This window comes from Hydrotalea sp. AMD (genome assembly GCF_004100315.1).
GTDB classification, from domain to species: domain Bacteria; phylum Bacteroidota; class Bacteroidia; order Chitinophagales; family Chitinophagaceae; genus Hydrotalea; species Hydrotalea flava.
On the sequence record NZ_SCKY01000021.1, the window covers coordinates 1 to 57,671 of the forward strand.

General features: G+C 35.3%; 47 protein-coding genes, 1 pseudogene and 1 riboswitch (1 of these 49 running past the window's edge). Of the genes and pseudogenes, 26 read left to right on the plus strand and 22 right to left on the minus strand.

Going from position 1 to position 57,671, the window contains the following annotated elements; translation table 11 throughout:
* Window positions 1-220 precede the first annotated feature (220 nt).
* From EO766_RS14050 to EO766_RS14075, 6 genes are all read left to right on the plus strand, one after another.
* Window positions 221-2,680: an outer membrane beta-barrel family protein gene (locus EO766_RS14050; RefSeq protein WP_074417461.1), complete on the plus strand. Its 2,460-nt coding sequence runs from the start codon at window positions 221-223 to the stop codon at window positions 2,678-2,680.
* A 105-nt stretch (window positions 2,681-2,785) separates the two neighbouring features.
* Window positions 2,786-2,980, plus strand: coding sequence for a hypothetical protein (locus EO766_RS14055; RefSeq protein WP_074417462.1), 195 nt, complete (start codon window positions 2,786-2,788; stop codon window positions 2,978-2,980).
* A 63-nt stretch (window positions 2,981-3,043) separates the two neighbouring features.
* Complete coding sequence (locus tag EO766_RS14060; RefSeq protein WP_074417463.1) at window positions 3,044-4,402, plus strand: radical SAM/SPASM domain-containing protein; 1,359 nt, start codon at window positions 3,044-3,046, stop codon at window positions 4,400-4,402.
* A 21-nt stretch (window positions 4,403-4,423) separates the two neighbouring features.
* On the plus strand, window positions 4,424-5,404 hold the full coding sequence (locus tag EO766_RS14065; RefSeq protein WP_074417464.1) for a hypothetical protein: 981 nt from the start codon (window positions 4,424-4,426) through the stop codon (window positions 5,402-5,404).
* Entirely contained in the window at window positions 5,394-7,619 is a 2,226-nt protein-coding gene (locus EO766_RS14070; RefSeq protein ID WP_228733265.1) for a peptidase domain-containing ABC transporter, read from the plus strand. The genes EO766_RS14065 and EO766_RS14070 overlap by 11 nt, the downstream gene beginning before the upstream one ends.
* A gap of 11 nt (window positions 7,620-7,630) precedes the next feature.
* Window positions 7,631-8,155: a hypothetical protein gene (locus EO766_RS14075; RefSeq protein ID WP_143439231.1), complete on the plus strand. Its 525-nt coding sequence runs from the start codon at window positions 7,631-7,633 to the stop codon at window positions 8,153-8,155.
* A gap of 188 nt (window positions 8,156-8,343) precedes the next feature.
* Here the strand turns inward: EO766_RS14075 and EO766_RS14080 are convergent.
* A pseudogene (locus EO766_RS14080) lies at window positions 8,344-9,440 on the minus strand (IS3 family transposase).
* A 114-nt stretch (window positions 9,441-9,554) separates the two neighbouring features.
* Between EO766_RS14080 and EO766_RS14085 the strand changes: the two are divergent.
* From EO766_RS14085 to EO766_RS14095, 3 genes are all read left to right on the plus strand, one after another.
* Entirely contained in the window at window positions 9,555-10,955 is a 1,401-nt protein-coding gene (locus EO766_RS14085) for a TlpA family protein disulfide reductase (RefSeq protein WP_287101422.1), read from the plus strand.
* Complete coding sequence (locus EO766_RS14090) at window positions 10,952-11,101, plus strand: cysteine peptidase family C39 domain-containing protein (protein ID WP_081301367.1); 150 nt, start codon at window positions 10,952-10,954, stop codon at window positions 11,099-11,101. The genes EO766_RS14085 and EO766_RS14090 overlap by 4 nt, the downstream gene beginning before the upstream one ends.
* A gap of 167 nt (window positions 11,102-11,268) precedes the next feature.
* Complete coding sequence (locus tag EO766_RS14095) at window positions 11,269-11,427, plus strand: hypothetical protein (protein WP_179855919.1); 159 nt, start codon at window positions 11,269-11,271, stop codon at window positions 11,425-11,427.
* 13 nt (window positions 11,428-11,440) lie between these two features.
* On the opposite strand, the gene EO766_RS14100 is transcribed toward EO766_RS14095, so the two are convergent.
* The 4 genes from EO766_RS14100 to EO766_RS14115 form a co-directional block, all read right to left on the minus strand.
* Window positions 11,441-12,445 (minus strand): vWA domain-containing protein, encoded by a 1,005-nt coding sequence (locus EO766_RS14100; RefSeq protein WP_074420811.1) that lies wholly within the window; start codon window positions 12,443-12,445, stop codon window positions 11,441-11,443.
* A gap of 2 nt (window positions 12,446-12,447) precedes the next feature.
* Window positions 12,448-13,332: a hypothetical protein gene (locus tag EO766_RS14105; RefSeq protein ID WP_143439233.1), complete on the minus strand. Its 885-nt coding sequence runs from the start codon at window positions 13,330-13,332 to the stop codon at window positions 12,448-12,450.
* An 83-nt stretch (window positions 13,333-13,415) separates the two neighbouring features.
* Complete coding sequence (locus tag EO766_RS14110) at window positions 13,416-14,282, minus strand: DUF58 domain-containing protein (RefSeq protein WP_074420813.1); 867 nt, start codon at window positions 14,280-14,282, stop codon at window positions 13,416-13,418.
* A 48-nt stretch (window positions 14,283-14,330) separates the two neighbouring features.
* The gene (locus EO766_RS14115) at window positions 14,331-15,329 is read right to left on the minus strand and encodes an AAA family ATPase (RefSeq protein WP_074420814.1); all 999 of its coding nucleotides are present in this window, start codon (window positions 15,327-15,329) and stop codon (window positions 14,331-14,333) included.
* A gap of 208 nt (window positions 15,330-15,537) precedes the next feature.
* On the opposite strand from EO766_RS14115, the gene ubiE reads away from it, so the two are divergent.
* Window positions 15,538-16,284, plus strand: a complete 747-nt coding sequence (ubiE, locus tag EO766_RS14120) for a bifunctional demethylmenaquinone methyltransferase/2-methoxy-6-polyprenyl-1,4-benzoquinol methylase UbiE (RefSeq protein ID WP_074420815.1) — start codon at window positions 15,538-15,540, stop codon at window positions 16,282-16,284.
* Entirely contained in the window at window positions 16,257-16,976 is a 720-nt protein-coding gene (porT, locus tag EO766_RS14125) for a type IX secretion/gliding motility protein PorT/SprT (RefSeq protein WP_081299018.1), read from the plus strand. The genes ubiE and porT overlap by 28 nt, the downstream gene beginning before the upstream one ends.
* Window positions 16,977-16,986: 10 nt before the next feature.
* Here porT and EO766_RS14130 read toward each other — a convergent pair whose 3' ends face one another.
* A complete protein-coding gene (locus EO766_RS14130; RefSeq protein WP_074420816.1) occupies window positions 16,987-18,669 on the minus strand; it encodes a hypothetical protein in 1,683 nt (560 codons plus the stop codon).
* 37 nt (window positions 18,670-18,706) lie between these two features.
* On the opposite strand from EO766_RS14130, the gene EO766_RS14135 reads away from it, so the two are divergent.
* From EO766_RS14135 to EO766_RS14175, 9 genes are all read left to right on the plus strand, one after another.
* Entirely contained in the window at window positions 18,707-20,089 is a 1,383-nt protein-coding gene (locus EO766_RS14135; protein WP_074420817.1) for a dihydroorotase, read from the plus strand.
* Between the two features lie 58 nt (window positions 20,090-20,147).
* Window positions 20,148-21,461: a MutS-related protein gene (locus EO766_RS14140; protein ID WP_074420818.1), complete on the plus strand. Its 1,314-nt coding sequence runs from the start codon at window positions 20,148-20,150 to the stop codon at window positions 21,459-21,461.
* A gap of 115 nt (window positions 21,462-21,576) precedes the next feature.
* Window positions 21,577-23,124 (plus strand): YifB family Mg chelatase-like AAA ATPase, encoded by a 1,548-nt coding sequence (locus EO766_RS14145; RefSeq protein ID WP_074418281.1) that lies wholly within the window; start codon window positions 21,577-21,579, stop codon window positions 23,122-23,124.
* 89 nt (window positions 23,125-23,213) lie between these two features.
* Window positions 23,214-23,582, plus strand: a complete 369-nt coding sequence (locus EO766_RS14150; protein WP_141676786.1) for a hypothetical protein — start codon at window positions 23,214-23,216, stop codon at window positions 23,580-23,582.
* Window positions 23,583-23,848: 266 nt separating this feature from the next.
* A complete protein-coding gene (locus tag EO766_RS14155; RefSeq protein ID WP_074420819.1) occupies window positions 23,849-24,649 on the plus strand; it encodes an MbnP family protein in 801 nt (266 codons plus the stop codon).
* Window positions 24,650-24,654: 5 nt separating this feature from the next.
* The gene (locus EO766_RS14160) at window positions 24,655-25,677 is read left to right on the plus strand and encodes a cytochrome-c peroxidase (RefSeq protein WP_074418278.1); all 1,023 of its coding nucleotides are present in this window, start codon (window positions 24,655-24,657) and stop codon (window positions 25,675-25,677) included.
* A 14-nt stretch (window positions 25,678-25,691) separates the two neighbouring features.
* The gene (locus EO766_RS14165; protein WP_074418287.1) at window positions 25,692-26,612 is read left to right on the plus strand and encodes a transporter family protein; all 921 of its coding nucleotides are present in this window, start codon (window positions 25,692-25,694) and stop codon (window positions 26,610-26,612) included.
* A 144-nt stretch (window positions 26,613-26,756) separates the two neighbouring features.
* Window positions 26,757-28,049 (plus strand): metal-dependent hydrolase family protein, encoded by a 1,293-nt coding sequence (locus tag EO766_RS14170; RefSeq protein ID WP_074420820.1) that lies wholly within the window; start codon window positions 26,757-26,759, stop codon window positions 28,047-28,049.
* A 146-nt stretch (window positions 28,050-28,195) separates the two neighbouring features.
* Window positions 28,196-29,983, plus strand: a complete 1,788-nt coding sequence (locus tag EO766_RS14175) for an ABC transporter ATP-binding protein (protein WP_074420821.1) — start codon at window positions 28,196-28,198, stop codon at window positions 29,981-29,983.
* Between the two features lie 91 nt (window positions 29,984-30,074).
* Here the strand turns inward: EO766_RS14175 and EO766_RS14180 are convergent, their stop codons facing one another.
* Together EO766_RS14180 and EO766_RS14185 are read right to left on the minus strand one after the other, a co-directional pair.
* Window positions 30,075-32,591 (minus strand): TonB-dependent receptor, encoded by a 2,517-nt coding sequence (locus tag EO766_RS14180; RefSeq protein ID WP_074420822.1) that lies wholly within the window; start codon window positions 32,589-32,591, stop codon window positions 30,075-30,077.
* Between the two features lie 30 nt (window positions 32,592-32,621).
* Entirely contained in the window at window positions 32,622-32,981 is a 360-nt protein-coding gene (locus tag EO766_RS14185; protein ID WP_074420823.1) for a hypothetical protein, read from the minus strand.
* Window positions 32,982-33,195: 214 nt separating this feature from the next.
* On the opposite strand from EO766_RS14185, the gene EO766_RS14190 reads away from it, so the two are divergent.
* The 4 genes from EO766_RS14190 to uvrC all read left to right on the plus strand — a co-directional run bounded on the left by EO766_RS14190 (window position 33,196) and on the right by uvrC (window position 37,721).
* On the plus strand, window positions 33,196-33,744 hold the full coding sequence (locus EO766_RS14190; RefSeq protein WP_253810308.1) for an RNA polymerase sigma factor: 549 nt from the start codon (window positions 33,196-33,198) through the stop codon (window positions 33,742-33,744).
* 11 nt (window positions 33,745-33,755) lie between these two features.
* On the plus strand, window positions 33,756-35,240 hold the full coding sequence (locus EO766_RS14195; RefSeq protein ID WP_074420824.1) for an outer membrane beta-barrel protein: 1,485 nt from the start codon (window positions 33,756-33,758) through the stop codon (window positions 35,238-35,240).
* 74 nt (window positions 35,241-35,314) lie between these two features.
* On the plus strand, window positions 35,315-35,908 hold the full coding sequence (locus EO766_RS14200; protein WP_074420825.1) for a hypothetical protein: 594 nt from the start codon (window positions 35,315-35,317) through the stop codon (window positions 35,906-35,908).
* 1 nt (window position 35,909) lies between these two features.
* Window positions 35,910-37,721: an excinuclease ABC subunit UvrC gene (uvrC, locus tag EO766_RS14205; protein ID WP_218331309.1), complete on the plus strand. Its 1,812-nt coding sequence runs from the start codon at window positions 35,910-35,912 to the stop codon at window positions 37,719-37,721.
* Between the two features lie 200 nt (window positions 37,722-37,921).
* Here uvrC and porN read toward each other — a convergent pair whose 3' ends face one another.
* The 7 genes from porN to EO766_RS14240 all read right to left on the minus strand — a co-directional run bounded on the left by porN (window position 37,922) and on the right by EO766_RS14240 (window position 47,068).
* Window positions 37,922-39,058, minus strand: coding sequence for a type IX secretion system ring subunit PorN/GldN (gene porN, locus EO766_RS14210; RefSeq protein ID WP_218331308.1), 1,137 nt, complete (start codon window positions 39,056-39,058; stop codon window positions 37,922-37,924).
* 10 nt (window positions 39,059-39,068) lie between these two features.
* Entirely contained in the window at window positions 39,069-40,604 is a 1,536-nt protein-coding gene (gene porM / locus EO766_RS14215) for a type IX secretion system motor protein PorM/GldM (RefSeq protein WP_074418199.1), read from the minus strand.
* 64 nt (window positions 40,605-40,668) lie between these two features.
* Window positions 40,669-41,436 carry a type IX secretion system motor protein PorL/GldL gene (porL, locus tag EO766_RS14220; protein WP_074418198.1) on the minus strand — a complete coding sequence of 256 codons (768 nt, stop codon included), beginning with the start codon at window positions 41,434-41,436 and terminating at the stop codon, window positions 40,669-40,671.
* A 124-nt stretch (window positions 41,437-41,560) separates the two neighbouring features.
* Window positions 41,561-42,853 carry a T9SS ring complex lipoprotein PorK/GldK gene (porK, locus tag EO766_RS14225; RefSeq protein ID WP_074418197.1) on the minus strand — a complete coding sequence of 431 codons (1,293 nt, stop codon included), beginning with the start codon at window positions 42,851-42,853 and terminating at the stop codon, window positions 41,561-41,563.
* 170 nt (window positions 42,854-43,023) lie between these two features.
* Complete coding sequence (locus EO766_RS14230) at window positions 43,024-45,069, minus strand: thioredoxin domain-containing protein (RefSeq protein WP_074421086.1); 2,046 nt, start codon at window positions 45,067-45,069, stop codon at window positions 43,024-43,026.
* Between the two features lie 113 nt (window positions 45,070-45,182).
* The gene (locus EO766_RS14235; protein WP_074421087.1) at window positions 45,183-45,986 is read right to left on the minus strand and encodes a uroporphyrinogen-III synthase; all 804 of its coding nucleotides are present in this window, start codon (window positions 45,984-45,986) and stop codon (window positions 45,183-45,185) included.
* A gap of 32 nt (window positions 45,987-46,018) precedes the next feature.
* On the minus strand, window positions 46,019-47,068 hold the full coding sequence (locus tag EO766_RS14240; RefSeq protein WP_074421088.1) for a DUF4271 domain-containing protein: 1,050 nt from the start codon (window positions 47,066-47,068) through the stop codon (window positions 46,019-46,021).
* A gap of 136 nt (window positions 47,069-47,204) precedes the next feature.
* Here EO766_RS14240 and hemW point away from each other — a divergent pair, with 136 nt between their 5' ends.
* Window positions 47,205-48,344 (plus strand): radical SAM family heme chaperone HemW, encoded by a 1,140-nt coding sequence (hemW, locus tag EO766_RS14245; protein ID WP_074420493.1) that lies wholly within the window; start codon window positions 47,205-47,207, stop codon window positions 48,342-48,344.
* A gap of 8 nt (window positions 48,345-48,352) precedes the next feature.
* Here hemW and EO766_RS14250 read toward each other — a convergent pair whose 3' ends face one another.
* The 7 genes from EO766_RS14250 to EO766_RS14280 all read right to left on the minus strand — a co-directional run bounded on the left by EO766_RS14250 (window position 48,353) and on the right by EO766_RS14280 (window position 55,901).
* A complete protein-coding gene (locus EO766_RS14250) occupies window positions 48,353-49,363 on the minus strand; it encodes an NAD(P)H-dependent glycerol-3-phosphate dehydrogenase (RefSeq protein ID WP_074421089.1) in 1,011 nt (336 codons plus the stop codon).
* 115 nt (window positions 49,364-49,478) lie between these two features.
* The gene (locus EO766_RS14255) at window positions 49,479-50,837 is read right to left on the minus strand and encodes an efflux RND transporter periplasmic adaptor subunit (RefSeq protein ID WP_074420491.1); all 1,359 of its coding nucleotides are present in this window, start codon (window positions 50,835-50,837) and stop codon (window positions 49,479-49,481) included.
* Between the two features lie 60 nt (window positions 50,838-50,897).
* On the minus strand, window positions 50,898-52,361 hold the full coding sequence (locus tag EO766_RS14260; RefSeq protein ID WP_074420490.1) for a TolC family protein: 1,464 nt from the start codon (window positions 52,359-52,361) through the stop codon (window positions 50,898-50,900).
* A gap of 205 nt (window positions 52,362-52,566) precedes the next feature.
* On the minus strand, window positions 52,567-53,754 hold the full coding sequence (locus EO766_RS14265; protein ID WP_074421090.1) for a trans-sulfuration enzyme family protein: 1,188 nt from the start codon (window positions 53,752-53,754) through the stop codon (window positions 52,567-52,569).
* A gap of 17 nt (window positions 53,755-53,771) precedes the next feature.
* A complete protein-coding gene (locus tag EO766_RS14270) occupies window positions 53,772-55,115 on the minus strand; it encodes an APC family permease (RefSeq protein ID WP_218331303.1) in 1,344 nt (447 codons plus the stop codon).
* Window positions 55,116-55,307: 192 nt separating this feature from the next.
* A complete protein-coding gene (locus EO766_RS14275; protein WP_228733209.1) occupies window positions 55,308-55,589 on the minus strand; it encodes a hypothetical protein in 282 nt (93 codons plus the stop codon).
* Window positions 55,590-55,757: 168 nt separating this feature from the next.
* On the minus strand, window positions 55,758-55,901 hold the full coding sequence (locus EO766_RS14280) for a TMEM175 family protein (protein WP_228733208.1): 144 nt from the start codon (window positions 55,899-55,901) through the stop codon (window positions 55,758-55,760).
* Between the two features lie 96 nt (window positions 55,902-55,997).
* A riboswitch (cobalamin riboswitch) is annotated at window positions 55,998-56,188 on the plus strand.
* Window positions 56,189-56,321: 133 nt separating this feature from the next.
* Here EO766_RS14280 and EO766_RS14285 point away from each other — a divergent pair.
* A protein-coding gene (locus tag EO766_RS14285; RefSeq protein ID WP_287101435.1) for a TonB-dependent receptor plug domain-containing protein crosses the window boundary here: on the plus strand, window positions 56,322-57,671 show its 5' portion. The gene runs 585 nt beyond the window's last position; 1,350 of the gene's 1,935 nt are visible here — the first part of the coding sequence; its start codon is at window positions 56,322-56,324; its stop codon lies beyond the right edge, outside the window.

Genomic DNA, 57,671 nt, shown 5'->3' on the forward strand with positions numbered 1-57,671 from the left:
GTTTGCTTATAGTGATGAATATGAATATCGATTTAATAAAAGGAATATGCGTAAGTGGCTATTTAATGATGTAGTGGAAAGATTGATGAATCAAATTCCACATCCTTACAATTATCTAAAATCCCTTTGCGCTTATTCTACCTAATCCTATGAAGAAATAATTTGGGAGAATAATATTAAATACTATTAAAACTGCGATAATTATAATAAAAAATTACAGATGGAGTGTTTTATAAATATAATTTGGTTCTGCTTCAAAAAATTAAACCATAATCCTTCCAAATATCAATATATTTTTATTATAATATGTTTTATAATTGTATTTGTATTATTCAATTTAAACAATGTATTTGGACAAAGCCTGAAAGGAAAAATTGTAACTGCTAATAATACACCGATAGAATTTGTTACTGTTTCATTATTAAAAGATACTATTAATCTTGAAAACACAATAACAGACAGTAATGGTGTTTATCGTTTCACAAGACTTAAAATTGGACATTATAAATTATCGGTTTCACATATAAATTATGAAAATAAAGAAACAGCTTTTAATATGTTAAACGACACTATAATAAATGTTATGCTATTTCTTAAATCAAAAGAGCTTAAAGAAATAGCGGTATCAGGAAAAAAGCCGCTTATACAAAGAAAAGTTGACAGAATAATATTTAATGTAGAAAATAGTTTAACTGCAATTGGCTCAAATGCTTTAGAAGCAATAAGTAAAGCGCCGGGAGTTCGTGTTATTAACAATACAATTTCATTAGTTGGCAAAAGTAAGTTAGCGATTATGTTTAATGGACGACTATCTCAACTGACAGGAGACGATTTAATAAACTATTTAAAATCCACTTCAGCAAATGATATTTCTACAATAGAAGTTATTACAAATCCTCCAGCAAAATATGATGCAGAAGGAAATAGTGGCTTAATCAATATTATAACAAAAAAAAATACACAACTCGGATATAACTGCTCTGTACAATTAGGTGATGCACAATCTACTTATAATACGCTGTTAGGTGGAGTGAATTTAAATTATAATAAGGAAAAAAATAAACTGTACACTTTATTCAATGCAGGTAACGGATCAACCGCACCAATAGAGAAAAACATAATTTTTTATCCAACCCAAACATGGAAGAAAACCAATAATCGAAGAGACTACAACAGATATATTACAGGCACAATCGGTTATGATTATCAACCCAATGCTAAAACTGCAGCAGGATTTAATTATTCATTTGGCGCTCTTTCCCCTAACATGAAAGAAGCAATAAGTACACCAATATATAATTTATTCAATACCATTGATTCATCAATAAATACAAATGCCAATTCAACTAGAAATATTAACTATCAATCAGTAAATATTCATTTTGAAAATAAAATAGATAGTGTTGGAAAAAAAATAACGATTGATGGAGATTGGTACTTTTATCAGGATAACAATGAAAGAAAATTTACCAATGAAAATTATAATGCAAATGGGGAACTAATGCCAAATACATTAACTCAATATTTGTCGGGCAGCAAACAAAATATAAATTTATATACTTTAAATATTGTTGCAGATCTTCCATTTAAAGCATATAAAATTTCAGTTGGTGGAAAATTATCTTTTATTAATAACAAAAGTGATGTTTCATTTTATCAACGGATCAATAATAGATATGCATTTGACAATTCTAATTCAAATAATTTTATATATAATGAAAATACACAGGCAATTTTTGCTAATTTTAGTAAAACAATAAAGAAATTTGACTTTCAAGTGGGTTTACGGTCTGAAAATACAGGCACAACAGGAATTTCACAAAACAATAATCAGACTACAAAAAATTCATATTTTAAATTTTTTCCAACAGCCTATATAACATACAATTTAAATGATATGAATTCATTTTCTTTAAGTTATGGCAAAAGAATAAACAGACCCAGCTACTATAAATTAAATCCATTCAAATGGTATACTAATAGTTACTCATATTCAGAGGGAAATCCTTTTTTGCAACCATCATTTAATAATAATTTTGAAATATCACATACTTATAATAATTTTTTAACAACAGCTCTTTCTGTGAGCAATGAAAATAACAGATTTGACCAAATAACAATTGTACAAAATAATACAAATCTACAAATTACAAAGTATCTTAATTTTTTAAAAACTTATACCTATCAATTAAGTTCATCAGTGTTTATTAATAAAATAAATTGGCTTGAAACTAATAATCAGTTTCAAATATTTTATTCCGTTTCAAAGTCCAGCCTACCCGAAACTAAGCCGATAATTAAAGGTTGGGGGGGGTATGTCTCATCAGATAATCAAATCGTATTCAATAAAGTTAGAACAATACTAGGGGAATTAAATTTTTGGTACCAATTTCCATATATAGATGGACTAGATAAATCATCTGGCTATTATAACATTGATGCCGCTATTAAATTTTTAGTCCATAAAAAGAAACTACAGGTTACAATAAGTGGAAATGATATTTTAAAATCAAACAAACCAATTTATTATAGTCTTTTTAACAATATAAAACAACAGAACAATAACTACTATGATAATCAACAAATAAATATTTCTATATTATACAAATTTGGTAACCAGAAAATAAAGAAAAATTATAGACAAATAAACAATTCAGAAGAAACCAAAAGAATAAATTAAAATTTTCCGGAAAATGCGAGTATGAAGCATTAAAATTCATATCATGTTCAACAAATACCTAATAACATTAAACTTTGGTAATTTTTTAAAACTAAATTTTTTAAAATGAAGAATTCAAATTTGGAAAGTGCTCTCAAAAAATTAAATGAACATCAAGCTGGAATACCAAAAAATGAGAAAGGTGTTTCATTTTTGAGTAAGGACGATGCTAACAAAGTAAAGGGCGGAGTAGCTGCACCATCAGGATGCAATAAAGGTGGTTTTTCTTGTCCAATGTTTACGTCATGTGGCAAATTTTAGCTTGCCCACTTGTGGGGTTAATTTTTTAACCCCACAATTTTATTAATCATTAAATTTTTAAAAATGAATTTTAAACTATCACATTATGTTATTTTTTCAGATATAATCGATGAAAAAAACAATAGATTAATTTATACAACTAGAACTGGCTCTTTATTAAAAATTTCTGACAAAGTCTATTCACATTTGTTAAATAATGATTTTACAAACATCTCTAATGATGATATTATGCCATTAATTTTAAATGAGGCAATAGTAGATAATAATGAAGACGAATTTAAAGAAGTATTACAGAGAAACAGATTGGCTATTAAAGACAAGAGATTAGTAGCTTTTACCATACAACCAACAGGAAATTGTCAGTTAGGATGTAACTATTGCGGTCAAGTACACTCAAAGAAAACTATGAACGATTTAATAAAAAATAAAGTTGTTGAAAGAATTATTAAAAAAGTATCTGCTAAGCACATCACAGGACTTACTGTGGAATGGTATGGCGGTGAGCCTCTAATGGGTTTTGCAAAAATTATGGAGATAAGTAAAGATTTAATAGATTATGCTGAAAGAAATAACAAAACATATTTTGCAAGTATAATTACAAATGGACTTAGCCTAAAACTCCCAATTTTCAAAAAATTGGTTAAGGATTGTCAAATTAAACTTTTTCAAATTACGTTAGATGGCTTAGCTGAGACACATGATAAGCGACGTATTACAAAACAGGGTGAAAAAACATTTGATATTATTTTTGATAATATCAAAGCAGTGATTAATAGCAAGGAGTATGATGATAGTGATTGCGGAATTCTAATCCGTATTAATATTGATAAGACTAATGGTGACAATGTTACTAGGTTAATTGATTTACTTGCTCAATATGGATTTCATGAAAAAGGTGTAGCTTTTGAATTTAGCCCTGTAGTAAATTGGGGCGGCAATAATGCAGCCAAGAATAGTTACTCTCCAAAAGATTTCGGAAACTTAGAAATAGATTGGATACTTCATGCAATAAAAAAAGGATTTAAATATAAAACAGTTCTTCCATCCTTAAATCCAATAGTTTGCCAAGTTGTAGATAAAGAATCAGAGGTTTTTGACGCTGATGGAAATATTTATCCTTGCTACGAATTTCCATATACTCCAAAATATGAAAATGATAACTATAAAATAGGCAATATAATGTTTCCTGAAGAATCTTTTAACAATAATGCAATAACTAGAAATTGGAATACTGATATAGAAAAAGGTATCTCATTTTGTCCGACATGCAATTTATTTCCTGTATGTGGTGGAGGGTGTCCTAAAATTTGGTATAACAATGAAGTCGCATGTCCCTCTTTCAAAACAAATATTAAAGATAGAGTTGTTTTAGAATATATATTAAAACATGAAAAGTGTCAGGAAATTATTTCTAGTTTATAATTTATTAAAAATAAGATTAATATGAATATTAAAGAAACAGATATATTAACAAATGTGTCTAAAATTAGAGCATTTGAAAGAAAACATATATTCTTTAGCGTTTTGGAATTTAACGATAAATACTCTACAAGTAAAGAAAGGATATTAATGATTTACTTGTTTAATTATTACCAAAAAACTTTAGAAAATTATAGAGAAAATAATTTTGAAACGGCTAATCACTTTTTAAATAAAATTTCAAATGACATAAATAATTTAAATAGTATTAGTAAAATCGGTATGGACCTTGTATATTATCCAGTCATTGCTTACAAAGAGTATAAATTCAAGAATTATGAAATGGCATTCTATTATATTGATATAGCAATTAATAAAGGATATGAATTAATTGATAATAATTTTAATCTAAAAGATGCATTATTAGCAATTCTTGAGCAAAATTTTAATAAAATAAAAATTTTAATAAAGCTAGAAAGAATCTATGATGTTATTGATATTTCTAGTCAAATGATATTATATTTAACTAATGGGGAAAAAAATAATTTAATTAAAATTTCATTCAATAAATTTATTAATGAAAATTATGCTTATTGGTATGAAATTGTAAGTTACTACGTGGATTCAATAATAATATTACTAATTAATTGTATCAATAAACATTCATTTAATTTTGATGTATTTTTTGAAATATTATTGGAAAAAATAAATATGTCAGAGATTAAAAGAAAATCTTCAGGATATAATAATTTTACATATACATTATCTTTGCTTTGTAATAATTGGAAAAGCTATACTAAAGAAACTAAATACGAAAAGGGATTTAAAATTAACCTTGATTTTATTCCATTATCAATAAAATATTTACTCTTATATACCATAGATAAAAATAAAGAAAATTACGAAAATAAATTCAAAATACTCATTCAGAACAACTCCCAATCTATTTTAACATTATCATCCTTGTTAGCTTTTAATGAAAAACTAAATAACCTTGAAAGTTAGAAATTATTTTCATTTCCCATTTCAACCTCAGTATGACAAAATGGATTGCGGCCCCGCATGTCTAAAAATGATTACACAATTTTATGGTAAAGCATATTCTTTAGAATATTTAAGGCAAGAATGCTTTTTAAGTCGTGAAGGTGTAAGTTTACTTAGCATAAATGATGCAGCAGAGAAATTAGGCTTTCGTACACTTATGGTTAATTTAACTTTAAAAAATTTAACAGAAAATAGTCCATTACCTTGTATTTTACATTGGAATCAAGATCATTTTGTAGTACTCTACCAGATAAAAAGAAAATTATTTAATTCAAGCAAATTGAATTTTAGGATTGCTGATCCTGCATATGGGTTAATATCTATAGACAAAGATACTTTCTTTAAATCATGGATTAGTACGGTTGATGAAAAGGGAACATCATTATTATTAGAACCAACACCTGAATTTTTAAAAAAAAATGAAGTAAAGGAAAAGAATAAAGGTTATACTTTTTTATTTCGCTACCTTAAACCTTACAAAAAATATATTGTTCAACTATTAATTGGAATGTTCATCACCAGCCTGATTTCACTAACATTTCCATTTCTTACACAAGTTTTAATTGACATTGGTGTTACAGATAAAAACTTATCAATTCTATATTTAATTTTATTATCACAACTATTTTTATTTACAGGTAATACTATTATTGAAATTATACGAAGTTGGCTTTTGTTACACATCAATGCAAGAGTAACCCTCAATATCATTTCCGATTTTTTAATTAAACTATTAAAACTACCAATTAAATATTTTGATACAAAAGCAATAGGGGACATTTCTCAACGCATTAGTGACCATCATCGTATTGAAAATTTTTTGACAAACTCGACACTTAGCACATTGTTTTCAATAATTAACATTGTCATTTTTTCACTTGTATTATCATTTTACAACATTAAAATACTCTTTGTATTTATAGTTTTTAGTATATTAGCTATAACTTGGATTTTTTTATTCCAAAAAAAACGTAAACAATTAGACTATAAACGATTTGCTAGAAATAAAGAGAATCAAGACAAGTTATTTGAAATGATAACTGGTATGCAGGAAATAAAATTGTATGGTAGTGAAACTTCCAAGCGATGGGAGTGGGAGCAATTACAAGTAAAATATTTTAAATTGAATATTAAGAGTCTTGCTTTAGAGCAATACCAGCAATCGGGATTTATTTTTTTTTCTCATTTGAAAAATATTATTATTTCATATATTGCAGCAACCGAAGCTATAAAAGGAAATATGACAATTGGTGTATTGTTAAGTATTTCCTACATAATTGGACAAACTAATAGTCCATTAGAACAATTAGTAAGTTTCATAAAATCAGCACAAGATGCACATTTAAGCATGGACAGATTGCAAGAAATTCATAATAAAACCGATGAAGAAAATAACAAAACAAATAAATTCCAACAACAAATAACTAATATATTACATCAAGATATTAAACTTCAAGATCTATCCTTTCAATATGAGGGACCTAACTCTCCATTTGTTTTAAAAGATATTAATTTAACTATTCCCAAAGGTAAAATTACAGCAATAGTTGGCACAAGTGGTAGTGGAAAAACAACATTATTAAAATTATTATTAAATTTTTATCAACCAGTCAAGGGTAACATATTAATTGGTAATGATAACTTACAATCATTATCACCAAAATTTTGGCGAAAACAATGTGGAATAGTAATGCAAGAAGGCTTTATTTTTTATGATACAATAACAAAAAACATTGCATTAGATGGAAAAGAATTAGATTATAACGCAATGGAAAATGCTATTAGAATAACCAATTTGCAAGAGTTTATTAATGAACTTCCACTAGGTTATACAACCAAAATTGGAAGTTCAGGAGTAATTTTAAGTGGTGGGCAAAAACAAAGAATATTAATTGCTCGTTCTGTATATAAAAATCCTAATTATCTTTTTTTTGATGAAGCTACGAGTAATTTGGATGCCAATAACGAAAGACAAATAATGGATAACCTAAATGATTTTTTTAAAGGGAAGACTGTTTTAATTATTGCACATCGCTTAAGTACAGTAAAAAATGCTGATCAAATAATAGTTTTAGAAAAGGGTAAAATTGTGGAAGTTGGGAATCATGAAAAACTTGTAAGAATCAAAGGTAAATATTTTGAATTGGTAAAAAATCAATTAGAGCTAGGCAATTAAAAAATAAAACCATGATATCAAATAAGTTTGAATTAAGAAGTAATGAAGTGCAGGAAGTATTTCAAAAATCTCCTCACTTATTAATAATGTGGGGAAATACTTTTATTGGAATAATTTTAATAGCAGGATTTTATTTACTTGATAATATAACTATACCGCAAAAAATAACTATACCATTTCAACTAATACAAACTAAAAAGCCATATAACTCTGAAGAAGTATTTGCTTTGCAGATAGATTCAGAATATACTTCACACATATACCAACACCAACCAATTAATATTAATTTTGAAAAATACCCTTCAAATATTTATGGAACTATCCAGACAGAAATAGACACAATTATTTCCTTTCAAAATAAAAAAATAATATTCTTTAAATTACAAAATGAACAATCAAAAAATAATTTATCATTCAGAGTAACATTAAAACCTTTTTTATTAGGTAATTTAGTAACACAAATTGACAAAAAAAATTTTCTTTCCACAATTAAAAATTCATTATTCTCCAAAATAAAAACAAAAGATAAAAGATAAGTAATTTCACTTTGTTATTTTAGTCTGTTGTAATTGTGTAAGCTCCCCTTTTTTTAATGCCATTGTTAATTAGAGATTTCTAAGGTACTGATCTTTTGTTTTTCAATCACTTTATCCACTAAACGGCTCTCTTCAATTAATGAATGATTTGCGTTCGCCTTTTTTGGATAAAGGGATATATCTACACTTTATCTTTTGTAATTTTCTTCAGCAAATTTTATGGGAGATGAGTATCCTAGAGATTTGTGTGGTCTGTCTGTATTGTAATCAATCCTCCATTGCTCTATTTGCTCTCTTACTTCCAATAAGCGATAAAACAGGTATGGATTTAATACTTCTCTTCTCCTCATGCTTCCATTTTTTCTTTCGATGTATGCAATTTGTGTGGGTTTCCCCGGTTCAATAAATTGAATTGTTATTTGTCTGCGTTGATCACTACACCATTCTTGCAGCTTATGGCTAATAAATTCAGGTCCGTTATCACATCGGATATTGGCAGGTTTACCTCTTTGTACATTCAGTTTTTCCAGCACACGGATTACTCTTAGTGATGGTAACTAAGTATCCACTTCAATAGCCAATGATTCCCGATTAAAATCATCCATAACATTAAACAGTCGGAATCTTCTTCCATCTACTAGTGTGTCACTCATAAAGTCGATGCACCATACCTGATTAGGTGCTGACGGAAGCGTTAATGGTTGTTTTATCCTTTCAGGTAGCCGCTTTTTAGCCATGCGACGGATATTCAACTTCATATCGGTATAAACCCTGTAGATTCTTTTATGATTCCACTTGTGTCCTTTATTCCAAAGACGATAACAACATTGCCAAAACCCAATGGCAACATGCTTTGTAGTAAGTGCCATCAGTGCATCCTGAATTGCTCCATCGTCCTTGGGCTTTGATTGATACTGGTAGGTGCTGCGGGATATACCTATCAGCTCACACGCCTTACCGTTACTTAACTGTTCTTCTTCTAGCAAATGATGAACAGCTTCCCGTTTCGCTTCAGGCGTTAAAACTTTTTTGCAATCAGGTTTTTCATAGCTCGATTCTCAAGACTCAGTTCTGCTACAATCTTTTTGTAATCACTGAGCTCTGCTTCCATCTGCTTCATCTTTACAACCTCACTTACCTCCATGCCGCCATACTTCGCTTTCCAGTTGTAAAATGTCGCTTCACTTATACCCATTTCCCGGGCAATGTCTTTAACAGCAATCCCTGATTCCTGTTTTCTAATAGCAGATACTATCTGCGCTTCAGTAAATCTTCCTTTTTTCATTTGGTTCAAAATTTAAAGTTAACTAGCTTTTTTGTTAACTCTAACTTCAAATGGACAACTTTTGGGGAAGCTTACAAATTTCTATTAAAAAGTATTATAACATCAGACCATGATGTGCAGTTAAATGTTTTTGAACCTTATGAAGGTACATTTTACAATCATTGCCTTGCTACTAAAAGTATCAATGTATCCTCAAACAAAGAATTAGTTATACCTATTACCGTAAAAACTTCTACTTTTTTTAAAATAACATTTGATGGTGTCCCTTTTTTTATCTATGCCCAGCCTAATGACTCCTTGTATTTTAATGCAACTGTTTTGGGTGATACACCCCCTGTAAATACCAATTGGATACATTTAACAGGCAGCAATGCAAAAGGAATTTTGTTATTCAATCATCAATTCAATTATCCCTACCCTATTTCTAAATTCACCCCTATATTTAATTTATTTGAACAAAAAAATTTGAATCTTCCTGATTTAAAGAAAAACTTAATTATCATCATCAACACTTACACCCATCCTTATGATTCGCTATACCACGAAAACAAAATAACGGAAAGCTTTAGAAACGCCATTGGCATTCAATTCAAAGCAATATTAATGGACGAATTCCTAAAGCCATTTATAAGAAAAAGAATTAAAGAAATTCACTTTATTAGTGCAGATATAAGCAAAGCAAATATTTTACAAATGGCAGAAGAATTGCAAAAACCATTTAATATAGCAGTATCAAAATGTGTGCTTGGAACATTTTACGTTTCAAGCTATTTATGTTTAAAATACATGAATGTAAATAAATTACAAACAGATAATGATATTAAAGACTCTACATTTAAAATAAACAATAATACTTATATTTTTAGTAACACTTTTGTTCCTACGCTATATGCTACTGATAATATTAAAACCAATTTAATTGGGAATTATATGATTGCAGCAATTATTTTATTCCCCGAAAGTGTTACTAAAAGCGACTTAGCTATCTTTAATCATCTGGCACCTAATAATTATTATTTAAAAATCCTTCAAAACAAATACAGTTTTAACAACACACAAGCCGGTATTGATAGCAATCCAAATATAAAATTTATAGACACCTCTAAAAAAATTAACTCAATTAATGATTTAATAGCACTAAACAAAGGAAAGCGATTATATATTGACATTTGGGCTACCTGGTGCGCACCTTGCATACAAGAACTCAATAGCTACCAATTTATAGATTCAACATTATTTAAATTGAAAATAAATAAACTGTTTATTTCCATTGACAATTATTCAAATTATAATAACTGGGTAAAAACAGCCAAAAAATATTCCTTAGATGGTACTCATTTAATTGCAAACAAAAATTTAATAGATAATCTACAAGAGAAGATATACGGTAAAAATTCATTTGAAATTCCTCGCTATATCATCGTCGACGAAAATGGTCAAATTCTAAATTTAAAGGCAGAACGCCCTTCTTCCGGTGGTAAGCTAATTGCAGAATTGAATAATTATTTTAAGTGAAAAAATCATCTTTCCCATTCATTCACCAACTCAATCAAATGGATTGCAGACCAGCTTGTTTAGCTATGATTGCAAAATATTATGGCAGAAATTTAGATGTAAATGAAGTTAGAACCAAAACACAATTAAACAAAGAAAGACTGTAAGATAAAGACAATTAAGAAATTTTTTGACGTGAATGTGTGGACGCTAAAAGAATAGATTAGAAAGTGCTTATTAGAGTGGATGTATGGATTAAAGGGAAAAGAGGAGAAATACAATAATACCAATTATTAAAATTAGGCACTCTTCACATGTGAAAAAACAAGATAGTTTGGACACCTCAAACAAAACAGATATTGAATTGGGTGTACGCAATCTATTCAACAACAACTATTTGGTTAGCACCAATATTAATGCTTACTATACGGTACAATCAGGTATGTTCATGCGTCCCAGGCAAGTTACTGCTGCTATTCGATATACATTTTAAGGCTGGCAATGCATTATGGAAATTTACGTAGTAGTGTTAATCGCAACAATACCTCTAACACCACCAATACCAATGCAGCTAATACAAACCACTGAAATTGCTCGGTATAACGCTTATAGGTAGTAACGGTAATATTGCTTTTTTCTAACCCATCAATACTTTTATAAATATTTTGTAAGGCAGCATTATTGGTAGCGTGATAATATTGTCCACCGGTTTCGGCAGCTAGTTGTTTTAATAATCCTTCATTAAAGTCTAACGGAATTGAGTTGTCGTTGCTCAGTGGATGATGGTTATCATCTATTCTATTGGCATTACTTCCCACGCCAATAGTGTACACTTTAATACCATATAATTTGGCCATATTCAATGCCACATCGGGTGGTATTTGCCCGCCAAAATCAACCCCATCTGTTAATAAAATAATCACTTTACTTTTATTGGTACTGTTTCGTAAACGGTCTACACTGGTGGCTAAGCCTGAGCCAATGGCAGTACCCTCTTCCTGCAAATATCCATTCTGAATATTATTAATTTGATTCAACACAGTGGCATGATCTACCGTTAACGGACATAACGTAAAACTCTGACTGCTGAAAATTACCACGCCAATTTCATCGCCGGGCCTGCTATCTACAAAAGATGTGGCTACCTTTTTAGCAGCTTCTAACCGGTTGGGCACAAAGTCCTGCTCCGTCATGCTGCCACTAATGTCAATACAAAGTATAATATCAATACCTTTTCCATCAATCTGCTGCCGGGTAAACTGCTCACGAGGGCGGGCCAATGCAATTACAACAGCACAAAGCGCCAGCATGCGCAACACAAAGGGCAAATGCTTTAGTTTAGATTTCATTCCGGCAGTACCCCTTAAAAAATGCGTAGTTGTAATACGAACCGCAGGAATTTGTTGACGATAAGTTTTTATATACCAATACACCAAATAAGGCACTACCAGTAAAAAAGGTAACACCCAGGGATAAGCAAATTCAGTATGATGTAGCCAGGCAGAGAGCATTACTATTTGGGTTGAAATGAATATTTATACATTGTTTTTACCATATCTGTTGCAATTACAAAGGCATTTTCAACTTCTTGTTCTGTGGGAATATAGCGGGCAAACTTCACGGCATCTGACAAACGCAGCAATTGAAAATAATCTGTTTGCACCGGTTCTGCCCCTATTTTATTTTTTACGGCTACCATGTATTCATCGGTTGTAAAACTATGGGTATCCTGCCGCAATTGAGCATCTGAAAAAACACGACATAAAGCAATTAATTCAGTAAAAAATGCCTGATGTTCACCAATAGAATAAGGATATTTTTCCCGCAACTTTTTGATAGCATCCAATACTTGATCATTACTTTGTGGTGGTATAACGGGAAGGGGATTGCGTCGTTTCGCCAACCTTATCCGTTTAATTAACAGTACAATCAACAGTATTGACAATACAGCTGAAACTAAGATCCACCAGGGAAAAGGTTTAGCAGGTTGCGGCACTTCAATAATATCGGTAAACCCGTTATAATCTTTCATGCCCGAAACATCGGCAGGTAATACAGTAAGTACAGGCGTATTTTTAATGGCGAAAGTTTGTTTGTTCTGAAACACCACAGTTAATACCGGTATTTTCCAGCTACCCGAATCAAAAGAAGTGAGGATAATATGTTGGGTAAGAATAGTATTGCCATTAACGGTAAAGGTATCAATAGCTGAACGGTTTACTACCTGTATATGCGCAAAAGTATCGGGTAACTGAAACCATTGCTGAATACCACTGCTATTTTGTTGTACATTTTCTACCTGCAAAGTAAGTTTTGCCTGATTACCGATTAATATTTTATCAGGATTGAGCTGAACACCGGCTTGTTGCGCAATTGCAAATACCGGCAGAATAAACAAAAAAAATAAACAATATTTTTTAAGAAAATATCTACGTAAACCATTGCTAACGGCATGGCATTGATGTATGAATTGATGTATCCTCATGCCCGTTGAATAAAAAATTGTTGTAAGGTTTTAACATAATCCTGCCCGGTAGCAATTTGCATCAAATCAGCACCTGCTGTTCTAAATACTTTTTTAGCGTCCTGCTGGATTTTGGCAAATTGGGCTGCATATTGTTGACGTATTTTTTTATTGGAAGTATCCAACCATAATTGTTCACCAGTTTCCGGATCTTCTACCACCACCAGGCCCATATTGGGCATTTGTACATCTAACAGATCATACACCTGAATGCCAATTACATCGTGCTTTTTAGCAGCTATCCGCAGTGCTTCTTCATAACCTTCATCGGCAAAATCACTTAATAAAAAAACAATGCTTTTATGCCGTGTTATATTATTTAAATATTGTAAGGCTTTTACAATATTGGTTTGTTGATGGCCGGGTTGTAACGATACCAGTTCGCGTACCATATACAAAGCATGTTGACGTCCTTTTTTAGAAGGTATATACTTTTCTACCCGATCGGTAAAAAACAACAATCCGGCTTTATCATTATTGTTCAATGCACTAAAAGCCAGTACGGCGGCTATTTCTGTAATTAGCTCCTTCTTGGTTTGTTGCCGGGTACCCATCAGGTTACTGGCGCTGGCATCTACCAGAATAAACACTTCCAATTCTCTTTCTTCTTCAAATACTTTTGTAAAAGTATCGTTCATACGGGCGCTTACATTCCAGTCAATAAACCGAATATCATCTCCGGCATGGTATTCTTTTACTTCTTTAAAAACCATTCCACGCCCTTTAAAAGCAGAGTGATACTCGCCGGTAAACAAATGGTTGGTAAGCCTTTTGCTTTTAATTTCTAATTCACGTACTTTTTTTAATAATTCGGAAGCTTCCATATTCTATGTGTTCAGGTGCCGGAAATAAGTTTCAACAATTGCAATCATTTAAGGTACCTGAATGGTAGCCAGTAATGCATCTATTATTGATTCAGTGGTACTGTTTTCTGCCTCTGCTTCGTAAGTTAAACCGATACGATGGCGCAAAACATCTTTTGCTATAGCTTTTACATCATCGGGTATAACGTAACTGCGTTTGTGTAAAAAGGCAACGGCTTTTGCTGCAAGGGCTAAGTTAATACTGGCACGTGGCGATCCGCCATAACCAATCATTTGCTTTAGTTTAGCCAATCCATATTGGTCGGGATAACGGGTGGCAAAAACCAAATCCAATATATAATTTTCAATTTTTTCATCCATATAAACCTGCCGCACCAAATTTCTCGCAACCATAATTTCGCTGATATCAACAACCGGCTGTACCTGTTGTATTTCTATACCTTGTACCTGTTGGCGTATAATAAGTTGTTCTTCCTGTTTATCAGGATAACCCACTACTACTTTCAGCATAAACCGATCTACCTGTGCCTCGGGCAACGTATAAGTTCCCTCCTGCTCTAATGGGTTTTGCGTAGCCAATACCAAAAATGGTTCGGGTAGCGGATAAGTAGTTTCGCCAATGGTTACTTGTTTTTCCTGCATAGCTTCTAATAAAGCGCTTTGCACTTTTGCAGGGGCACGGTTAATTTCATCGGCCAATATAAAGTTGGCAAACACCGGGCCTTTTCGTACCAGAAATTCATTTTTAGACTGGTTATAAATCATGGTTCCAATTACATCGGCCGGCAATAAATCAGGGGTAAATTGTATGCGGCTAAAACGGCCATTCACCGCCTGAGCCAGCGATTTAATGGTGAGGGTTTTGGCCAATCCGGGAACACCTTCTAACAGCACATGGCCATTGCTGAGTAAACCAATCAACAGGCGATCTATCATATATTGCTGCCCTACGATTATTTTAGAGAGTTCGGCTTTAATGCGGTCAATAAAACGTGCATGTAATTCAATCTGTGTATTCATTTCCTGAATAGCCTCTGGTGTCTGCATGGGTTATTTTTATTTGTGAAAGTACAAACTGCCGTGCATTTGGGGATCATATTGTACTGTTTTTGGGAATATTTTATCGGGTAACCGGTAATGCGCATGAAATTTAACCATTAATAGTCATGCATCAAACAAAAAATCATGCTATTTATTAAAATGAAACCAGCATTTTAAAAACGAGTGGATGAATAAATGAATATCTTCGCACACTATGCCAACGCAATTTGCACACGATACAATTGTTCCTGATGAAAATAGCGATCTGCATAAAAAAGAGCAGGTAGCTGAAATGTTTAATAGTATTGCTGCGAAATATGATTTTTTGAACCGGTTTTTAAGTGGTGGTATCGATATAATATGGCGCAAAAAAGCCATTCAACAGTTAAAAACCATTCAACCCAAAATAATATTAGATGTGGCTACCGGTACTGCCGATGTAGCTTTAATGACCTATGCAGGTCTGCATCCTGAAAAAATTATTGGTATAGATATTAGTGAGCGGATGTTAGATTTAGGCAAACAAAAAATTGAAAAATTGGGCCTCTCACAAAAAATTATATTGCAGAAAGGGGATAGTGAAAATATTGAATTTGAAGACAATAGTTTTGATGCCATTACCGTTTCATTTGGGGTACGCAATTTTGAAAACTTATTAAAAGGCCTGCAGGAAATGCATCGGGTTTTAAAGCCCGGTGGCAAATTGGTAATATTAGAATTTTCAAAACCGCGTTTTAAACCCTTTCAAATCATTTATAATTTTTACCTTAGTACTTTAGCACCTGGATTTGCACAATTATTTTCTAAAAACAAAAAAGCCTATCAATACCTGAACAATAGTGTTCAAGCCTTCCCGGAAGGTAAATTATTTTTAACAATTATGCATGAAGCAGGATTTACCCAAACGTATTTAAAACCACTTAGTTTAGGTATATGCACTATTTATTGCGGTTCAAAATAATTGTATATTTTCTGCCCGTTTTTTGTGTATTGCAGGCTTCGGCGCAAAGAGAAATTTATCGCCCTTACCACGATGATATGCCCTATTATTTTGGATTAACGCTGGGTTATAATTCATCATATTTACACCAGTTAAAGTCTAACCACTTCCTGGCTAATGATAGTGTATTAACAGCTGAACAAGGCTCAACCGGAGGTATATCGCTGGGCTTATTGGCTACCGGACGATTGAATGATCATTTTCAAATTCGATTTAACCCAACGCTCATGCTGGGTGGCTCCCGTTACTTTACCTACACTTTGGGCAGCACTGCACCCGGCGAATCGAAAGAACAAAAACAAACCCTGCCTACTACCATTGTAAGTATGCCTGTTCATTTTAAATTCAACTCCGACAGAATTGATAATTTTAGAACCTACTTGCTATTTGGCGTAAAATTCGATACCGATTTATCGAGCAACTCGGCTCTGCGCAATGTGCCCAATATTATTAAACTGCGAAAAAATGATTTTGGGTTGGAAGGCGGGCTTGGTTTTAACTTCTTCCTGCCGTTTGTAACCATATCGCCCGAAATTAAATTCAGTTACGGACTCACCAATTTGCTGATACCTGATCCTAATTTAAAGTATGCCAGTGTTTTTCAGCAATTACAATCACGCATGATTATTTTTTCTATTCACTTCGAAGATTAAAAATTGCACTTTAAAAATCAAACGTTCTTCTACCCATATTCCACCGCATACCCAGCATAATAATATTGGAAGTAAAATCAGGCTGATTTACCACTTTGTACTTTCGAATGGTTCCTGTTACATCAAAAAATAAATTAGGAATTAATTCATACGTAACAGTAGTTGAAACCATGGCTGTTTTGGCCAATAACCCACTGCCGATATGAAAACCATAATCGCTGATGCGGTTAGAAGTATAAAACTCGAACGGATTGGCACCAAAATTATATCCGGCAGAATCTAACCCCTGCTCTATGTACATGGCTTTTGCCGTTAATTGTAAACGATTAACGGGCTGGTATTTAATAACACCCAAAAATTCCCGCAAATTAGCACCCAATGGATGTGCCAGGGGTTGATTGTAATGGGTAAATGAACCTACCGAATCATAATGCGAGTATACAAATGGTCTGATTAAATTTACTTCGCCCTGCACATCTAAATTCTTTACCCCAAATACATCAATTGATTTAAAGCCTAATTGCAATGCCTGTTTGTTAGCGTAGTATCCATTTTTGTAATGCAATACTTCTTTCATTACAAATTCATTGATAATAATCTGGCTATACAACTGTGTGTTTTTAAAAACATTGGCTTTAATATTTCCACCCAGCGTTACTTTATCGGGGCTGCCCAACTGCTGTTCAACCGAGCGATAAAAAATTATGGGATTCAAATAATTCAAATCAAAACCGGAAGAACGGCCAAACATCACATCTTCAAACAAACCAATATTCAACCATTTGGTGGCCTGAAAATCTAAATAATGCATCGTCATATATTTCTGTGGCCTTAAATAATCCGGACCACGTTGGTAGCTGGATACCAACTGTGCAAACAAATTATAGTACTGAAATTTCCAAAAGCGTGTATTAATTTTTAAGAACAGCATATCATTACTGCCATCGCTTAAAATAAGACTGCGAATACCATTGCCTATAAATACCTTATCATAGGCAAACTGGAAATCGATTTTTTTTCCGGCCTTAAACATAATACCACCTCTTGCATCAAAATAATCAAAACCATCGGTTTGGTAATTTTTATAATACCCCGCACCCGGAACGGCCTGGTATTTTTGCGCATATTGTTGCACATAAAAAGGATCACGCTCCTGATTGGTGGTAAAATAAGAATAATAGCCAATACCTTTTGAAAGTGTTCCCCGTAAATAAAAACCACGCCGATTCATGAATAAAGGATGATTCAGATTATTATCATGTCCTAATTCCAAATCTAATAACGGAGAAATATAGGCGGAAAAATCGCCACGCTTTACACCAATATAGGCCGGATTTTTTCGTATAGAAGATGTGAATAGATTTTTGAGCGGAATAGTGGTATCGCCCATTCCCGGTCTCCAATCGAAATTGTCTTTTAAAACAATATTCAAATTATATTTATCTACCTTTGACAAATGAATTTTTCCGGCAGCAGCCAATGCCTGAATATAATACAACCTGTCGGTAATTGTTTTACGTTCAAAAGGTTTTACGGAAGAAAAATTTAATACAGAATCAGTGCGTAACTTTAACTCTAAACGGGTTAATAAATCATACTGGCGGCTGCCTAATTCCACATAATCAGACTGTGCAAACACAGTACCAAAGGAAATAAGCAACAGGAGCAGGGTTACATAACGCAAACATTTCATAATCTTGCTGAATTAATTTGAACAAAAGTAATGGAACATGCACACATACCTTATTAAAAACGGCTATATTATTAATGAAGGCAGAAAATATTATGCCGATTTATTACTAAAGGATGGCCGTATAGAAAAAATAGCGCCCCAAATAGACACGAAAGGCGCCGTAAAAGAAATGAATGCAGAAGGCAGATATGTATTACCCGGATGTATTGACGACCAGGTGCATTTCAGAGAACCGGGATTAACATACAAAGCTGGCATCAACACAGAATCAATGGCTGCAGTTGCCGGTGGCGTTACCAGTTTTATGGAAATGCCCAACACCATTCCCCCGGCATTAACACAGGAATTATTAGAAGAAAAATACCAATTGGCCCAACAACATGCTTTGGCAAATTATTCCTTCTTCATGGGTACCTCTAATAACAATTATGAAGAAGTAATGAAAACCAATAAAAGGAAAAATGACATCTGCGGTATTAAAATATTTATGGGCTCTTCAACCGGTAATTTATTGGTAGATAATCCGTTGGCGTTAGAAAAAATTTTTAGTGGCAGTGAAGTCTTGATTGCTACCCATTGCGAAGAAGAAAAAATGATTCAAAAAAACCTGCATGATTTACAACAACAAAAAACCCTTACTGCTGCCGACCACCCCATTATCCGTAATGATGAAGTTTGTTTTGAATCGTCCCTGAAAGCCATACAATATGCACAAAAACATGGCAGCAGGTTACATATATTACATATTTCTACTGCAAAAGAATTACAGTTATTTACCAATTTAATTCCATTGAAAGAAAAAAAAATTACTGCAGAAGTATGTGTGCATCATTTACATTTTACAGCAAATGATTATAGCCTTTTAGGCAATTTAATTAAATGCAATCCGGCCATTAAAGCACCACACAATCAACAAGCTTTATGGGAAGCCTTGTTGGATGACCGGTTAGATGTAATTGCTACCGACCATGCACCGCACACTTTAGAAGAAAAAGGTTACACCAGAGATGAGTTAAGCGGCAAATTGGTTTGTAACAATGCTGATTATTTACATGCACATGCAGGATTACCACTGGTACAACACAGTTTGTTATTGATGTTACAATATGTACATGATGGAAAAATAAGTATAGAAAAAGTAGTGGAAAAAATGAGCCATGCAGTAGCAGACTGTTTTCAAATAAAAGACCGAGGCTATCTTCGGGAGGGTTATTTTGCCGATGTGGTAGTGGTTAATCCACAGCAACCCACTACCGTTACAAAAGAAAATATTTTATACAAATGCAATTGGAGTCCATTTGAAGGAAGCAATTTCCCGATGCACATAGAAAAAACTTTTGTAAATGGCCATTTGGCTTATGCTAATGGTGTACTAGATGCATCTGTAAAAGGTAAAAGGCTTCAATTTAACAGACAGTAATACAAAACCGGTAAAGATTGAAGCAAAAGCAATTGATTATTCATAACTTACAGATTGTATGCAGGTAGACGATATCACTTTACACGATTTATCTATTTTAGGTAATAATGAAACAATTGCTATCTGGCAACAACTCAACTTTACACACACAGACGGCGGAAGGCAATATTTAAAAAAAATTTTACAGAAACCACTCAACAACATTGCCGCCATTCAAGATGTACAAAATACCATACAGCAATTGTTACAAATTGAAACGGACTGGCCGGTTACCATTACCAATGGTACCATTATGGTACTGGAAAAGTATTTTGAAACACCGGTTGATAGTTTTAAACCCGTGCCCGATCCATTTTCTGCATGGCTTTATGCCACACTAAAAAAGGGGGATTATTCATTAATCAAATATTCTGTTGAACACACCATTAGTTTTTTGCAGGGCTTGCAACAAATTACCATTTTACTAGGCAATGGCAATAGCAAATTGCTATCAACCTGGATGCAAACCATTCAGATTCAATTAAGCAAACCATGGGCGCAAAAAATGTTACAGTTTAAAAAAGAAAAGCCATTAACAAAAGTTGAAGTGCTAACATATGGGCATTTCATCCAACACCATTTCAAAAGCGGTATTGAAGAACTGATTGAAATATATAATAAATTAGATGCTTATTTAAGCTTAGCCATCGCCACAAAAAAATTTAGCTTTCATTTTCCCGATTTTAAAGAATGCAATGAGCCTTTTATTAGGGCAGAAGCCTTATACCATTTACAATTAAACACACCGGTGCCATATACCATTGCTTTAGAACGCAATCAAAATTTTTTATTTTTAACCGGTGCCAACATGGGTGGCAAAAGCACTTTTATTAAAGCCGTAGGTGTTTGTATATATCTTGCCCATATTGGCATGGCAGTGCCTGCTTCAAAAATGGAATTGAGTTTGTTTGATGGTTTAATCAGCAATATTAACTTAACCGATAACATTACAAAAGGCGAAAGCTATTTTTTTAATGAGGTGCATCGCATCAAAAAAACCATTGAAAAAATAAGTGATGGAAGAAAATGGCTGGTGTTGATAGATGAATTGTTTAAAGGTACCAACCAACAAGATGCCGTAAAATGCAGCATTAGCGTAATTGAAGGCCTCAGAAAAATGAATAATGCATTATTTATTTTATCAACACATTTATATGAAATTGGTCATGAACTTAAAACCCACTCAAATATTCAGTTCAAATATTTTCAAACCAGCATAGAAAACGATCAGCTTATTTTCAGCTATCAATTACAAGATGGCATTAGTAACGACCGCTTGGGTTACTTAATTATGCGTAAAGAAGGGGTGGTAGATTTATTGAATAAATTATAGTGCTTCACAATTTTTGTTATATATTAGTTTTTGAAAAATTAACGTATAACACAAAGCAAACATTTGCAGTGTCTCATAAATATAATGCTATGCAAATGCAAATACCCTGTTAACTATGCTTGTAAAAACCTATGGAAGTGCCGTTTATGGTGTAGATGCCATTTCAATTACCATTGAAGTAAATATTAGTGGCGGCGATATCAAATATTTTATAGTTGGCCTGCCCGATAATGCTGTGAAAGAAAGTTTACAACGTATTGAAAGTGCCATAAAAACCAGTAACTACAAAATGCCGCGCACCCGTTTGGTGGTCAATATGGCTCCCGCCGATATTAAAAAAACAGGTGCAGCATTCGATTTGCCCATTGCAATAGGCATTTTAGGTGCCGGTAATCAGTTACCGGATACAGATACATTAAAAGATTATGTGATGATGGGTGAATTAAGTTTAGATGGCACCATACAACCCATTAAAGGCGCATTACCCATTGCCATACAAGCCCGTAAAGATGGTTTTAAAGGATTAATCGTTCCCAAAGCCAATGCAAGAGAGGCGGCCATGGTCAATAATCTGGATGTATATGGCGTGCAACATATTTCTGAAGTAGTTGACTTTTTTTCAGGAAACAGCAAGGCAGAACCGTTAGTAGTAAATACACGAGATGAATTTTTTTCAACCCAAAATGAATTTGAGGTTGATTTTAATGATGTGAAAGGACAAGAAAATATAAAACGGGCACTCGAAATTGCAGCTGCAGGCGGGCATAATGCCATACTCATTGGCCCACCCGGTGCCGGTAAAACCATGTTGGCTAAACGGTTACCTACCATACTGCCACCACTTACATTACAGGAAGCATTAGAAACTACAAAAATTCATAGCGTAGCAGGTAAATTACCTGAAAATGCTTCACTTATTGCTAAACGCCCCTTTCGCTCTCCACACCACACAGTTAGTGATGCTGCTTTGGTGGGTGGTGGCGGTAATCCCCAACCCGGCGAAATTTCATTGGCACATAACGGTGTGCTATTTCTGGATGAATTGCCCGAATTTAAACGTACTGTTTTAGAAGTAATGCGTCAGCCTATGGAAGAAAGGCGTGTTACCATTTCACGAGCAAGATTAGCGGTTGACTTCCCTGCTAATTTTATGCTGATTGCTTCTATGAACCCCTGCCCTTGCGGTTTTTACAATCACCCCGAAAAAGAATGTACCTGCCCTGCCGGTGCTGTTCAAAAATACCTGAATAAAGTTTCAGGGCCTTTATTAGACAGGATTGATTTACATGTTGAAGTAACACCGGTTGCTTTTAGTGAGTTAAGCACCCGACAACAAACTTCTGAAAATTCGGCAACCATACGTGAACGGGTTATCAAAGCCAGAGCCATACAGGCAGAACGTTACAAAACATTACCCGGTATTTATGCCAATGCACAAATTAGTAGCAAAACCTTACGTGAATTTTGTACAATTAATGCAACAGGTGAAGCATTACTAAAAAAAGCAATGGAAAAATTAAATCTTTCTGCCCGGGCTTATGATAGAATTTTAAAAGTAGCCAGAACCATTGCCGACTTGGAAGGCAGTAACCATATTGAAGCGCAACACTTAGCCGAAGCTATTCAATATCGTAGCTTAGACAGAGAAGGGTGGGCAGGTTAAAACAACATATATTAAGAGCGAATACTTTGTGACCACAATCATGTTTTGTAAATAAATTTGAAATAACTTTGCAGCAAATTATTGTTTGTTTGAAGCAAACTATTGCTATATTATTTCTCGCTCCTTTTCTACTGCAAACTTTCAGCAAATTGTTGATTGTGGCCGATTACTTTATAAATACCAACCGTTTTGCCATTCATTGTGAAAATAAAAACAAACCCATGCTGCATTGTAACGGCAAATGCCAAATGATGAAGCAATTAACCAAAGCTGAAAAAAGCGAACAAAAAAATCCCGAACGCAAAGCCGAAAACAGAGATGAAATTTTCTTATTAAACTACAATAGTTTTTTTACAATTGCTCAAAACAATTCCGGTTTACTACAGCAATTTATAGCCGTTATCTGTATTGGTTTTCCAACCAAAATTGTACTTTCTATTTTCCATCCTCCCGGTTAGTCATTTATCTTTTGCATTGTTCACCGAAAACAATTTCAATTTCTTTAGTTATTGATTGGTGCATTACTATGCGCTAAAGCAAACAGATCGTTCACTGTTTTCAAACAGAATTGTTGTTCAATCACTTTCAATTGAATATTGAAAGGCTGTTGTATACATGAACAATTCTGTTTCTGACTACCCGCTATTCACGAAAAAATAGCCCGGGTAAAAAATTTTATCACTATCCTACAACAGATTGTTAAATATACTAATTTAATATAATTATGAAATCAATTATTTTTTCCCTTTCTATTGCATTATTTTTTCTGGTTTCGTGTAAAAAAAATGTTGCACCTGAATACAATGCATCTGCAACCGGACAATTGTCTGTTGAGTTTGATAATGTAGCCGGCAACCAGGATTTACAATTAAATACAGGCAACTATACCAACGCAAGTGGTGAGGCTTTTAAAGTTACTTTATTAAAATATTTTGTGAGTAATTTTACATTAACCAAAACAGATGGTAGTGTTTACAGCATTCCACAAGACAGTTGCTACTTTTTAATTGATGAAAGCAAGCCTGCATCAACCATTCCTGTATTGCGTGTACCGGAAGGAGAATACAGTAAATTAACTTTTATGGTAGGTGTAGATAGTTTGAGAAATACCTTGGACATCAGTAAAAGAATCGGTATATTAGATCCTGCAGGTGCCGCCGCAGGTATGTACTGGAGCTGGAACAGCGGCTATATTTTCTTTAAGATGGAAGGCACTTCACCCGCATCTACTCAAAATGGTAATATTTTTCAGTATCATATCGGACTGTTCGGTGGTTATACCAGTACCAGTCCAACACTTAATAACATTAAAACCATTACACTCGATTTAACAGCCAGAGGTACTGCTAAAATTAAAGCCACCAAATCAGCTAACATACATTTATTGGTAGATGTAATGAAAGTATTTAATGGCACTCCCAATGTAAGTATTGCGCAAAATTCAGTGGTAATGGTTAGTCCGTTTAGTGCAACCATCGCTAACAACTACGTAAATATGTTTACACACAACCATACTGAAAACTAACTGGTATGAAATTAAAATTATTGATATTAACTTTCTTTCTTGCAGGCGTTATTGCCTGCAAGAAAGAAAGTACACAAGTGTTTGCCGGATTCACCAAACCGGATATTTTTCCAACCCCTGTATATCATTTTGAAACTAATCCGATAACGGAGAACGGGTTTGTGTTAGGAAGAAAATTATTTTATGATGCATCACTTTCCGCCAATAACACCATAAGCTGTAGTTTCTGTCATATTCAAACTTCGGCTTTTACCCAGCATGGGCATAGTGTAAGCCATGGTATTTTTGACAGCCTGGGTGTTAGAAATACACCACCTATTATGAACTTGGCATGGAGCCCATCTTTTATGTGGGATGGTGGTATTGCCGACTTAGACCTACAGCCCATTGCACCCATTACCAACCATGTTGAAATGGGTAATACCATGAATAATTTGTTGGCTACGCTGCAAAAATCTCCGGTTTACCCATCCCTTTTTCAGAAAGCATTTGGCACACCTGAAATTAATACATCCCGTTTATTAAAAGCATTGTCGCAATTTATGGTGATGTGCGTTAGCGATCAATCGAAGTATGATAGTGTAATGCATCATCAAGCCAGCTTTACAAATGATGAAAATGCAGGTTATACTATATTCAAAAACAATTGTGCTGCATGCCACAAAGAACCATTATTTACCGATTTTTCATTTCGGAATAACGGGTTATCACCAAACAATATTGATGATGTAGGCAGATACGATATCACACTACAGGATGCAGATAAATATAAATTTAAAGTACCCACCTTACGTAATTTATACTATACCGCACCCTATATGCACGATGGGCGCTTTTTAACTTTAGAGGCTGTTCTGGATTTTTACAGCAATCAAGTTCAAAACGCACCTAATCTAGACCCCATGTTAAAAAACAACGGGCATATTGGAATAGCATTATCAAGTTCAGAAAAAGAACAATTACTTGCTTTTTTACAAACACTCAACGATAAAAATTTTGTGGAGAATCGCTTGTTGAGTGAACAATAAAAATGAAAAATTACATGAAAAAAGTATTTCTCATCATTATAACTGCAGTCATTTCAGTTCAGTTCACCTATGCATGCGATATTTGCGGATGTGGTGTAGGCAATAATTATTTAGGCATTATGCCCGAATTTCACAAACATATTTTCGGAATAAGATACCAAAACAACAGCTTACGTACCCACATTGGTGTAGGAGGTACCAGCAGCTATTTAACCACTACCGAAAATTATACTACTGCCGAACTTTGGGGCGGATGGAATATAGCCAAACATGTACGCATTTTAGGTAATGTGCCTTATAGCTTTAATACCAAAACCAATGCAACCGAAAATTTGAGTAAAAACGGAATTGGCGATATTACATTTACCGGATTTTATGAAGTATTGAACCAAAGAAAATCTCTATACCAAAAATTGTTGGTACAGAACCTCTGGATAGGGGCAGGCATAAAATTACCCACCGGAAAATACAATCCGGCAGATAAGGATAACAATATGCAAAGCGCCAATTTATTTCAATTAGGTACCGGCAGTACCGATTTTCTGGCAAGCCTGATGTATGATGTTCGTTTACAAGATGCAGGTATAAACATAGCCGCTAATTATAAAATAAATGGAACCAATATGCATGAATACCAATACGGCAATAAATTTTCAACCATATTTCAGGCGTATTACAAAATTCGTATTGCAAAAGCGGTTACGCTTGTGCCTAATATTGGATGCCAGTTTGAACAGGCACAAAAAGATACTGACCATGCGTTACAGGCAGATATTTCGGGTGGCAAGCTCCTTTTAGGCACAATTGGTTTAGAAACAACATTCAAAAACATGGCTATTGGCACAAACTGGCAAACGCCATTATCGCAAAATTTAGCCAATGGATTTGTAAAAGCAAATAACCGGGTAATGGTGCATATAGCATGGATGTTCTAATAAAGCATTTACTCAATTAAAACATTTTAAATAATACAAATCCAATAAAAATAGTGCCATCCAAGATGGTTTTACAACAAAATTGCAGGCAGTAGAATTTATAAAAGCAGTAATTAGTATCTTGTAGGTACTAAAACAAATCATATGCTTAAGAAATACACTATTTTATCTGCAACACTATTGCTGATGTTTTCATTTGCAAGAAGCCAGAAAATAACTGCTATAAAGTGCGGGAAATTATTAGATGTAAAACTGGGTACCGTTGGTAATAACCAGGTAATTATTATTAAAGATAACATCATACAAAAAATTGTTCCGAAGGTGGAATTTCAAGAGAAAGTAGATAGTACTATCGATTTATCCGGTTATTTTGTTTTACCCGGATTAATTGATTGCCACACGCATGTTTTATTGCAAGGCGATATTACCAGTGATGATTATGCCGAACAACTACTGAAAGAATCCATTCCCTACCGAACCCTTCGTGCAGCTCGCAGCGCAAACATTGCATTACACAATGGCTTTACTACTATTAGAGATTTGGAAACAGAAGGTGCTATGTATGCAGATGTAGATTTAAAAAAAGCCATTAACAATGGCGTAATACCCGGGCCACGTATGTTTGTAGCTACAAGGGCTATTAATACTGTGGGGCACTATCCTATTAGTCCGAAAGAATACAATTGGGAGCTTGATTTGCCAAAAGGCATCCAGGAAATTAATGGATCCGATGATGCCAGAAAAGCTGTGAGAGAGCAATTGGCACATGGAGCAGACTGGATAAAAATTTATGCCGACAGAGGTTATTATCGCTTACCCGATGGTTCCTTCAGAAGTCTTCCCAACTTTACAGAAGAGGAAATAGAAGCCATAGGAGATGAAACACGGAAAAGCAGAAAAAATTTTGCAGCACATGCCATGACCAGGGACGGTATTTTAGCTGCTATTGCAGCAGGCGCCAGAAGTATTGAACATGGTAGTGGCATGGATGAAGAATGTGCCAATACAATGGCCCAAAAAGGTGTATTCTGGTGCCCCACCATTTTTGTAAACGATTATGTTGCAGATGGAAGAGCCAAAGAAGGCAGTTTCATTAATCAACAGTTTCGCCAAGCTGCTCCAGCTATATTTAAAACAGCTATGAAAGCAGGTGTAAAAATTGCTTATGGCACCGATATTGGCGGATATGAGTGGAATTTGCCGGAAGCAAAAGACTTTGAGTTTATGGTGCAATATGGGCTATCACCATTACAAGCCATACAAACCGCTACTACTACCGCTGCCGATTTATTACAACAAGATGGAAAAATTGGTGTTATAGCTCCGGGTGCTTTTGCTGATATCATTGCAGTAAAGGGTAATCCATTAAACAATATTCAATTATTACAACAAGTACAATGGGTAATGAAAGACGGAAAAGTATGGAAATCGCAATAAACTAAACTGACTTTTCGACATACCAGAAAATTTGCATAGTTATTGTTTCTATATGTTTTCATTTTTCACTAAACCAAATAAAAGTATGAAAACTTGTGCATTATTTGCGTAATGAATCATGCTTTTAACATTGAAACAATACATGTATGAAACTACTGTTACAATACTTAAAACATTATAAATGGCTCATTGCATTGGCATTATTATTAGCAGCCATTAATCAGGTTTTTTCCATGTTCGATCCGTTACTGTTCGGGAAATTAATTGACCGATATTCCAACCATCCACATTTTTTTGATCACGAAAAAAAATTACCCAGAACTGAATGGCAATATATCTATGGCGTATTGGTTTTTTTAGGCTTAATGGTAGGCACCGCCATGGTAAGCAGAATTGCCAAATCATTCCAGGATTATGCCGTAAATGTAATTATTCAAAAATTTGGAGCAGCATTATTTACAGATGGATTGAAGCATAGCATGCAATTACCCTATCAGGATTTTGAAGACCAGCGTAGTGGTGAAACCTTATCAATTTTAACTAAGGCAAGAGCAGACTGCGAAAAATTTATTGGATATTTTATTAATGTATTGTTTGGAATTTTAGTGGGTGTTGTTTTTGTTTCTGTATATGCCTTTCATATTCATTGGAGTATAATGCCTACTTATATTATTGGTATTGCCATTTTATCATGGCTTACTAACCGCTTAAGCAACAAAATAAAAAGCATACAAAAACGCATTGTAAAAGAAACTACCATGCTGGCAGGCTCTACTACTGAAAGTTTACGAAACATTGAACTGGTAAAAAGTTTAGGGCTCACTGACCAGGAGATAAAACGCCTAAACAATAATACCTATAAAATATTAGGACTTGAACTAAAGAAAGTAAAAAGCATAAGAACCATTGGCTTTATTCAGGGTACATTCGTAAACTTATTAAGGCAGGTAATTATGATGGTTTTGATGTGGTTAATATTTAAAGATATATTGACCACCGGACAACAAATTACCCTTCAATTTTACAGCTTTTTTATTTTCGGACCATTACAGGAAATTGGAAATATTTTGCTCAGTTATCGGGAAGCAGAAGCTTCTATCAATAACTTTCATCATTTAATGAGTAAAACGCCCGATCATTCACCGGTTACACCTACTCATATTGGCGCAATTGAAATACTAACTTTCGATCAGGTATCATTTCAACACCAAACAGCTAATTATAAAGCCATTGATAATATCTCTTTTACTGTACAAAAAGGCGAAACCGTTGCTTTTGTAGGTCCGAGTGGCGCCGGTAAAAGTACTTTGGTAAAATTATTGGTAGGATTATACCGGCCAAAAGAGGGTACCATTTTTTATAATGGTGTAGATGGCCACAATTTAAATTTTGATGAACTACGCGGACAAATTGGCTTTGTTACCCAAGATACCCAATTATTTGCAGGCAGTATCAAAGAAAATCTTTTATTTGTAAAGCCCGATGCTACAGATGAGGATATTTTAGAAGCACTACAAAAGGCAAGCTGCAATCAATTGCTGACTAAGGCAGACAATGGCATTGATACACTAATAGGTGAAAGCGGATTAAAACTAAGTGGTGGCGAAAAACAAAGAATATCCATTGCCAGAGCGTTGATACGTAAACCACATTTATTGTTATTTGATGAAGCCACCAGCGCATTAGACTCTATTACTGAGGAAGAAATAACCAATACCATTAAAGCAGTATCGAACGAAAAATCACAAATCACTGTTCTTATTGCACACCGTTTAAGTACAATAATGCATGCCGACAGAATTTATGTGCTGGAAAAAGGGCAAATTGTGGAAACCGGCAATCACCACAGTTTAGTGGCTATGAAAGGATTATATTATGCCATGTGGCGCCAGCAAATTGGCGAACGCAAATTAAATGCATCATTTGCAGTGTAAAATTAAAATTATCCACTATCTATTCTTGTAAGATAACAGAAAGGCCCTTCCGTAATAGAGTGGGCCTTATTTCTACCAAAAACAAACCAACTTAACTGCTTTTCTTTAAATTATAACTCAGCGGAAAATCTATTTTCAATGAAACATTTCTACCCATATTGTAAATACCATGTTCTCGTGGGTTATCGTTTGGACCCGGATTTTGATAATTTCCATAAAAATATTTTAACCTGCTTAAGTGATCCCAATAAGCCAAATTGAAGAGGTTATTACCCATAACATACACATTAAATAACACATCGCCTTTTTTATTGGTAATACTTCCTCCAAAACCTGCATTAAACAAACTATAACCCGGAGTTGGTGTTTCGGTTCCGTAAGCACTGAAAACATTGTTTTGGCTGGCATAATATTCCAACTGCACTTTTACAAAAGCATTCTTAATACCCGATTTTGCCAAATTAAAATTATATCGCAATTCAGAAGTTCCGTGCACAGGCGGAATAAATGGAAGATATTTTTCTGAATCAGCAACAGCCTTTCCATCTGTACCTTTATTAATGGCATTTACAACAGATACACTGTTTTCAAAATGCAAAGGTTTAATGGGATGCAGATCTACACTAAACTCTCCGCCCCACAAATTTGCTTTGGATGCAACAAATTTAAATGTCTGATTACCCTGAACCAAAACGGAGTCCTGGCCATTGGCGCCCAATAATTTCTGATTGTAGATATAATTGTTAATGGTATTATTGAATACACTTAACTGAATAACGGCATATTTTGAAGAATACACCAAACCAACATCCTGCTGTAAACTAAACTCAGGCTTTAACTGATCACTACCTATTTGATAAATGTTAGTACCCGGATGCACACCATTAGCAGATAGTTCAGCAATATTGGGTGCACGATAACCACGAGCTAAATTCACCTTTACTGAAAATTTCTCAGAAAAATTATAGGTTGCCCCTATGCTTCCGGAAAACCCTGAAAAATTATGCTTATAATTAGAAAATATTTTTTGTGCACCAATTGTATCTGTGCCATTCACCGCCATATCAAACCCTGTAACAGGATTTACATTAGTGAACAATTTTTGATTATCAAATGTTCTGCCATCTATTCTTGCACCTCCGGCAATATCTAAATTGCCAAATGTTTTTTTACCCAAAATAAACCCTCCGATATCGAATTGATGGTAATTGGGTATCACAAATTCGGTACCGTTAGTAACGGTATTGTTCTGGTACATTCCATTTACACCTGCGGTGATATCCCAATTGTCTAAAGAAGGAAAATGATATTTTACATCATAGGTGTAAGTTTGCAGTTGCAAATCAAGACCAGGGATAGTAAATAGTTCAGGATGGCTGTACTCTCTGCGCCTGCTGTTCTGAAAACCCAAATTCACATCTAACCTGCTTTCACCCAAAATAAAATTATTACTCCAGTAAATGCGGGCATGTTGCACATGTTGGTGTAATTTTTCAATGGCATAACTATTTAAATCATGGTTAGAAACAATTTGTCGTACCGTATCAATTTCAGTAATTTGCCTGGTAAACTTCCAAGTGGCACTATCGCGGCTTCCATCGGGTATTTCCTGCAAGTCATCAAACAAAACTAAATTCAGGTGTGAGTAACCCCATTTACGATGCAGACCCAATGAAGCATTTGCATCAGTTTCGCGAAAAGCCGTTCCAAACACTCTGCCATCTACTTTGTTTTGATAATCCACGGCTTGTTTGTGCGAAACACGAGCCATCCATTCAAAACCATTCTTAGTGGCACCTAACATTGCCGAACCACCTATAAACTTATTGTTGGTTTGGTAATTCAACAAAACCTCTCCAATCATTTTTCCTTCGGGTGCTGGTTGTGTAGGAATAAGATTGACCACGCCGGCAAGCGCATCTGAACCATATGATAAACTGGCAGGACCTTTTATTACTTCAACCCTGTCAACACTAAACTGATCTATTTCAATACCATGTTCATCGCCCCATTGCTGGCCTTCTTGTCGCACACCATCATATAAGGTTAAAATTCTATTGTACCCCAATCCTCTGATAATAGGTTTTGAAACATTGGGTCCGGTAGTAACAGTTCTTACACCAGGTATTTTTGCTATTGCATCAATAGCATTGGTGGCACTATTACTGAGCAGGTAACTATGATTAATGGTTACAATAGGTACCGGGCTTCTTTTAATTTGTGTTGCTTTTGAAGTACCCGTTACTACTACTTCGCCAATTTCAGTAGCACTTTCCAGCAAACTGAAATTAGCCGTTATAGTACCTTTCAATGCAACATTTTTTGTAGCAGTTGCATAACCTACATATTTTACTTCTATCAAAAAATTACCAACGGGCAAGCCCTTTATTTGATATTCACCTTTATCATCTGTAATAACACCCAATTTTAAATCAGGAATACTTACAGTGGCGCCAACTAATGGTTTTTGCGTTTGTGCGTCTAATACTTTTCCATGTAAAACCACCTGCTCCAAATCTTCATTCCCATCCCATGCAATTGCAAATTGTGGTAATAAAATAAATAAAATACTATATAATGGCAAAGCCAGTAATAACTTTTTCAACATAAAATTACATTAGTTAAATAAATAATTAAATTACAACCAGATGAAGTTATTGACGGCAGAAGGAGGCCCGCGTGTTGCAAAAGTGTGATGGCCTGATGAAAATATATTTTCAGATAAAATGGTAGTTGCATTGATAAAACTAACCGGCAGGGTAATTATTACATTTATTTGTTCGCCCATAAAAGGCAATACCACCACCATATTATTTACATCGCAACTATAACCAACTGCATGAATAACAGGCCCGTTTTTAGGTATTGCAACACTGGCAGGTATATCGGTATGTTGTGCCAACCAATAATGCAGCCATTGTTTGGGCATTATAGCCAACAACATAACCAACAAAAGAAAAGCGGCGGTAAAGGATTGTATGTTTCCCCTATTTTTCAAATAATTTTTGTTACAGTGTTGCAAATGTAACTTTCTACTCAGAAATTACAAGCTATAGCAGCTTGAATTTTGAAAAAAAATGATAAACGGTTAAATACTATGTGCCGCTCAAAAGAAAAAAAATGCCAAGCAGCATTTAAAATTTCAAAATGTCCTATATTTAAGGGTAACTATTTATCCCGTAATGACTGAACAGGCAATAATAACTGGATGTATGTACAATGACCCCATTGCACAACGTGAGTTGTATAACAGATATAGCCCTAAAATGCTATCGGTGTGTTATCGGTTTGCACATAACAGACAGGATGCGGAAGATATGTTACAGGAAGGTTTTATAAAAGTGTTTACACAAATGAATACTTTTCAAAACCGTGGTGCATTTGAAGGCTGGATTAGAAGAATTATGGTACACACCTGCATTAATTTTTTAAAAAAGAATAAAAAATTTAATGAAAGTGTTGAATTGTCGCAGGCAACACATTTGCATACCAAAGATGAAACCATCCCTTCCATATTGCAGGGAAAACAAATTATAGAATGTATCAGACTTTTACCCGTGGGATACAGAACCGTATTAAACTTATATGCCTTAGAAGGCTTTAGCCATAAGGAAATAGCCGAAATGCTGGATATAGAAGAAAGTACCAGCAGAAGTCAGTACACAAGAGCCAAAACTATGTTGGAAACTATTTTAATTAAGAAGAAAATTGTTGACAGCCCGAAGGAAGAGTACAACTGGCTGGCAGCATTTAGTAAATAAGTGCAGGAACGATGGAAAACAATTTTCATATACATGATGAATTTGAACAATTCTTGCAAGATGAGGTGAAACAACACCGCATGTACCCATCTGAGCATGTATGGGAAAATATTCGTACAGAATTGCATGGTACGGGTTCCTGGAAAGCATTAACATTTATTGCTATTTTTATTATTGTTGCATTAACGGCTACTACCATTTACAATTACCCGCCTAAAAATATTTTGATAAAGCCCCTTGCACCCATTGGTAACGTTCAAATGATTGATGCCAATACACCCGACAATAGCAATATACACGCTGATGCCAATAAAAATAATTTATTAGAGCAAACCATTAATCCTACTGCTATTACCAATAAAACCATCAATAAACTTCACCACATCAATAAACCGCAGCACAATACGTACTATGCATTTGTAAATACATCCAATAACATTACTGCCGGTAACGAGATTATTGTGAGTAGCCGCCACTTCAATAAAGGTATTCAAAATATTTCCATCATCAGCAAACATATTAACGGTAATGGTGAACCGGTTGAATTGATGAATACAGAAAGCATTAAAAACAATACCTATCCTTCAGGTAACACTACTTATTATTCCGGCAACAACAGCCTGATATTGTATCCTAATTTTGCATGGTTAGATCAGAAAAACAAAATCAGTGGTTTCAATAATGTGCTGAACAAATCAGCTTATAATACTTCAAAAAATTTATTAAAAACTACTGCTAAAATTCCAAGATTTTCTTACCAATTATATATTACACCTTCCATCAGCTACCGAAATTTAGTTGACAATCAGGAAAGATTAAATTATGCAACATTATTGAGCACCTTCGCATTAAACAGTCCGGTTAACAATACCAACAATTCAGTAAATGGCAACATTAATGCAGCAGTACACCACAAACCTGCCATTGGCATGGAAGCGGGTGGTGCTATTTTATACCGTTTAAATAAAAACCTGCAAATAAAAACCGGCTTACAATTTAATGTTCGGCAGTATTATATTGATGCATATTGGTCGCCCTATAATATTGCAACCATTGCATACGTACGTAACCATCAGTTAGATTCTGTAAATATGCTTTCCAGTTATAGCAATGCAGGCGGCTTTCAATCTGCCAAATTAGATAATAAACTATACCAAATATCTATCCCCATTGGTGTTCAATGGAGTTTCTTTCCCGATAAAAAAATTGGTGTAGATGCAGGTATCAGTTTTCAACCTACCCTTACTCTTAACAAAAACGTGTATTTGCTTTCAACCGATTATAAATATTATACCAATGGAGCTCCCTTTTTCAGAAAGTGGAATGCCAATACAGGGATTGAGTTGAATGTTACCTATAAAACCGCAAACAGAACCTGGTTTATTGGGCCGCAGGTACGGTATCAACATTTTCCTACCTATAACGATTTGTACCCCATTAAAGAATTTAGATGGGATTATGGTTTAAAAATTGGGTTTACCCAGCCCATTCGTTAATTTTTTTCAAGTATAAATCATCAGCAAATAAGTTTATACAATGCGGTTACAAGTGTTTCAAATACTTTTGTAGCATGAAGTATTTGCTTTTTATATTAGTACCCATTGCAGTAACTGTTTGCTGTTCAGGCTGCCATAGTAACCAACAAAAGGCAGCAACAACCACACAACCGGTAAAAGATACCGGTACTTATTTTCCAATAAAAGAAATATTAACTGAAGAAATAAACGATGTAAATAGCACGCCGTATTTTATGTACAAAATAGAAACGAATAATGCAGGAAAAAAAGACTCTTCAGTTATTTATGCTAAGGAATTTGAACATTTAGCCCAACCCTTTTTGGATGCTGATATTAATAGCCCTGCACTAAAACCTTTACTCAATGAATCTGTATTTCATGATTTATCAACCAACAGTTATAGTTTTACCTATGCACCAGCCGCACAAGATGATACATTCCCCATTAAATCAGTAATTATTTTATTAAATGACGCTAATAACAAATTGAAAAATATTTTTATACACAAAATACTGCATCGCGCAGATACTACCATAGATGAGGCTTTACACTGGAAACCTACCAATTATTTTACAATCAATAAAGAATACTTATTGAAAGATTCTGTAATTAACAAAAACAAAATATTTGTAAACTGGAAACATTGATATGACTGCTGCTGCTTTTCAACTCATTGCCCATACCATACCGCATAAACCGGGCATATACAAATATTATGATGTATCGCATCAACTTTTATATGTAGGAAAAGCAAAAGACTTGCACAAAAGAGTAAGCTCTTATTTTTCAAAAACTTTTACCGGCTATAAAACATTTGAATTAGTTAAGCGAATTGAAAGTATTGAGTTTACCATTGTTGATTCGGAACAGGATGCATTTTTATTGGAAAATGCACTGATTAAACAATATCAACCCAAGTATAATATTAATTTAAAAGATGACAAAACGTATCCATATATTGTTATTAAAAAAGAACCATTTCCCAGAGTATTTTTAACACGTCAAAAATTAAACGATGGCTCAGAATATCTGGGACCATTCAGTTCTGTAGGGCGTGTTCGGGAATTATTGCATTTTATTAAACAATACATTCCTTTAAGAACCTGCAAACTGGCATTAACTGCAAACAATATTCAAAAGCATAAATTTAAAGTATGCTTAGAGTATCATTTGGGTAATTGTAAAGGCCCTTGTGAGGGTTTACAAACGGATAGCGATTATAACACCGGCATTCAGCAAATCAGAGAAATTTTAAAAGGTAATTTAAGTTCGGTAATGAACCGCTTAAAACTTGAAATGCAGTTACATGCAGCAAATTTAGCTTTTGAAAAAGCGGCAGCGGTTAAAAGTAAAATGGAATATCTTGAAAACTATCAGGCAAAATCAGTGATTGTAAGTAAACACCTTACCAATATTGATGTCTTCTCAATTGAGAAGGAAGGACATGTTGCATTCATCAATTACCTGATGGTAAACCATGGTACCATTGTACAAACGCATACCAGAAAAATTGATATACAATTAGAAGAAACCGAAGCGGAGGTACTGCCGATGGTAATTTTAGATATAAGAAAAACTTTTAACAGTACTGCTAAAGAAATGGTGGTGCCTTTTGAGATGGATTACCCCGAACCGGATATCACCATCACAGTTCCCAAGGTGGGCGACAAGAAAAAATTATTAGAATTATCCATAAAAAATGTAAGCTATTTTAAAGAAGAGCTCAGGAAGAAAAAAACACTGCATATTACTACTAAATCAGACGCAGATTTGATGCAGGTTTTAGAAGAAGTAAAAAATTATTTGCATTTACAGGAAACACCGATACATATAGAATGTTTTGATAACTCGAATTTTCAGGGTAGTTATCCGGTTTCTGCAATGGTTTGTTTTAAAAACGGCTTACCCAGTAAAAAAGATTACAGGCACTTTAATGTAAAAACCGTTCAGGGCATCAATGATTTTGCAACCATGAAAGAGGTAGTTTACAGGAGGTATAAACGTTTGAAAGAAGAAAACCAATCACTGCCACAATTGGTGATTATTGATGGTGGAAAAGGCCAATTAAATGCTGCTTTAGAAGCGTTGGATGAATTGGGCCTTTTGGGTAGCATGAATGTGGTGGGTTTAGCCAAAAATGAGGAAGAAATATTTTTTCCGGGCGATAACCGTTCCTTAAAATTACCCTGGGATAGTGACAGCTTGCTACTGATTCGGAGAATTAGAGATGAAGTGCATCGCTTTGGTATTACTTTTCACCGGAATAAACGTTCGGCGGGTGCTTTTAAAAATGAATTAGAGCAGATTCCCGGCATTGGTAAAACCACGGCAGATACCCTCTTAAAGCATTTTAAATCTATCAAAAACCTGCAAACGAAAGATAAATCTGCTATTGCTGCAGTTGTTGGCCCCGCAAAAGCCGAATTAGTGATACGTTATTTTAATTCCGCCAGGCAATAATAATATCAATTTGGGAAAAGTAATGGCATAAAAAAAGGGCCAGGATAAAAATCCAGCCCCGTCTTTAAAATCCAATATCCTATGAAAAACCGAGATAAAGGTACAGATTAGTTTTTAAATAACAATAATTTTTAAAAAAAAAATTCTACTGAAATTATAAAACAAATTTAATACCAAGTTAAAACAAGCCCCAGCAATGCTTAATAAGCCCACAAATCCTGTTCATAATTAAATATCTTTTCCTTAACTTTTTCGCCGGCCAGTAAACGGAATAGGGGGTCTTTAATATAATCTTTAAAATACTGATTTTTGAAGTTATCCATAGTTGTTTTAACAATATAACTGCTGTACATGTGGCTTTCAAACAAATCATCCCAACTCATTCTGGCGCCATTATTTTTTGGATTGTACACCTGCACTTTAGCAAAAGTTGCACGAATATCAGGGTAATAAACCCAGAACAAAGGATACAAATCATTACCAACTGTGGTACCATCCGATAAATATCTTTTCATCATGGGTGCAATACCAATAATACGACGCACCAATCTGGAAGCTTCTTTATCAAAAATATAATCTTCCTTAATTCTGAATTTGTAGATGGAATCTGCAACTATCTGCCGTTGTCTGATTTCACAAACACCGGTTGGCTGACCATCAATATTCCTTCTTTGAATAGTATCAATGCCACCGCCAAAAGTTTTCATAAAATCCGCTTTGCTCAGTGGTGTGGTAAAACGATCATCATTTGCATCAAAAGCGGTAACATCCCCATTCATCACAGCCTGCACAATAATTGAAATTAAACGCTGGTTGCCATTGTCTTCATTAGAGGCGTATCCAAATACCTGATTCATTTTTTCCCTGATGTCAATTTCACTCCAAACCCTTTCTTTAAAAACAGCATCATCTTCCCGAATAAAATCATAAGCCAAAGGGGTTTTATCACGCACCATTTCGTAATTGCGTGTAGGATCGTCCGGGCGAAGCGAAACCTTTACCGTATCAAATAAACCACCTTCACTGCTGCTGGGCATATTTACATATTCCCTACAGCCATTTTGAGGCTTTGGTGTATTTGCATTGGCATTTGTGTTACTGTTTGCAGCGGGTGCATTATTTGGATTGCCCGACAAATAAGGGTTGTTGCTATTCGTATTAGAATTATTATTCTGCAAATACGGATTGGCAGCATTATTGGCCGGTTGCTGTGTAGGTGGCGTTGTATTTCTTTTGGCAGTTCGCTTTTTTGCCTGCGCCAACGCAGCATTGCTTTCAAACATCAGCACAGTTACTGCAACAATCCACACAAAAATTTGAATGCTGGTTTTTTTCATAATCAAAAATTTAATATAAATAGAATGAAATGGGCGGTAATGAGGTAGTTCCATTCGGTCCTTCTACTTTAATCATATCAATTAAAACAGTAGAGTTGGGTCCTAATTTTTCAATTAAAGCACGAGTTTCACTATTAAAAACAGCGCCATTGTTTACAGAAATTCCTGGCCGCTCGGCAAAAGCTTTACCCGTCGCGATAAAAGTATAACTTAACACATTGTATTTTAAATTTTCAAAAATAAAGTTTTCCAAATCTGCCCGCACACCAGCCATTGCTTTAAATTCATTCAAAGCCATTCTACCACCTTTACTGTTACCAACTTTGGCAACGGGATCGGGTATGGTTTTTACCCTGAATTTAAAAGGTGTTATATTTTTTCCATCATTCACGGTAACAGTTGCTTCGCCGGGTGTAGTTACCTGTGCTTCATAATGACCGGGGCCGGTCTTGGTTAAAGAACCCTGACTTATAGAAACACTTACTCTTTCATCACCTACCCCTGCACCACCAATAACGGTTAGTGGGTTAGCTACACCAATATACAATACCCGGGTAGCATCAGCACTTACATTGGCACCTGTTGGTGAACCTACGGTATATTTTATATCAACATCTTTTGTTTCTTGCTTACCGGTTGCCTGGTTGAAATAACTGATATGTAATTTTTTTACATAAGAACCCGGACCACCTACTGTTGTTTTATACAATCCAGTACCATCGGGCTGTAACGGAACACTGGCACCGTCAATGGATATGGAGGGTCTTGATTCTTTATTAAATGCCCCAATACCGGCAGTAACATCCAACTCCTGTCCGGGCATTAAATATTGTGCACTTTGGCCTATTAAAGGCACATACGTGTCAAACACCATTTTCACCTCCCCGATTTTATTGTGGAAATATTCCACTGCACGGGCTTCAGAGTTCTTCACGTCATTTTGGAATTTACTTAAAATAGTAATACCTGCAATAGTAGGTGTCATATTAAAATAAGCATATGCCCAATCTTTTTTTGCAGCATCAGAAGTTGCTGTTTTAGGAATAGAAACATCTAAGGGCAAAGTAGCCGCATATTGCATAGCAAATCCGGTATCAATAGCCAGCAGATCTTTTTTAAACTGAATTAGCTTTTGCTGTAATTCATTTCCCTTCTTTTCTTCAACCATTAATCGTGAAGAAGCTTCTAAATCGTCTTCTTTAAAAGTAGTATCTTTTGGTGGGTTATATCCGGAAGCTCTTTTTAAAGAATCTTTTAATGATTCAATGTAAACATACATGTTTTCGGATAATTGCTTTGCTTTTTCAGCTTTTGGCCACCAAATGGCTGCTTTTTCTTTTGTATCGGCCTGATTTAATTTTTCCTGAAATGATTTAAAAAGGGTTTGATTTTTCTGTTCAATTACTTCATTTGAAGTACCTAAACTATTGTTCACCGTCTTAAATGCATTCAATATTTCAGAAGATACATTCAGTGCTAACAGTGCCGTTAATACCAAATACATCAGGTTAATCATTTTTTGCCGTGGCTCCTTAGGTAATGCCATAATTTATCTGCAGTTTATATAAATTTTATATGAATAGGGTTGCAATCAATCAGCATTGTATGAATTATGGTCTGCCCTGCATGGCAGTTAACATATTACCATATACCTGATTTAACTTACCTAAGTTATTGGCCAGTATGGCAATTTGCTCTTTTGCCTTCATTGCATCACCGGCAGAATTGTTCATGGCTTCAGAAGTTTGCGCTAGTTTACCATAGAATTGATTCAACACTTTTAAATGGTTATTGCTTTCCTGCAATTCCAACTCATATATTGTATTTAAAGAAGTAAGATTTTTGGTCAGCAACTGCACCTGAGTATGAAATTGTTTGGTATTTTCTGCCGCTGCATTAAAAGAAGATAATGAAGCAGTGGTTTGACTAACGGCACCGGTAATAGTACCCAAAGCACCTGCAGCTTCTTTTGCTTTTGCGCTAAAATCGCCGGTAGATTTTACTACATCGCCAATTTCGCCCATTTTTTCAACAGTAGATCCCAATTTCTGAAAACCTGCACTCAGTTTACTCAGGTTAGCGGGTGTGATATCAGCTTCCAATAACATTTTTTCCATGGTTTGTAAAGCCGGGTTTCCGGCAGGAACTTTTGCTCCGGGAATATGCACTTCATGATCATCCATATAAGGAAATATTACATAAAGTATACCATATCCTAAAAAGATTAATGCCTCTGTAGTTAAACCTACTTTCAACATTACATCTGCAATTGGAGTGTGTAAAATTTTCTGCAATGCACCGAAGATAACTACTGCTGCACCAACAGAAACACCAACATCGAACCATTTACTTACCTGAGGAGGAATTTTTGCTGCCATAATTAGGAGAATTTAAATTTTTACTGGGTTTGGGTTAATAGAATACTACCTGCGATTGCATCGCCTGTTGTATCCGTAAAGTTTATTAAAGTTTTAATCAATGAAATGTGCTGATTTTAGGGTTCTATTTTTTCATTCTTGGAGCTAAGTCAATTACACACCTGAATCCTATATAAGATTTTGCACTATCCTGGTATTCGAATGTGCGGGTACTGGTTTGCAGGAAATAACCTACATCTTTCCAGCTTCCACCTCTTACTACTTTTCTGCGCATTAATGGAGGATCAGAATCTTTAGCTTCATAGCGTACATCCGGACTCATATCAGACATAAAATTATAGGCACTTTCGTTGAAATAGGAATTGGTCCATTCAGCAACATTTCCTGCCATATTGTATAAACCGTAATCATTGGGCCAGTATGCATCTACCCGAACTGTATAGAAACCACCATCTTCAGCATAATTACCACGGCCGGGTTTAAAGTTGGCCAACAGACATCCTTTTTTGTTGCGGATATAATAGTTCCCCCAGGGGTACATTGAATTGGTTCTGCCACCGCGGGCTGCATATTCCCATTCTGCTTCGCTTGGTAATCGGTAATCGCTTTCAACAGCCATCTTTTTTCTTTCCAAAGCAGCATTTTGTATATGGGTGCGCCAGTGGCAAAATGCAACGGCCTGTTTCCAGTTAACACCTACTACAGGGTAGTTACCAAAAGCAGGATGTGCAAAATATCTTTTAGTCATCGGTTCATTGTAGGAATAGGAAAAATCACGCATCCATACCAGGGTGTCCGGATAAATGGGAACCTGATAACGCACAATAAATTTACTGCGTGGCTGCCCGGCATTTTCTCTTTTGGCAGCTTCAAATAAATTAAAAGTTTCTACCTGATACAACAATTTGTTGGGGTCAATATCCGGCTTGCCATATAATCTGTTATCCGGCGCAAGAATGAGCTTGTTGCCTAATTTTTCCAGATTTGAGGCATCATATTTAATGGTACGCGCTTTGTTCCAGTCAATGGCTATGGCAGAATCACCACCGGTAGCACCGGCAGATGATTTATAGTAACCCAACTCTTTTGCGGCAAGTGAGTCACGCACCCAATATACAAACTGCCGATAATCATTATTGGTTATCTCTGTAGCATCCATCCAAAAGCCCGGAATAGATACCTGTCTGTTACGGGCGGTATAATTAAAATTAATATCTTCATCACTGGGGCCCATGTGAAAGGTTCCTGGTGGAATGTAAACCATTCCTCTCGGTTTTCCCATACTTTTTCCGGCGCCCGGCGCTACTCCATGTAACTGGCCATCATCCAGCGGATTTTTACTTTTCCCTTTGAAACAGGCAGTAAACCCCACCGATACCAACGACACCAGCAAAATACTATAATGGTACTTCTTCATAATTTCTTGATAGAATATTGACAAATATATAGCAATAAGTAGCACACATGCTACTTTGTAAAATTAGCTTTAATTTAAATTTTAGTTCGAGTAAAGTTCAACGATGCATTTACTTAACGTTCTTTTTACTAACTTTATTTTCCGGGAGGGATAAACAGGGAGAGTGCAAATTAATGGTTTAATTGAAATTCAGAAAAAAAATTTGAAAAATTGGACTGAGGATTTTGGCAGGCATAATTTTCACAAACATGAAACATTGATTTACAGTTAAATTCTTTACCTATTAACAAAGGGAAGCCTTCATTAAATTTTATTGAAGCCTGAAAAATTTTATTGGGATAGTACTTTTTTAAAAAAGGAGCAATATAGTCTGTTGCCTCATTTCCGGTAAAAACCACTTCTTTATTGGGATAAATAAAATGTTGTACTACCAATGCCCAGTAACCAAATGACGTTGGATACTCAACAATAACTTTTTGAAGGCCTGAAATCATTTGCCTGCTTCGCGCTGCCCATTCTGGTTGATGAAAGATGATTGACAGATACCACAAGTTAAAAGCCATTATTGCATTGGCACTGGGTATAGCACCATCATATAGTTCTTTTTTTCTTACAATAATATCTTTTTGATACTGTGGTGTAAAATAAAAATAGAGTTGTTCTTCGTCAGAGTAATCGGCTATTACATGATTACAAAGTGTTTTTGCTTTTTCCAAATAATCAGCATTACCAGTAATTTCCTGCAAAGTAATATAGGCTTGAATTAAAAAAGCCTTATCATCTAAAAATGCGGGTATTCCAGCCTGATTCGACTTCCAGCTATGATACCAAATGCCATTTATATTGAAATTTGTTTCAAGAAATTGCATGTTCTGAATTGCCAAATCCCGATAACTTTCAATGCCCGTGGCAGCGTATGCTTTTCCTAATGCGTTATTCATCAATGCATTCCAACCGAGTAAAATTTTATCATCTAACCCGGGCGCAACTCTTTTTGACCGCTCTTTTCGTAATACAACCTTGCAATTTTCAAGCATGAGGTTGAAAGCATCGGGCTGAATACCTTGTTTTTCTGCAAAAACTTCTGTGGGCTCCTGTATCCATAAAATATTGCTATGCTCCCAATTACCTGCATCTGAAATTCCATAATATGCACAGAAGAGCGGTGCATCATCACCCAAAATTTGTTCTATTTCAGCTTTTTGCCATACATAATATTTGCCTTCTATCCCTTCACTATCTGCATCCAATGCACTGTAAAAGCCGCCATTTTCATGCATTAAATCTCTTTGCAGCCATTCAATGGTTTCAGCTATAGCTACCTGATAGTTGTTTTTTAGGGTGATTTGGAAAGCTTCTGACAATACCTCAACCAAAAGTGCATTATCGTACAACATTTTTTCAAAATGGGGCACCAGCCATTCTGCATCGGTACTATATCGTGCAAAACCACCACCAATCTGATCATAGATGCCACCTTGCAGCATTTTATCAATACTCAATAATGCCTGCTGCAGTGCCTGTTCATTGCCGTTGTGATGATAATCACGTAATAAATTCCGTATCACCATGGTTTGTGGAAATTTAGGCGCTTTCCCAAAACCACCCCATTTGGTATCGGCTAACCGCAATATGTTTTGGGTAATTGTGATACCCATTTCTTTTTGCAATCCATCCATTTGCTGTTGCAGCTCTGATATGCCAAACTGATTGGAAACGTGAATATGTTGCGTTAGGGTTTCGGCCTGTTGCTCCACCTCTGCCCTTCTTTCTGTAAACGTTTTGTGTACAACCACCAACACTTCATTCCAACTCATTCTGTTATATGCCCGTTCAGGCGGGAAATAGGTTCCGCCAAAAAATGGCTTTGCATCTGGTGTTAAAAAAACATTCAATGGCCAGCCGCCGCTGCCTGTTAAGGTTTGTACGGCATCCATATATATATGGTCTAAATCCGGACGTTCTTCACGGTCTATTTTTATATTAATAAAATATTCGTTCATTAAAGCAGCCGTATATTCATTTTCAAAACTTTCTTTTTCCATTACATGACACCAGTGGCAGGCAGCATAACCAATGCTCACCAAAATGGGCTTATTGTTTTGTTTTGCTGCAGCAAGGGCCGCTTCGCCCCAAGGATACCAGTTTACCGGATTATGCGCATGTTGCAATAAATACGGACTGGTTTCGTGTATTAACCGATTGGCATGTTGCATATTTGTGAATATTACCGGCAAATTACAGAAAAGAAAAAATCCTTCTGCAAACAAAAGGGCTTTTGATATGTGATTTAGGAAAAATTTTTAAATGAATCAACAACGCTTCAATGCTATTTTACCGGTTGATTGGATGCTAAAAAATGTTCAATGGCAGCAGTCATACTGGGAATATGTATATCGGGTGCTTTAATATTTAATGTAAGACCTGCTTCTTCCACTGCTTTGGCCGTATTGCCACCAAAAGCACCAATGAGTGTACCATTTTGATGAAAATCGGGAAAGTTATCGAAAATTGATCGCACCGCACTGGGCGTAAACAAACAAACCATATCAATATCGTTGTTTGTAAAAAGGGGTTTGATGTTGTTACTGATACTGCGATACATAAAGCCTAACTGGTATTCACACTTATTGGTTTTTAACCAGTTTACAATCTCATTATCCTGCTGATTTTCACTACAAACATATAAGAAATTTTCATTTTCTTTATGTTTGTTAATCACAGAAAATAAGCTCTTATTGGTACCATCAGCACCATAAAAAACCTTCCGTTTTCTGTATAAAATAAATTTTTGAAGATAGAGGGCTACTGCCTCGGTAATGCAGAAATACTTGGTATCCTGACTAATAGAAACCTTCATTTCCTCGCATATACGAAAAAAATGATCAATGGCATGGCGGCTGGTAAAAATAATGGCAGTGTAAGCAGCAATATCAATTTTTTGTTTTCGAAATTCTTTGGCAGTAATTCCTTCTAAACATATAAACGGCTCAAAAACAAATTGCACATTATATTTTCTTTCGATGTCGAAATAGGGCGATTTCTCACTTTCCGGTCTTGGCTGGGCAATTAAAATTTTTTTTACCGGTTTACTGCTAACAACGTTCGAATTTTTAGTTGCTTTTTTTACCATGCTGTTGTACTAAGTGAATACAAAATTAAAAACTATTTGTCTAAATATTGGAACATTAGCCTGTACATGCACAATACAGGTATTATTTCTACGGCGCAAATGTACAGGAAAAAATGTAAGCTGCTTATTTTAAGCTCACGCCGAAGAGTAGATAAACTAATGATAAAACGATACAACCATAAAAATGCCAGTAGGAAAAAACTAAACTGTAACGCAAATGAAGCATAGGGTTTAGCCGAAAATGCAATTAGCCAAATAACCGGAATTAAGAAAATGGCTGCCACTTTATTGATTAAAAAAACAATAAAATTGTAACCCGATGCAGCCTGTTTTACGTTAAAAATCCATCCGGCAGCCGAAAGAATTAAAAATTTACCCCCATATATAATAGCCAGCAGAACACTACTGTACAGCACCAACAACCAGAATGAAAAAATATGAATGGAAAAATATTGTGCAATCAGCGCAATATATAATCCGCCATTCAAAAAAAACAGAATATTATAAAGCAATGATGACAATTGCCCCTGAATTAATTGTTCCCGCATTTGTTTTTGCCGGTAGGTGGTTTGAAAAAAATAAGCAAATAAATTATCAAAATATTTAGGAAACAATTGACGCAATAACCCTAAATAGAATAACACGCCACACAAAACATAAAACAATTCATCTTTGCCACCCGACTCTTTGAACCTGGTTATTTGATAAATAGGTGCTTTCAGAAATGGCAGGGTTGAAACAGGAAGCCATTGGGCGTAAGTGCTGGTATCCAAATTGCTTTTTACAACTACAGGTACTGGCACAACGATATTTAAAGCCGAATCAGTTACATTTTTAATACTGTCGGTTTTAAGCACAACGCTGTCTTTCCTAACCATGGGCCTTATTTTTTTTATCAACGGTTGTACCATTGTACTTTCTAATGCAGGCTGGGTGGTGGTAATTTTTTTTTGCAACTGTGGCAATGTGCTTTTTTCAGCTTGCTGAACCGGCAACTGATGGCCAGAATCAGTCTGTGCCGCAGAAAACCCTGGCATTAGTGCAAAAAAGAAACCCAACAAAGCAATGGCAATCCACTTCATGATGCGCAAAAATAGTGATAAGCCTTACCTGTTAATCAGATTTATGAATTTTTGAGTAGTTATTTTACCGGGCAATGTTGTCTATTATAGCAGTTCACACCTGTAACTTTACATTTTAATTGATACAATATTACCCATGGCAGGCATTTATGTGCATATACCATTTTGTAAACAGGCTTGCAATTATTGCAATTTTCATTTTTCAGTTGCAAAAAAACAGATACCCGAAATGGTACATGCTATTGCACAAGAAGCGGAATTACAAAATCAGTTTTTAAAGCAACAGATAGTTGATACACTCTATTTTGGAGGAGGAACCCCTTCATTGCTAACCATTGAACAGCTTTTGTTTTTGTTGGAAACCATACAACAACAGTATACCCTTGCCGCTGATGCAGAAATTACCTTAGAAGTGAACCCAGATGATTGCACTCCGGAAGCTTTGGTGCAATGGCGCAGTGCAGGCATCAACCGATTAAGCATGGGTGTTCAATCTTTTCAGGATGCTGATTTAGTATGGATGAACCGTTCGCACAATGCAACAGCTGCCATACAAGCCATTCAACAAGCCTATACTGCCGGGTTTTATAATATTAGTATTGATTTAATATATGGTATACCCGGCTTAACAGAAGAAGCCTGGAAAGAAAACATAAATAAAGCCATAACACTACCTATTCAGCATCTTTCCTGTTATGCATTAACCATTGAACCCAAAACAGCCCTGCATCATTCCATTGAAAACAAATCAAAAGAAAATATTGATGCTGCTGTTCAGGCCAAACAATTTGAATTGTTAATGCAATGGTTACCGGAAGCAGGTTTTGAACAATATGAAGTTTCTAATTTTTCCAAACCGGCCTATGAAAGTAAACACAACAGTAGCTATTGGAAAGGGATACCTTATGTTGGATTGGGCCCATCAGCACATTCGTATAATGGCACATTGCGGCAATGGAATATTGCAAACAACACATTATATATACAAAGCATTCAAAAAGGAAAGATTCCTGCAGAAACAGAAGTGCTTACACCCGTTCAAAAAAGAAATGAACAAATTATGATTGCCTTACGTACCAGAGAAGGCCTCACTTTGTCAACACTTGATGATAACTGGACTGAAACAAACAAATTACGATTAATACGAGCTGCTCAAAAATGGTTATACCAGGGCTTCATGGAATGGCAGCCACAAAAAGAACAAATTCGTTTAACAAAAAAAGGAATGTTGTTTGCCGATGGTATTGCTGCTGATTTATTTGAAGTAAATGCTTAATTACAGCATTAAATTAAATAGCTTTCAATTTTTTTAAACCCTTCTTCCGGTGATAAATTTTCCCATAAAATGGCATAGATAACTGAAGCAATGGGAATAGATGTTTTAAATTGCCGGTTGATGGTAACCATACACTTTGCAGCATTATAGCCTTCAGCAACCATATTCAATTCCAGCTGAGCCGACTTTACGCTATAACCCTTGCCAATCATATTTCCAAAAGTACGGTTGCGGCTAAACAGTGAATAACAGGTTACCAATAAATCGCCCAAATAAACGGATGCAGCATAGTTAGTGGTATGATTTTTTTTATCGGGTAAATAGTTGGCAGTAACTACCGATAAAAAATGACTCATTTCATGAGAACAGTTGGCAATATATACGCTTAAAAAATTATCGCCATATTCTAATCCATGCGCAATACCGGCACCCAACGCATAAATATTTTTTAATACTGCTGCATATTGCACACCTATAATATCACTATTAACCCCGGTATTGATGTATTCTGTTTTAAAATAATTGGCCAATTGCTGCGTCATTGTTGTATCCATACCGGAAAAGGTAAGATAGGAGAGCTTTTCAGCCGCAACTTCTTCGGCATGGCAGGGGCCTAATAATGTATAATAATCAGATATTGGGAATTGAAATTTTTCTGACAAATACTCATGAAACAAATAATTCCCTTCAGGCAAAATACCTTTGATAGCCGAAATAATTTTTTTTCCCTGCAATGCATGAGCAGGCAAATCAGTGAATGCAGCAGCAACAAATGCAGATGGGATGGCCACTACAATTACTTCGCTTGTATTCACAACTTCATGTATGGAAGCTGACAAATGCAACAATTCCGGATTAAAATAAGCATTGCTTAAATAATGCGGATTGTGTTTGCGTTGCTGCATTACAGCAATGGTTTTTTCATTTCTAATCCACCAATAAATTTTGTTTTGGTTATCGGTTAAAATTTTGGCTAAAGCTGTTGCCCAACTTCCGCTTCCTACAATACCTATTTGCATACTTGTATTTTTTCGATTGAACAAACATACAATACAAAGAGTTGATCCCTGCAATTACAACATAAAAAACCGGCTACAGAACTGCAACCGGATAAAAAAATTGATACAGCAAAACTCAATTTGCTTTCACTTCATACAATTTATCTTTAGGGGTAACCAATACCTTGTCTTTGTCTTTCAATAATTTACTCACGGTTGCATAGGGCCCTGTTACCACTTCATCACCTAATTTTAAACCATTGGTTATTTGAATATAGTTTAAATCCTGAATACCGGTTTTAACGGGTACCATTTTAACGGTACCATCTTTCTGTATTACAAAAACTACTTCCCGGGTATTATCATTTGGGGTATTATTATTAACAGTAGCATCACTATTATTATTAGAAGTTGCCGTTTTTTTATTAGATGTGGAATCGGCATTCATATCGCGGGTAGTCACTGCATTCAATGGTACACTTAACACATTACTGGCAGTTTTGGTTTGTATATCGGCACTGGCACTCATACCGGGCCGGAAGGGGAAACGGCCTTTTACAATTAAATCTTTATAACTATCCTGCAACAAACGAATGTGTACTTTGTAATTGGTAACATCGGTTGAAGTAGTAGTTGAAGATGCATTGGTAACGGGGTTTGCTATTTTATAAACAACCCCTTTAAATTTCCTGTCGTTGTAAGCATCTACCTCCACTAAAGCAGTATCACCAATTTTAATTTTGGGGATATCATTTTCACCTACATCTACTTGTGCAACAATACTGCTTAAATCAGCAATCCGCATCATTTCAGTACCTACATTAAAACTGTTACCGGCCACACGTTCGCCCTTTTTAATACTCATTAAACTGATAACACCACTCATGGGGGCGGTAATAATGGTACGCGATAAATCTTCATTGGCTTTTGCCAACTGTGCCTGTGCATTTTTAATATTGGCTTTATTGGCAATAATATTTTGAAGTGCTGCATTGTAATTGGCTTCAGCAGCGCGATACGCTTGCTGGGCTGTTTCAAATTCCTGTCGGCTGATTACTTTGTCATCTAACAATTTTTTTTGGCGATTAAAATTTGCCTCAGTTTGTTCAACGGTTGCTTTTAAGCCTGCCAGGTTTGCCTGTGAATTGGCCACCTGTGCCTGTGCCTGTGCTACTACCGCAGCCACCTGATCGCGCTGTGTAACATATATGTCGGCATAAATTTTTGCCAATTCCTGGCCTTTCTTTACGGTGTCACCTTCATTTACATTGAGTGCAACCACTTCCCCACTAATATCAGGACTAATTTTCACTTCCACTTCCGGATAAATTTTACCACTGGCATTTACACTTTCAATAATGGTTCTGTTCTCGGCCTTTTCGGCAGAAACCTTAATGCCTTCATCTTTACCAATAATGCCGGCAGCTTTTAATCCCCATAAACCACCGAGTAGTATAACCAATATAATGATGGTCCAAAATAATTTTTTATTCATAATATTTTTTTATTATATGTTGATTGAGATGTTGGATGTCTTGTTGAAATATTTCGTTGCTTATAATTTTAAACCCATGCCTTTATAAAATTCTAATAATTTCATTTTGAAAATATAATCATACTCATTGGCTACCTGTTGCAATTTGGCTTTCAGTAAATTATTTTGATTGGTAATTAAATCAACCGTACCCAACATACCAATTTCATAACGTTTTAATGCAAAATCGTAAGCCTTCTGAGCACTCATTACGCTTTTTTTACCGGCAGTAAATTTTTCGAAAGCAGACTCTGCGTTGCTGTATGCTGTATAAATATTGTTTTTTAAGGTAAAATTTGCCTGTTCATTTTGCAACTGTGTGTTTTTGTAATTGAGCTTGGATTGCTGGTATGCAATTTTGCTTTGCCCATTGTTAAAAACAGGAATACTTAAACTTAAACCCAACCCCTGACCAAAGTTGTTGGTAATTTGATTACTCCATCCCTGCCACAACTGTCCAAAGTTTCTTTTAGACTGAGTAATAGAAATATTTGGACTTTGCACATAATAGGTATTGGTACCAATTTTTACAATAGGCTCTGCACCGGTTATTGGTGAATACCCATTGAAAGTGTACCCATCAATCTGATTAAAAGAATTATAAAAGTTGGTACCTAAACTTAGGCCAAACCCAAGCGTAGGATATAAAGCTGCTTTGGCTACCTGAATATTTTTTTGTGCAGCCTTTAACCGAAAGGCGTTACCCTTTTGTAAAGGCTGATTATTCAAAGCTAAAGCATACACAACTTCGGGTTGTAAATCTGCAAAGGATTCTAATGGTATCGTTGAAACATCTGGTGTATCTACTTCAAAGGGTGCAGCAGCATCCAAATTCAATACTGCTTTCAATTGTAAAACGCTTTGTAAAAAAGTGGTTTTAGCAGCAATGTAATTGCTACTATCATTGGCTAATTGTGCCTCTAGTTCAATTTGGTTCAACTCAGGCAATGCACCTGCATCTACCTGCTTTTTAGTAATATCTAACTGCGTTTGCGTTTGTTGAATTTGTACCTTACTAATATTAATTTGCTCATTGGCACTTAATACCTGTAAATAATAGGTAGCCACATTTAATGCCGCATCGTTCGATGCTTTTTCTACATCGGCCAAAGCCGCCTGTGCACTGAATTGAGCGGCAGAAACATTGCTCTTCAATCGATTCCAATTGTATAAAGTTACATTGCTATTGGCTTGTATATTTTGATACAAAGCCTGTGTATTGGTGTAAATATTGGTGGTTCTGTCAATTGACCGGCCAAATTGCACCCCAACACCCGTTCCTAACGAAACGGTGGGTATTTGAAATAATTTAGCCTGCTGTACCTGCAATGCAGCCAGTCTGGCCTGCACATCAGCCTGTTTTACAGAAATATTGTTTTTCATGGCATATTCTACGCATCGCTGCAAACTCCACTTGTCTTCTTTGTTTTGCGCATTGCTATACAAGAAGAGTAAGGAAAAACTAATCACCAAAAAATATTTCATGCATTATCGTTTGTGTCCATTAAAAAACATTCCCATACCAGTTAGATGCCTGATTCTCTATTTTATATGGATGTTTCGGAAAACTGCATTCCATACCTCCTTCAAATTGTTTAGCCCCCCGTTAACCAAAAACTATCTTCAATCAAACATCTTATTACAAAAATAACAGAATAGTTCAGGCACTCCGAAATTTTAGATAAATGGTTTATTGAGCAGGAGCAACGGCTTTTAGAAAGGCCTGTTGTAAATCGGCCACCAAATAATTGGCTTCTTCTAATCCAATATACAAACGAAGCATTCGGTGATTGGGGTTCATTTTGTTGTATTCATTTTTTGGCATACCGGCGCAACGGGGAATGATTAAACTTTCATAACCACCCCAGCTAACCGCCATTTTAATATGTTGCAGGGCATTACAAAATAATTCTATTGTTTCAAGCGCTACCGGCTTTAAAACAAGGGTACACAAGCCACAGGCGCCTTTCATTTGTTGCTGCGCCAATTCAAACTGTGGAAAATTACTGTCGAACGGAAAGATAACCGATTCAACCATGGGCTCCTTTTTTAAATAACCAATAACCTGTTTCGTGGTTTGTGTAATATGCGCTAACCGCATGGGCAATGTTCTAAGGCCGCGAATTAACAACCAGGCATTAAAGGGCTGTATACCACTGCCTATATTCATATATTCACTATTAAAAATGCGTTGAATCATTGCGCTGTTACTACTTAAAACACCTGCTACCACATCACTATGTCCGCTAATGTATTTAGTAGCCGATTGCAGGCTAATATCAATACCCATTGCAATGGGTTGCTGATAAACGGGTGTACAATAACTGTTGTCGATAACGGTAACAATATTGTGCCGTTTTGCCAATGCTGCAACAGCACGAATGTCCTGCAGTTCATACGTCCAGCTATTGGGCGATTCTAAATAAAACAATGTGGTATTGGGCTGTAGTGCATTTTCCCAATTTACAATAGCTGTTCCATCAATATAGGAATGCGTAACACCAAAACGGGGTAAAATTTCTTCAAACATTTTTCTTGCCCAGGTATACACACCTGCTACACTTACAATATGACCACCTGATTTTACATTGGCCAACACTGCTGCAAAAATAGCTGCAGCACCACTGTTAAACACCAAACAATCTTCCGCACCATCTAATGCAGCTAGTTTTTGTGTCAGCATTTTAACTGTGGGATTTAACCCACGGCTATAGAGCCAGGTATTGTATTCATCAGCAAAAGCTTCACGCAAATCCGCCACCGTTTTAAAGGAAAAATTAGAAGTTTGCACAATGGGTGGAGCCACCGCCCTGAAGTAGGCCTCATTATCTTCGCCCAGCTCATTTAAAATGTATGATAAAGAATAAGTATCTTCCATAGCAATTCAATAAATATTTAAATAATGGTTTCTTTTCGGTTTTGTTGTTTTTTATGAAACAGAAAATACAATGCAATAAATCCAGCCAATACCAAAATACCAACCAGCGCTGTATCAGGACTGTGAATAATAATGCTGATACAAACAAACACATAGGCAGCAATAAAAATAAGCGGCAGTAATGGATATAATTTCATTTTATATATTCCGGTGCCATCTAAGTGTTTTGTTTTTCTTCTTAAAATAAAAATGGTAGCACTGGAACCCACCATACCAAACGAATCTAAAAAAATAGTGAAATTTAAAATTCTTTCAAAGGTTTGGGCAAAGAATAAAATTACAATACACATTGCAGCAAATACCGTTAAAGAAACAGTTAACACCTGATTTTTATTATTTTGAACAGCAAATGCTTTAGGCAATGAACCTTCATCACTCATTGCATACATGACTCTTGGATTGCTAAGCAATAAGGCATTTACATAAGAAAGAACACCCACAAACAAAAAGAATGAAAAAATTTCAGCACCTCGAATGCCAAATACATTTTGAATTAACACATAAGCAATTTCTGTTTCATTTTTCATCTGATGAAAACCGATAACCCGATAATAACTCAGGTTTACCAATAAGTACAATACAATAATGATGGTAATGCCCATAAAAATACCACGGGGCATATTTTGGGCCGGCTTGTTGATTTCATTACCAAAATTGATGGTTTGCTGATAGCCTCCATAAGTAAACGATACAGCTATGAGACTAATCCCTAAACTTTGAATCCAGCTCATATGTGGAGTGCTATCAGCCATAACACTTGCTGTTGCTACTGCCTGATGATATGGAAAAAACAAGGCCGCAATGAGTACCACTATCATTCCTATTTTAATTAGCATTAAAATATTTTGAGCCTTTGCACTCATACGCAAACCCATTAAATTAATACCATAAAACACTAAAATAGCCCCGGCACTGATAATGGCTTTATCAATATCCGTCCACTGATGACCGGGAAACAATTTTGTAATATAACCACTTCCTATTAATGCAACGCCACTTAGTGATGCAGCATTGCTGATTAAAATGATACAGTTAATGGCAAAGGCAATACTAGGATGATAGGCTACTGAAAATATTTTATAATACCCGCCGGTAACCGGGTAACGGCTACCTATTTCCGCATATGTTAAAGCACCACAAAAAGCTATCAATCCACCCAATATCCATGCAGTAAAATAAACAGATGGCGTAATGGCATCCTTGGCAGAAGTAGCGGCGGTTCTGAAAATACCCATTCCAATTACCAGCCCTACTACAATCATGGTAAAGCTAAACAAATTCAGTTGTTGTTTTCCCTGCATGTTGCTAAAGTATGGCACTCAATATAGTAAAGAAATCAATGAAACACAGAAAAAGCTGTTCATTCTATAGGCCACTTTCTATCCATGCATAAATAGCAGGATAGATACCACCCTAAAAACCGACCCATGAATTGAACATAAAGCATCATTTTCCGGCAATAAGCAATGGCACATATCTGTTCAAAAAACAGCTCAATATATTGGTTTAGAAGTTGAGATGATTCTTTTTTCAATACGCCTGTCCGGCACAATCCAAATAACAGCTACTACCCCATATAAAAACAAAGCCACCCAGGCATTCCAAAATCCAACTGCAATGGCAATAATATAAATATAAACTGAAACTTTTCCCTTAACATCATTGTTTATGACTGCAGCTAAAGCAGCCTCTTTTCCATGCAATGCAATTAACGTACGAACCAAAATAAAGTAAGCAATGGCATTCATTAATAACACAAAGCCATACAATACCACCGGTAAACTTTCAAAATGATTTCACCATCCATCCCGACACAAATGGTACCAATGACAACCAAAAAAACAAATACAAATTTTCAATAATATTTTACCGTTTACAAGCGCAACACTTTGCATTAAATAAATGGTGGTGGTTACTCCAGTAAATTCCAATATAAATAAAACTCAAATATAACTTAGCAATACCGGCCATATTGCTTGTAATGCACTAAATGTAGCAGTATGTGGCACTTTAAACTCTAACACCATTATGGTAATAATTATGGCTATTACGCCATCGCTAAAAGCTTCCAATCTTCCTTTTCCCATGGTGAATCATTCGGTGAAAAAATGAAATTAAATAAAAAATGTACAATTCAAAGCAATTACTATTTTTGCCTTGTATTTGGTTCTTTTTATTGCATTGCAAGCCATTCTTTCAACGGTATGCATTGTGATAGAAGGATTAAAAGGGAAACCGGTGTAATTCCGGTGCTATCCCCGTAGCTGTAAGGGCCTCAGTAAAAGAGAAAGCGATAACAACCACTGTTCCTAAAACGGAATGGGAAGGTGCTAAAGCCCCAAGCCAGAAGACCTGCCAGATACAGCCTCATTGAAAAATGAGTTTGTCATTCACGGCTTTCGGGTGAAAAGCATGGAATGTAAAAGACTGTCTGCAGCAGTCGATTATATTTCTCCGTTTTTTTGTTTTCCTGAAAGCTCATTGTTTCATTTTAAAAACAATCAACAATGAGCAAAAAATTAACGCTCCTTCTTACATCCATAGCTTTGGGCTATGCAGCTTTTGCACAACAAGACTCTATGGCCACCCGCCAGTTAAACGAGGTGGTAGTAACCGCTTCTAAAACACCTATTAAAGAATCAGAAACGGGTAAAATTGTAACCGTAATTGATCAAAAAACCATTCAAAACCATGCAGGCAGCAGTTTAGCTGCATTGTTGAATACACAGGCAGGTTTTTTTATTAATGGCAGCAACAATGCATTGGGTACTAATTTAGATTTGTACTTCCGTGGTGCTTCTGGAGGCAATATGTTAATTGTGATTGACGGAGTGCCGGTGTACGACCCCTCACAAATCAACAATTCATTCGACCTGAATAATATTCCTTTAGACCAGGTAGAACGTATTGAAATTCTGAAAGGCGGACAAAGTACTTTATGGGGCAGCAATGCCGTTGCAGGTGTTATTCAAATTTTTCTAAAAAAAGAAGCCAAAAAGAAAATGGCCCTGAATGCCAACGCATCTTATGGCACTTATAACACTTTCAATAGTGGTGCCGGCATTAGCGGCTCGCTTAAAAAATGGGATTATTTGGTGCAGTACAACTACATTAAAAGCGCCGGTTTCCCTGCTGCTTATGATAGTACGGGTAAGCAGAACTTTAAAAAAGATGGTTTTGAGCAAAGCAGCGTAATGGCTGAAACCCGTTACCATTTTTCGCCTTCATTAACAGCAAAAGCGTTTGGCAATTTTAGCCATTACCAAACCGATTTACCTGCCGGTGCTTTTACCGATGAAAAAGATTATACCCTTAACAATAAAAATAATTTGGGTGGACTGGCATTAGATTTTCAACACAAAAAAGTAAACTGGACTTTACAGGGAAGTTACCAGCAAACCAACCGCCATTATGTAAACGACAGCACTTATGTTTCGAGCCCTTATTACAATTATTCGAACCAGCAATATAACGGCAATACCACTACGTTAGAAACCTTTGGCAGTATCCGTTTCCAAAAACATATTCGCCTGGTTTCGGGTATTCAGTACCAACATCAAAACACCAGCCAAAGCTATTTCAGTACCGGACCTTACGGACCCTACACTTCTGAACTGGGACAAGACAGCGCCAATGTTAACCAGCTTTCGGCGTATGCCTCTTTGCTGTTGCTGAATATTCATGGGTTTAATTTTGAAGCCGGTGGCCGCGTTAACCACCATTCCATTTATGGTAACAATGCAACTTATACCCTTAATCCCTCATTTGTAATTGATGAAAATACCAAGTTATTTATTAACATTTCATCAGGCTATAATATTCCTTCGTTGTATCAATTGTATAGCGCTTATGGCAAC

Excerpts from the sequence above, each read along its gene's own strand:
- EO766_RS14050 (WP_074417461.1), top strand. The coding sequence starts at position 221 with ATGGAGTGTTTTATAAATATAATTTGGTTCTGCTTCAAAAAATTAAAC.
- EO766_RS14055 (WP_074417462.1), top strand. The coding sequence starts at position 2,786 with ATGAAGAATTCAAATTTGGAAAGTGCTCTCAAAAAATTAAATGAACAT.
- EO766_RS14060 (WP_074417463.1), top strand. The coding sequence starts at position 3,044 with ATGAATTTTAAACTATCACATTATGTTATTTTTTCAGATATAATCGAT.
- EO766_RS14065 (WP_074417464.1), top strand. The coding sequence starts at position 4,424 with ATGAATATTAAAGAAACAGATATATTAACAAATGTGTCTAAAATTAGA.
- EO766_RS14075 (WP_143439231.1), top strand. The coding sequence starts at position 7,631 with ATGATATCAAATAAGTTTGAATTAAGAAGTAATGAAGTGCAGGAAGTA.
- EO766_RS14100 (WP_074420811.1), bottom strand. The coding sequence starts at position 12,445 with ATGCTCTCTGCCTGGCTACATCATACTGAATTTGCTTATCCCTGGGTG.
- EO766_RS14110 (WP_074420813.1), bottom strand. The coding sequence starts at position 14,282 with ATGGAAGCTTCCGAATTATTAAAAAAAGTACGTGAATTAGAAATTAAA.
- EO766_RS14115 (WP_074420814.1), bottom strand. The coding sequence starts at position 15,329 with ATGCAGACACCAGAGGCTATTCAGGAAATGAATACACAGATTGAATTA.
- ubiE (WP_074420815.1), top strand. The coding sequence starts at position 15,538 with ATGCCAACGCAATTTGCACACGATACAATTGTTCCTGATGAAAATAGC.
- porT (WP_081299018.1), top strand. The coding sequence starts at position 16,257 with ATGCACTATTTATTGCGGTTCAAAATAATTGTATATTTTCTGCCCGTT.
- EO766_RS14130 (WP_074420816.1), bottom strand. The coding sequence starts at position 18,669 with ATGAAATGTTTGCGTTATGTAACCCTGCTCCTGTTGCTTATTTCCTTT.
- EO766_RS14135 (WP_074420817.1), top strand. The coding sequence starts at position 18,707 with ATGCACACATACCTTATTAAAAACGGCTATATTATTAATGAAGGCAGA.
- EO766_RS14140 (WP_074420818.1), top strand. The coding sequence starts at position 20,148 with ATGCAGGTAGACGATATCACTTTACACGATTTATCTATTTTAGGTAAT.
- EO766_RS14145 (WP_074418281.1), top strand. The coding sequence starts at position 21,577 with ATGCTTGTAAAAACCTATGGAAGTGCCGTTTATGGTGTAGATGCCATT.
- EO766_RS14155 (WP_074420819.1), top strand. The coding sequence starts at position 23,849 with ATGAAATCAATTATTTTTTCCCTTTCTATTGCATTATTTTTTCTGGTT.
- EO766_RS14160 (WP_074418278.1), top strand. The coding sequence starts at position 24,655 with ATGAAATTAAAATTATTGATATTAACTTTCTTTCTTGCAGGCGTTATT.
- EO766_RS14165 (WP_074418287.1), top strand. The coding sequence starts at position 25,692 with ATGAAAAAAGTATTTCTCATCATTATAACTGCAGTCATTTCAGTTCAG.
- EO766_RS14170 (WP_074420820.1), top strand. The coding sequence starts at position 26,757 with ATGCTTAAGAAATACACTATTTTATCTGCAACACTATTGCTGATGTTT.
- EO766_RS14175 (WP_074420821.1), top strand. The coding sequence starts at position 28,196 with ATGAAACTACTGTTACAATACTTAAAACATTATAAATGGCTCATTGCA.
- EO766_RS14180 (WP_074420822.1), bottom strand. The coding sequence starts at position 32,591 with ATGTTGAAAAAGTTATTACTGGCTTTGCCATTATATAGTATTTTATTT.
- EO766_RS14190 (WP_253810308.1), top strand. The coding sequence starts at position 33,196 with ATGTACAATGACCCCATTGCACAACGTGAGTTGTATAACAGATATAGC.
- EO766_RS14195 (WP_074420824.1), top strand. The coding sequence starts at position 33,756 with ATGGAAAACAATTTTCATATACATGATGAATTTGAACAATTCTTGCAA.
- EO766_RS14200 (WP_074420825.1), top strand. The coding sequence starts at position 35,315 with ATGAAGTATTTGCTTTTTATATTAGTACCCATTGCAGTAACTGTTTGC.
- uvrC (WP_218331309.1), top strand. The coding sequence starts at position 35,910 with ATGACTGCTGCTGCTTTTCAACTCATTGCCCATACCATACCGCATAAA.
- porN (WP_218331308.1), bottom strand. The coding sequence starts at position 39,058 with ATGAAAAAAACCAGCATTCAAATTTTTGTGTGGATTGTTGCAGTAACT.
- porM (WP_074418199.1), bottom strand. The coding sequence starts at position 40,604 with ATGGCATTACCTAAGGAGCCACGGCAAAAAATGATTAACCTGATGTAT.
- porL (WP_074418198.1), bottom strand. The coding sequence starts at position 41,436 with ATGGCAGCAAAAATTCCTCCTCAGGTAAGTAAATGGTTCGATGTTGGT.
- porK (WP_074418197.1), bottom strand. The coding sequence starts at position 42,853 with ATGAAGAAGTACCATTATAGTATTTTGCTGGTGTCGTTGGTATCGGTG.
- EO766_RS14230 (WP_074421086.1), bottom strand. The coding sequence starts at position 45,069 with ATGCAACATGCCAATCGGTTAATACACGAAACCAGTCCGTATTTATTG.
- EO766_RS14235 (WP_074421087.1), bottom strand. The coding sequence starts at position 45,986 with ATGGTAAAAAAAGCAACTAAAAATTCGAACGTTGTTAGCAGTAAACCG.
- EO766_RS14240 (WP_074421088.1), bottom strand. The coding sequence starts at position 47,068 with ATGAAGTGGATTGCCATTGCTTTGTTGGGTTTCTTTTTTGCACTAATG.
- hemW (WP_074420493.1), top strand. The coding sequence starts at position 47,205 with ATGGCAGGCATTTATGTGCATATACCATTTTGTAAACAGGCTTGCAAT.
- EO766_RS14250 (WP_074421089.1), bottom strand. The coding sequence starts at position 49,363 with ATGCAAATAGGTATTGTAGGAAGCGGAAGTTGGGCAACAGCTTTAGCC.
- EO766_RS14255 (WP_074420491.1), bottom strand. The coding sequence starts at position 50,837 with ATGAATAAAAAATTATTTTGGACCATCATTATATTGGTTATACTACTC.
- EO766_RS14260 (WP_074420490.1), bottom strand. The coding sequence starts at position 52,361 with ATGAAATATTTTTTGGTGATTAGTTTTTCCTTACTCTTCTTGTATAGC.
- EO766_RS14265 (WP_074421090.1), bottom strand. The coding sequence starts at position 53,754 with ATGGAAGATACTTATTCTTTATCATACATTTTAAATGAGCTGGGCGAA.
- EO766_RS14270 (WP_218331303.1), bottom strand. The coding sequence starts at position 55,115 with ATGCAGGGAAAACAACAACTGAATTTGTTTAGCTTTACCATGATTGTA.
- EO766_RS14280 (WP_228733208.1), bottom strand. The coding sequence starts at position 55,901 with ATGGGAAAAGGAAGATTGGAAGCTTTTAGCGATGGCGTAATAGCCATA.